59 protein-coding genes, 1 tRNA gene and 1 pseudogene (1 of these 61 only partly in view) are annotated in these 54,563 nt (G+C 71.5%); 17 read left to right on the top strand and 44 right to left on the bottom strand.

Going from position 1 to position 54,563, the window contains the following annotated elements:
* Positions 1 to 72 precede the first annotated feature (72 nt).
* The 8 genes from ACIA79_RS17320 to ACIA79_RS17285 form a co-directional block, all read right to left on the bottom strand.
* Positions 73 to 951 carry an SURF1 family protein gene (locus ACIA79_RS17320; RefSeq protein ID WP_399429114.1) on the bottom strand — a complete coding sequence of 293 codons (879 nt, stop codon included), beginning with the start codon at positions 949 to 951 and terminating at the stop codon, positions 73 to 75.
* A 22-nt stretch (positions 952 to 973) separates the two neighbouring features.
* Entirely contained in the window at positions 974 to 2,833 is a 1,860-nt protein-coding gene (locus tag ACIA79_RS17315) for a prolyl oligopeptidase family serine peptidase (RefSeq protein WP_399429113.1), read from the bottom strand.
* Between the two features lie 79 nt (positions 2,834 to 2,912).
* A complete protein-coding gene (locus tag ACIA79_RS17310) occupies positions 2,913 to 3,269 on the bottom strand; it encodes a hypothetical protein (protein WP_399429180.1) in 357 nt (118 codons plus the stop codon).
* A gap of 348 nt (positions 3,270 to 3,617) precedes the next feature.
* Positions 3,618 to 4,448: a pectate lyase gene (locus ACIA79_RS17305; protein ID WP_399429112.1), complete on the bottom strand. Its 831-nt coding sequence runs from the start codon at positions 4,446 to 4,448 to the stop codon at positions 3,618 to 3,620.
* 77 nt (positions 4,449 to 4,525) lie between these two features.
* Positions 4,526 to 5,386 (bottom strand): hypothetical protein, encoded by an 861-nt coding sequence (locus ACIA79_RS17300; protein ID WP_399429111.1) that lies wholly within the window; start codon positions 5,384 to 5,386, stop codon positions 4,526 to 4,528.
* Positions 5,383 to 5,949 carry a SigE family RNA polymerase sigma factor gene (locus ACIA79_RS17295; RefSeq protein ID WP_399429110.1) on the bottom strand — a complete coding sequence of 189 codons (567 nt, stop codon included), beginning with the start codon at positions 5,947 to 5,949 and terminating at the stop codon, positions 5,383 to 5,385. The genes ACIA79_RS17300 and ACIA79_RS17295 overlap by 4 nt, the downstream gene beginning before the upstream one ends.
* A 340-nt stretch (positions 5,950 to 6,289) precedes the next feature.
* Positions 6,290 to 6,363 (bottom strand) — tRNA-Pro (locus ACIA79_RS17290).
* Positions 6,364 to 6,478: 115 nt separating this feature from the next.
* Positions 6,479 to 7,426 (bottom strand): metallophosphoesterase, encoded by a 948-nt coding sequence (locus tag ACIA79_RS17285; protein ID WP_399429109.1) that lies wholly within the window; start codon positions 7,424 to 7,426, stop codon positions 6,479 to 6,481.
* Between the two features lie 79 nt (positions 7,427 to 7,505).
* On the opposite strand from ACIA79_RS17285, the gene ACIA79_RS17280 reads away from it, so the two are divergent.
* Positions 7,506 to 7,970, top strand: a complete 465-nt coding sequence (locus ACIA79_RS17280; protein WP_399429108.1) for a GatB/YqeY domain-containing protein — start codon at positions 7,506 to 7,508, stop codon at positions 7,968 to 7,970.
* Positions 7,971 to 8,307: 337 nt separating this feature from the next.
* Here ACIA79_RS17280 and ACIA79_RS17275 read toward each other — a convergent pair whose 3' ends face one another.
* Positions 8,308 to 10,566, bottom strand: coding sequence for a transglycosylase domain-containing protein (locus ACIA79_RS17275; RefSeq protein ID WP_399429107.1), 2,259 nt, complete (start codon positions 10,564 to 10,566; stop codon positions 8,308 to 8,310).
* Between the two features lie 417 nt (positions 10,567 to 10,983).
* Here ACIA79_RS17275 and ACIA79_RS17270 point away from each other — a divergent pair, with 417 nt between their 5' ends.
* Positions 10,984 to 11,328: a WhiB family transcriptional regulator gene (locus tag ACIA79_RS17270; protein ID WP_031077612.1), complete on the top strand. Its 345-nt coding sequence runs from the start codon at positions 10,984 to 10,986 to the stop codon at positions 11,326 to 11,328.
* A gap of 371 nt (positions 11,329 to 11,699) precedes the next feature.
* Here the strand turns inward: ACIA79_RS17270 and ACIA79_RS17265 are convergent, their stop codons facing one another.
* Positions 11,700 to 13,148: an ArsA family ATPase gene (locus ACIA79_RS17265; RefSeq protein WP_399429106.1), complete on the bottom strand. Its 1,449-nt coding sequence runs from the start codon at positions 13,146 to 13,148 to the stop codon at positions 11,700 to 11,702.
* A complete protein-coding gene (locus ACIA79_RS17260; protein WP_399429105.1) occupies positions 13,145 to 14,110 on the bottom strand; it encodes an ArsA family ATPase in 966 nt (321 codons plus the stop codon). The genes ACIA79_RS17265 and ACIA79_RS17260 overlap by 4 nt, the downstream gene beginning before the upstream one ends.
* 87 nt (positions 14,111 to 14,197) lie before the next feature.
* Between ACIA79_RS17260 and ACIA79_RS17255 the strand changes: the two genes are divergently transcribed.
* The 5 genes from ACIA79_RS17255 (at position 14,198) to ACIA79_RS17235 (ending at position 17,799) form a co-directional block, all read left to right on the top strand.
* On the top strand, positions 14,198 to 14,356 hold the full coding sequence (locus ACIA79_RS17255) for a DUF4177 domain-containing protein (protein WP_003991873.1): 159 nt from the start codon (positions 14,198 to 14,200) through the stop codon (positions 14,354 to 14,356).
* Positions 14,357 to 14,373: 17 nt separating this feature from the next.
* Positions 14,374 to 14,823: a RidA family protein gene (locus ACIA79_RS17250; protein WP_399429179.1), complete on the top strand. Its 450-nt coding sequence runs from the start codon at positions 14,374 to 14,376 to the stop codon at positions 14,821 to 14,823.
* A gap of 249 nt (positions 14,824 to 15,072) precedes the next feature.
* Complete coding sequence (locus tag ACIA79_RS17245; protein WP_399429104.1) at positions 15,073 to 15,963, top strand: NUDIX hydrolase; 891 nt, start codon at positions 15,073 to 15,075, stop codon at positions 15,961 to 15,963.
* Complete coding sequence (locus ACIA79_RS17240) at positions 15,960 to 16,790, top strand: MBL fold metallo-hydrolase (RefSeq protein WP_399429103.1); 831 nt, start codon at positions 15,960 to 15,962, stop codon at positions 16,788 to 16,790. Before ACIA79_RS17245 ends, ACIA79_RS17240 begins: the two co-directional genes overlap by 4 nt.
* A gap of 124 nt (positions 16,791 to 16,914) precedes the next feature.
* Entirely contained in the window at positions 16,915 to 17,799 is an 885-nt protein-coding gene (locus ACIA79_RS17235) for a prohibitin family protein (RefSeq protein WP_399429178.1), read from the top strand.
* A 141-nt stretch (positions 17,800 to 17,940) separates the two neighbouring features.
* Here ACIA79_RS17235 and ACIA79_RS17230 read toward each other — a convergent pair whose 3' ends face one another.
* Positions 17,941 to 18,615 carry a Crp/Fnr family transcriptional regulator gene (locus ACIA79_RS17230; protein ID WP_031077600.1) on the bottom strand — a complete coding sequence of 225 codons (675 nt, stop codon included), beginning with the start codon at positions 18,613 to 18,615 and terminating at the stop codon, positions 17,941 to 17,943.
* Between the two features lie 251 nt (positions 18,616 to 18,866).
* Here ACIA79_RS17230 and nth point away from each other — a divergent pair, with 251 nt between their 5' ends.
* The 3 genes from nth to ACIA79_RS17215 all read left to right on the top strand — a co-directional run bounded on the left by nth (position 18,867) and on the right by ACIA79_RS17215 (position 21,993).
* Positions 18,867 to 19,943, top strand: coding sequence for an endonuclease III (gene nth, locus ACIA79_RS17225; protein ID WP_399429102.1), 1,077 nt, complete (start codon positions 18,867 to 18,869; stop codon positions 19,941 to 19,943).
* A gap of 73 nt (positions 19,944 to 20,016) precedes the next feature.
* Complete coding sequence (locus ACIA79_RS17220) at positions 20,017 to 20,727, top strand: NUDIX hydrolase (RefSeq protein WP_399429101.1); 711 nt, start codon at positions 20,017 to 20,019, stop codon at positions 20,725 to 20,727.
* A gap of 66 nt (positions 20,728 to 20,793) precedes the next feature.
* Entirely contained in the window at positions 20,794 to 21,993 is a 1,200-nt protein-coding gene (locus ACIA79_RS17215) for a MarP family serine protease (RefSeq protein WP_399429100.1), read from the top strand.
* 13 nt (positions 21,994 to 22,006) lie between these two features.
* Here ACIA79_RS17215 and ACIA79_RS17210 read toward each other — a convergent pair whose 3' ends face one another.
* From ACIA79_RS17210 to ACIA79_RS17185, 6 genes are all read right to left on the bottom strand, one after another.
* Positions 22,007 to 22,192 (bottom strand): hypothetical protein, encoded by a 186-nt coding sequence (locus ACIA79_RS17210; protein WP_399429099.1) that lies wholly within the window; start codon positions 22,190 to 22,192, stop codon positions 22,007 to 22,009.
* 213 nt (positions 22,193 to 22,405) lie between these two features.
* Positions 22,406 to 23,341: an alpha/beta fold hydrolase gene (locus tag ACIA79_RS17205; protein WP_399429098.1), complete on the bottom strand. Its 936-nt coding sequence runs from the start codon at positions 23,339 to 23,341 to the stop codon at positions 22,406 to 22,408.
* Entirely contained in the window at positions 23,338 to 23,844 is a 507-nt protein-coding gene (locus tag ACIA79_RS17200) for a phage holin family protein (RefSeq protein WP_399429097.1), read from the bottom strand. Before ACIA79_RS17200 ends, ACIA79_RS17205 begins: the two co-directional genes overlap by 4 nt.
* 39 nt (positions 23,845 to 23,883) lie before the next feature.
* Positions 23,884 to 25,395, bottom strand: a complete 1,512-nt coding sequence (nhaA, locus tag ACIA79_RS17195; RefSeq protein WP_399429096.1) for a Na+/H+ antiporter NhaA — start codon at positions 25,393 to 25,395, stop codon at positions 23,884 to 23,886.
* A gap of 178 nt (positions 25,396 to 25,573) precedes the next feature.
* Positions 25,574 to 27,529 (bottom strand): acetate--CoA ligase, encoded by a 1,956-nt coding sequence (gene acs / locus ACIA79_RS17190; protein ID WP_399429095.1) that lies wholly within the window; start codon positions 27,527 to 27,529, stop codon positions 25,574 to 25,576.
* Between the two features lie 368 nt (positions 27,530 to 27,897).
* Positions 27,898 to 30,255 (bottom strand): SulP family inorganic anion transporter, encoded by a 2,358-nt coding sequence (locus ACIA79_RS17185; protein WP_399429094.1) that lies wholly within the window; start codon positions 30,253 to 30,255, stop codon positions 27,898 to 27,900.
* Positions 30,256 to 30,578: 323 nt separating this feature from the next.
* On the opposite strand from ACIA79_RS17185, the gene ACIA79_RS17180 reads away from it, so the two are divergent.
* Positions 30,579 to 31,853 carry a hypothetical protein gene (locus tag ACIA79_RS17180; RefSeq protein ID WP_399429093.1) on the top strand — a complete coding sequence of 425 codons (1,275 nt, stop codon included), beginning with the start codon at positions 30,579 to 30,581 and terminating at the stop codon, positions 31,851 to 31,853.
* On the opposite strand, the gene ACIA79_RS17175 is transcribed toward ACIA79_RS17180, so the two are convergent.
* Positions 31,831 to 32,817, bottom strand: coding sequence for an ATP-binding protein (locus ACIA79_RS17175; RefSeq protein WP_399429092.1), 987 nt, complete (start codon positions 32,815 to 32,817; stop codon positions 31,831 to 31,833). The genes ACIA79_RS17180 and ACIA79_RS17175 overlap by 23 nt on opposite strands.
* Positions 32,818 to 32,929: 112 nt before the next feature.
* Between ACIA79_RS17175 and ACIA79_RS17170 the strand changes: the two genes are divergently transcribed.
* Positions 32,930 to 33,784 carry an oxidoreductase gene (locus ACIA79_RS17170; RefSeq protein ID WP_399429091.1) on the top strand — a complete coding sequence of 285 codons (855 nt, stop codon included), beginning with the start codon at positions 32,930 to 32,932 and terminating at the stop codon, positions 33,782 to 33,784.
* Between the two features lie 379 nt (positions 33,785 to 34,163).
* Here the strand turns inward: ACIA79_RS17170 and ACIA79_RS17165 are convergent, their stop codons facing one another.
* A complete protein-coding gene (locus ACIA79_RS17165; protein WP_399429090.1) occupies positions 34,164 to 34,994 on the bottom strand; it encodes an HAD family hydrolase in 831 nt (276 codons plus the stop codon).
* A 603-nt stretch (positions 34,995 to 35,597) separates the two neighbouring features.
* On the opposite strand from ACIA79_RS17165, the gene ssd reads away from it, so the two are divergent.
* Positions 35,598 to 36,704, top strand: coding sequence for a septum site-determining protein Ssd (ssd, locus tag ACIA79_RS17160; RefSeq protein WP_399429089.1), 1,107 nt, complete (start codon positions 35,598 to 35,600; stop codon positions 36,702 to 36,704).
* A pseudogene (locus tag ACIA79_RS17155) lies at positions 36,701 to 37,279 on the top strand (ATPase, T2SS/T4P/T4SS family); the annotation flags it as partial. The gene ssd and the pseudogene ACIA79_RS17155, both read left to right, overlap by 4 nt.
* A 225-nt stretch (positions 37,280 to 37,504) precedes the next feature.
* On the opposite strand, the gene ACIA79_RS17150 reads toward ACIA79_RS17155, so the two are convergent.
* A complete protein-coding gene (locus ACIA79_RS17150; protein WP_399429088.1) occupies positions 37,505 to 37,912 on the bottom strand; it encodes a hypothetical protein in 408 nt (135 codons plus the stop codon).
* A 62-nt stretch (positions 37,913 to 37,974) separates the two neighbouring features.
* The gene (locus ACIA79_RS17145; RefSeq protein ID WP_399429087.1) at positions 37,975 to 38,118 is read right to left on the bottom strand and encodes a hypothetical protein; all 144 of its coding nucleotides are present in this window, start codon (positions 38,116 to 38,118) and stop codon (positions 37,975 to 37,977) included.
* Between the two features lie 729 nt (positions 38,119 to 38,847).
* On the opposite strand from ACIA79_RS17145, the gene ACIA79_RS17140 reads away from it, so the two are divergent.
* The 3 genes from ACIA79_RS17140 to ACIA79_RS17130 are packed head-to-tail and all read left to right on the top strand — an operon-like array spanning position 38,848 to position 40,483.
* On the top strand, positions 38,848 to 39,105 hold the full coding sequence (locus ACIA79_RS17140; RefSeq protein ID WP_399429086.1) for a hypothetical protein: 258 nt from the start codon (positions 38,848 to 38,850) through the stop codon (positions 39,103 to 39,105).
* A complete protein-coding gene (locus ACIA79_RS17135; protein ID WP_399429085.1) occupies positions 39,080 to 39,607 on the top strand; it encodes a DUF6879 family protein in 528 nt (175 codons plus the stop codon). The genes ACIA79_RS17140 and ACIA79_RS17135 overlap by 26 nt, the downstream gene beginning before the upstream one ends.
* Positions 39,608 to 39,628: 21 nt before the next feature.
* Positions 39,629 to 40,483 (top strand): helix-turn-helix domain-containing protein, encoded by an 855-nt coding sequence (locus ACIA79_RS17130; protein WP_399429084.1) that lies wholly within the window; start codon positions 39,629 to 39,631, stop codon positions 40,481 to 40,483.
* A 70-nt stretch (positions 40,484 to 40,553) separates the two neighbouring features.
* Here the strand turns inward: ACIA79_RS17130 and ACIA79_RS17125 are convergent, their stop codons facing one another.
* From ACIA79_RS17125 to ACIA79_RS17020, 22 genes are all read right to left on the bottom strand, one after another.
* Positions 40,554 to 40,874: a hypothetical protein gene (locus ACIA79_RS17125; protein WP_399429083.1), complete on the bottom strand. Its 321-nt coding sequence runs from the start codon at positions 40,872 to 40,874 to the stop codon at positions 40,554 to 40,556.
* Entirely contained in the window at positions 40,871 to 41,086 is a 216-nt protein-coding gene (locus ACIA79_RS17120) for a hypothetical protein (RefSeq protein WP_399429082.1), read from the bottom strand. The genes ACIA79_RS17125 and ACIA79_RS17120 overlap by 4 nt, the downstream gene beginning before the upstream one ends.
* On the bottom strand, positions 41,049 to 41,366 hold the full coding sequence (locus ACIA79_RS17115) for a hypothetical protein (RefSeq protein WP_399429081.1): 318 nt from the start codon (positions 41,364 to 41,366) through the stop codon (positions 41,049 to 41,051). Before ACIA79_RS17115 ends, ACIA79_RS17120 begins: the two co-directional genes overlap by 38 nt.
* Positions 41,367 to 41,372: 6 nt before the next feature.
* The gene (locus ACIA79_RS17110) at positions 41,373 to 41,696 is read right to left on the bottom strand and encodes a hypothetical protein (RefSeq protein WP_399429080.1); all 324 of its coding nucleotides are present in this window, start codon (positions 41,694 to 41,696) and stop codon (positions 41,373 to 41,375) included.
* A gap of 37 nt (positions 41,697 to 41,733) precedes the next feature.
* Positions 41,734 to 42,675: a hypothetical protein gene (locus ACIA79_RS17105; protein WP_399429079.1), complete on the bottom strand. Its 942-nt coding sequence runs from the start codon at positions 42,673 to 42,675 to the stop codon at positions 41,734 to 41,736.
* 61 nt (positions 42,676 to 42,736) lie between these two features.
* Complete coding sequence (locus ACIA79_RS17100) at positions 42,737 to 43,015, bottom strand: hypothetical protein (protein WP_399429078.1); 279 nt, start codon at positions 43,013 to 43,015, stop codon at positions 42,737 to 42,739.
* A 17-nt stretch (positions 43,016 to 43,032) separates the two neighbouring features.
* Entirely contained in the window at positions 43,033 to 43,536 is a 504-nt protein-coding gene (locus ACIA79_RS17095) for a hypothetical protein (protein WP_399429077.1), read from the bottom strand.
* 10 nt (positions 43,537 to 43,546) lie between these two features.
* The gene (locus ACIA79_RS17090) at positions 43,547 to 46,306 is read right to left on the bottom strand and encodes a hypothetical protein (RefSeq protein ID WP_399429076.1); all 2,760 of its coding nucleotides are present in this window, start codon (positions 46,304 to 46,306) and stop codon (positions 43,547 to 43,549) included.
* Between the two features lie 15 nt (positions 46,307 to 46,321).
* On the bottom strand, positions 46,322 to 48,403 hold the full coding sequence (locus ACIA79_RS17085; RefSeq protein ID WP_399429075.1) for a hypothetical protein: 2,082 nt from the start codon (positions 48,401 to 48,403) through the stop codon (positions 46,322 to 46,324).
* Between the two features lie 22 nt (positions 48,404 to 48,425).
* Entirely contained in the window at positions 48,426 to 48,692 is a 267-nt protein-coding gene (locus tag ACIA79_RS17080) for a hypothetical protein (RefSeq protein WP_399429074.1), read from the bottom strand.
* A gap of 32 nt (positions 48,693 to 48,724) precedes the next feature.
* Complete coding sequence (locus ACIA79_RS17075; protein WP_399429073.1) at positions 48,725 to 49,129, bottom strand: hypothetical protein; 405 nt, start codon at positions 49,127 to 49,129, stop codon at positions 48,725 to 48,727.
* 5 nt (positions 49,130 to 49,134) lie between these two features.
* On the bottom strand, positions 49,135 to 49,554 hold the full coding sequence (locus tag ACIA79_RS17070; RefSeq protein ID WP_399429072.1) for a phage tail tube protein: 420 nt from the start codon (positions 49,552 to 49,554) through the stop codon (positions 49,135 to 49,137).
* A 2-nt stretch (positions 49,555 to 49,556) separates the two neighbouring features.
* On the bottom strand, positions 49,557 to 49,961 hold the full coding sequence (locus tag ACIA79_RS17065; RefSeq protein ID WP_399429071.1) for a DUF3168 domain-containing protein: 405 nt from the start codon (positions 49,959 to 49,961) through the stop codon (positions 49,557 to 49,559).
* Positions 49,958 to 50,332, bottom strand: coding sequence for an HK97-gp10 family putative phage morphogenesis protein (locus ACIA79_RS17060; protein ID WP_399429070.1), 375 nt, complete (start codon positions 50,330 to 50,332; stop codon positions 49,958 to 49,960). Before ACIA79_RS17060 ends, ACIA79_RS17065 begins: the two co-directional genes overlap by 4 nt.
* Before the next feature lie 15 nt (positions 50,333 to 50,347).
* On the bottom strand, positions 50,348 to 50,674 hold the full coding sequence (locus ACIA79_RS17055) for a hypothetical protein (protein ID WP_399429069.1): 327 nt from the start codon (positions 50,672 to 50,674) through the stop codon (positions 50,348 to 50,350).
* Positions 50,675 to 50,683: 9 nt separating this feature from the next.
* Positions 50,684 to 51,010 (bottom strand): phage head closure protein, encoded by a 327-nt coding sequence (locus tag ACIA79_RS17050; RefSeq protein ID WP_399429068.1) that lies wholly within the window; start codon positions 51,008 to 51,010, stop codon positions 50,684 to 50,686.
* The gene (locus tag ACIA79_RS17045; protein ID WP_399429067.1) at positions 51,007 to 51,600 is read right to left on the bottom strand and encodes a hypothetical protein; all 594 of its coding nucleotides are present in this window, start codon (positions 51,598 to 51,600) and stop codon (positions 51,007 to 51,009) included. Before ACIA79_RS17045 ends, ACIA79_RS17050 begins: the two co-directional genes overlap by 4 nt.
* A gap of 12 nt (positions 51,601 to 51,612) precedes the next feature.
* Positions 51,613 to 51,825, bottom strand: coding sequence for a hypothetical protein (locus tag ACIA79_RS17040; RefSeq protein ID WP_399429066.1), 213 nt, complete (start codon positions 51,823 to 51,825; stop codon positions 51,613 to 51,615).
* Positions 51,815 to 52,147: a hypothetical protein gene (locus ACIA79_RS17035; RefSeq protein ID WP_399429065.1), complete on the bottom strand. Its 333-nt coding sequence runs from the start codon at positions 52,145 to 52,147 to the stop codon at positions 51,815 to 51,817. The genes ACIA79_RS17040 and ACIA79_RS17035 overlap by 11 nt, the downstream gene beginning before the upstream one ends.
* Complete coding sequence (locus ACIA79_RS17030; protein ID WP_399429064.1) at positions 52,147 to 52,998, bottom strand: N4-gp56 family major capsid protein; 852 nt, start codon at positions 52,996 to 52,998, stop codon at positions 52,147 to 52,149. The genes ACIA79_RS17035 and ACIA79_RS17030 overlap by 1 nt, the downstream gene beginning before the upstream one ends.
* 21 nt (positions 52,999 to 53,019) lie before the next feature.
* Positions 53,020 to 53,688 (bottom strand): hypothetical protein, encoded by a 669-nt coding sequence (locus ACIA79_RS17025; RefSeq protein ID WP_399429063.1) that lies wholly within the window; start codon positions 53,686 to 53,688, stop codon positions 53,020 to 53,022.
* Between the two features lie 44 nt (positions 53,689 to 53,732).
* A protein-coding gene (locus ACIA79_RS17020; RefSeq protein WP_399429062.1) for a hypothetical protein crosses the window boundary here: on the bottom strand, positions 53,733 to 54,563 show its 3' portion. It continues 111 nt past the right edge of the window; only the last 831 of its 942 coding nucleotides appear in the window; its start codon lies beyond the right edge, outside the window — the gene reads right to left on this strand; its stop codon occupies positions 53,733 to 53,735.

Raw genomic sequence — 54,563 nt, 5'->3', positions numbered from 1 at the left:
CCCGCCGCCTGCGGGACTTCGCGGAGTCCCGCGGGGGTGCCAGGACCAGGCGGCCCGGGGCGGTTCCGCGGGTTACGACAGCTCGGCGGCCCGGGAGGGTTCCGCGGGCTGAGCCGCCTGCGCGGGCTCCGCGGCCGGGGACGGCTCCGGCGCCTGAACAGCTTGCGCGGGCTCCGCGGCCGGGGACGGCTCCGGTGGCAGGCCGAGGGCCGCGTCGCGGGCCGCTTCCGCCTCGCGGCGGAACAGCCGGAACCACATGAAGAGCGCGAAGCCCACGAAGGCGAACCACTCGCCCGTGTAGCCGAGGTTCTGGAACGCCTTCAGGTCCAGCCCCGTACCCTCCGCCGCTGCCGCCGGCACCGGAGTGAGGCCCGACGGGGCGTCCGTCAGCGTCACCCACGCGTCGTACACGTCGCCCGGCACCAGGTTCACCAGCGACGCCGCGCTGATCATGCCGACCTGGCCCTCGGGCAGCCCGCCCGCCGCATGCACGCCCTTGGTGCCGGAGTTCTCCGACGCCTGGAGAGCGCCGGTCACGGTGACCTCACCCGCCGGCGGCGCCGGTGGCCGGCCGCCCTCCGGGAGCCAGCCGCGCACCACCGGCAGCGCCTTGCCGCCGTCGGTGCGCAGCAGCGTCAGCACGTACGACCCGGTCCGGCCGTCCAGCTCGCGCCCCGGCACCAGGAACTGCTCGCCGTACCGCCCGCTCGCGGTGGCGTGGCGGCCCGAGGTCTCCTTGGTGACCGGCAGCAGCTCGTCCAGCGGCGCCGCCTTCGCCGCGCCGGGACCCGCACCCGGGCCGGGCCGGTGGGCCTCCGCCTCCTGGTGCGAGTCGACACGGTCCTCGAACCGGCCCAGCTGCCACGTCCCCATGAATATGCAGAACGGGATCGCCAGCAGCACGAAGATGTTGATCCCCCACCAGCGGGGCGTCGTCAGGAACCGGTACACCCCTCCACGGTACGGAACCCGCTCACCCCCCGTCCGTCCGGGTCCCCGCCTGCCGCGCCGCGCCGGGCCCGTCCTCCAGGTGCCGGGCCGCGAAGGCCAGCTCCAGCCGCACCTGCTTGATCCGCTCCTCCACCACCAGGGAGCCGTGCCCCGCGTCGTACCGGTACACCTCGTGCACCGCGCCGCGGGCCGCCAGCCGGTCGACGTAGTGGTCGATCTGCCGGATCGGGCAGCGCGGGTCGTTGACGCCCGCCGAGATGTAGACCGGTGCCCGCACCTCGTCCACGTACGTCAGGGGCGACGACACCCGGTACCGCTCCGGCACCTCCTCCGGGGACCCGCCGAACAGCGTGCGGTCCAGGGCCTTCAGCGCCTCCATCTCGTCGTGGTACGCCGTGACGTAGTCCGCCACCGGGACGGCTGCCAGCCCCAGCGCCCACGCCTCCGGCTGCGTACCGAGCCCGAGGAGCGTCAGGTACCCGCCCCACGAGCCGCCGGCCAGCACCAGCTTCGCCGGATCGGCGAGCCCGGACGCCACCGCCCACTCCCGTACCGCCGCGATGTCCTCCAGCTCGATCAGGCCGATCCGGTGCTTGAGCGCGTCCGTCCACTCCCGGCCGTACCCGGTCGAGCCCCGGTAGTTGACCCGCACCACCGCGTACCCGTGGTCCACCCAGGCCGCGGGCGCCGCCGCGAACGCGTCGCTGTCGTGCCACGCGGGACCGCCGTGGACCTCGAAGAGCGTCGGCAGCGGGCCGCTCGCGCCGGCCGGCCGCTGCACGAGCGCGTGGATGCGCCCGCCGGGCCCCTCCACCCACACGTCCTCCACCGCCACCGACCCGGGCGCCTTCAGCCCCGGGGGATCGAGCACCACCCCGCCCGCCGTCGACCGCACCACCGGGGGGTGCGCCGCGGAGGACCACAGGTACTCCACCGTCCCGTCCGGCCGCGCCGTCGCACCCGACACCGACCCGGCGGGCGTCTCCACCCGCACCAGCTCGCGCGTGCCGATCTCGTACCGCCACAGCTCGCTGCGCGCCTCGAAGCTGTGCACGATCAGCAGCCCCGACCCGTCGGGGTACCACTCGGCCGACACGTCACCGGGCAGGTCGAGGCCCAGGTCCGTCTCCACCCCCGAGGCGACGTCCCACAGCATGGGCTCCCAGCGCCCGCGCCGCTGGTGCCCCACGAGCAGCCGGGTGTCGCCGTCCACCGGCGCGAAGCCGAGCACCGCGAGCCCCAGCTCCTCCGTGCCGCCCTTGGTGTCGTCCAGCTCGGCGACCGTCCCGCCGTCCGGCCGGACCACGCGCAGCGCCGCGTGCATGGCGTCGCCGTGCTCGGTGTGCTCGACGGCGATCAGGGTCCCGTCGTGCGACAGGTCGCCCACCCCGGCCGACTCGCGGTGGCGGTATATCTCGACGGGCGGCAGACCGGGCCGTACGACGTGGATCGTCGAACCGTCCTCGTCGGTGGAGCGCCCGACCACCGCGGTGCCGTCCCGGCCGATCGCCAGGCCCGCCGGATAGGACGCCTCCAGCCCCGGCGCGGCCGGCTCGTCCTCGCCGCCCGTGAACGGCTGCCGCATCCAGACGCCGAACTCGTCGCCGTCCGTGTCCGAGAACCACCAGATCCACTCGCCGTCCGGCGTCAGCACCCCGTCCGTGGTCCCGTTCGGCCGGTCCGTGACCTGCCGCTGCTCGCCGGTCGCCCGGTCCCAGGCGTACAGCTCGTACGTACCGGTCGCGTTGGACACGAACAGCGACCGCCCCGGCGCGTCCTCCGCCCAGTCGGGCAGCGAGACGCGCGGCGCCCGGAAGCGCTTCTCCCAGTCGGGCATGTCCGGCGTGGCCGGTGCATCTGTCGGTTCAGTCATGGACCCCATGATGCGCTGCCGCACCGACACCCCGCTGCGCCGGTCCTCAACCTGTGGACAACTCCGCCGCAGGCCCGCGGCCCCGGCCTCAGTGCGCGGCCGGCGGCGAGTCCTCCGTACACAGCGCCCAGATGACGAAGACGCCGATCGCGATCGAGATCACCGCCCAGACCGGCTGGTACGGCAGCCAGATGAAGTTCGCGATCACGGCGAGTGCGGCCAGCGCCACACCGGCAGCCTTGGCCCAGTCCGCGCCGCTGAGGATGCCCGCGCCGACGACTGCCACGAGGAGCCCGAGCACCAGGTGGATCCAGCCCCACGTGCTCGCGCTGAACTCGAAGACGTACTCGCCGATCTCCCCGTACACGTCGTCCTCGGCGATGCCCGTGATGCCCTGCAGCATCCCGAGCACGCCCTCCACCAGCAGCAGCACCCCGGCGAGCATCGTCCCCGCCGACGCCCAGCCGTCGCGGCGCGGTGCCGGGGCGGTGGACCTCGGGGGAGCGGCGTGGTGCGCGTAGGCGTGGTGTTCCGTACCGTGTTCCGTACCGCCGGTGGCGTGGCCGCCGCCGGCGTCGGCCGGGTGGCTCATGGCCGCCCCTCTCTGTCCGGTGGGTGCGGTGGCTCTCCGAGCCTGCGCCGCCCCGCGCGCCGCGGCGACCGGGCGCGACCGTCCGGGTGACGGAACTGCGGGTGACGGAACTGCGGGTGACGGACATCCGGGTGACGGAAAGGGACGGCGCCGGCGCCGCGGTGGCGCCGGCGCCGGCGTACGTCACCCGGTCGTGCCGGCTCAGTTGTACGTGATGTCCGACGCCGAGAACCGGCACGTGGTGCCGTCGGGGCCGCTGCCCAGCTGGGTCGGCTCCTTACCGGTGTTGTTGCCCTTGAAGCGCACGCAGGTCTTGATCTTCTTCTTGGAGTCGCCGTGGATCCGGATCTTCGACAGCGTCGCGGTGTCGCCGTAGTTCTGGTTGACACCGACGATCGACTTGCCCGGCGCGGTCACGTCGATGTCGCTCAGCACGATCGTGCGCTTGTACTGCGTCTTGCAGTTGCCGCACGAGCGGACGAGCTTGCCGAAGCCCTCGACCTGGAAGCCGGTCACGGTGAGCTTGCCGGCCCCGTTGAACTGGAGGACCTTGTCGTCGGCCTTCTTCGCCCCGCCGCCGATGACCTTGTACGTCGCCGACGCCGACTTGCCCTTGAAGGTGGCGGCGTCCTCGCCGACGTCCAGCCACCACACGTTCTGCAGCGTGCAGCTGCCCTTGCAGTGGACGCCGTCGGCGGCGGGCGTGCCGATGACGACGTTCTTCAGGACGGCGCCGTCGGCCAGCTCGAAGAGGGGGGACTGGCCCTCGTCCTGACCGCTGCCGCCCAGGGCGCCGGTGCCGTAGAACTTCTTCATTCCGCCGTCGTACTCACCGGAGACCGGGATGGTCTTCGCAACCGGCTTGCTGCCGGTGTCCGAGGGCCAGGACGCGGCGGCCCCGGCGGTGGACAGCATGGTCGTGGTGACGATCGCCGCACCGGTCAGCCCGAGGGCGGCGGCTCCGCTGATCACCGCCCTGCGCTTGGTGACCCGGCGGCGGTGGCGGACGCGCTGTTCGGCTCGTGCAGTCATGCCCATTCCTTGCGTGGGGGAAGATCTTGCGCCTTCCGGTCGCCACGGGTGGGGAAAAGGTTGCCGCCTTCCCGGAATCAGTCGTCGTGCCGGGCGAAGTCGCCCGACACGGCGAGCTGTCCGGCCCGAGTCCGGGCGGTGGCGCCGTAGCGGTCCTGCCGGGCGTCCCGGCCGCCGCGGGCGTGGTCGTACTGCCCGGCGAACATCCACTGCCCGGCCGGGACCGTACGGCCCGGCTTGAGCACCCAGGTGTAGACGAGGTAGCCGTCCTTCTCGGCGACCGTCAGCGTGAAGTCGTCCTCGGGCAGCGCCCGCCAGGCGCCGGTGGAGGTGACCCCGCCCGTCTGGGCGATCCGCAACTCGACGGTCAGCGCGGTCAGTTCCTCACGGGTCTTGAGGGTGACGTTGCTCTGCGCCCAGAACTCGTTGCTGTGCGGGTCCACGGAGCCGTCGGACCACAGGGGCCCGTCCTCCTCGCGGGCGGCGGGCGCGCCGGCACCGGGCGTGCCCGACGGCGAGGCGCTCGGCGCGCTCGGCTCGCGGGAGGGGCTCGTCGTGGGGTCCGGGGGCAGCGGGTCCACGGGCGGCGTCGGGTCCGCCGGCGAGGGTGCCCGCGTCGCGTGCATGGTCGGGGTGGGCGTGGCGGTGGGGGTGGGGGTCGGCGGGACAGCGACTGTCTGCTGCGGAGGCTCGTCGTTCCCCACGGAGGCCACGCCGTAGCCGCCGGCGGCGAGGATCCCCGCGACCGCGGCGGTGACACCCACCGCGCGCACCCAGCCGAACCGGGGCGGACGGGCCGCACGGGAGCGGGGCCGGTCCTCCTGCGCCATGCCGCGTTCGAGCCGTGCCAGGATCCGCGCGCGGTCGGGCCGGTGCGCCCCGGCCGCCTCGTGCAGCCGGGCGCGCAGCTCGTCGTGCACGTCCCGCCGCATGGTCATCGGTCCCTTCCTCCGGCAGCCCCGGTACGCGCCATCGCCGTGTGCACCTTACGCGGAACGTCCTGCGTGCCGAGCAGCCGCTGCAGCTCGGCCATCCCCTTCGATGTCTGGCTCTTCACCGTACCGACCGACACACCCAGGGCCAGCGCGGTGTCCTTCTCGGAGAGGTCGAACGCATGGCGCAGCACGACACACGCCCGCTTCCGGAACGGCAGCCTGCGCAGCGCCCCTTGTACGTCGACCACCCCGGCCACGTCCGGATTCTCGGCCTTCTCCTCCCGCTGCGCCCAGAACAGCGCGACCCGCCGCCGCTCGCGCACCGCACTGCGTATCCGCGTACGGGCCAGATTGGCGACCACACCCCGCGCGTACGCCACCGGGTGCTCACTCGCCCGCACCCGGTCCCAGCGGTGCCACAGCGCGAGCAGCGCATCCGCGGCCAGGTCGTCGGCGGCATCCGCCTCCCCGGTCAACAAGTGCGCGAGCCGGGCCAGTTCCGCGTAGTGCCGCTCGAAGAAGGCATGGAACTCCACGGAGGCGGCGTCGTCGACGACTGTGCCCACGAGCGGTGTCTCCTCGCAGCGACCTCGTGCACCCGGGAACCGGGCGCCTGTGTGTGTCATGTGTTCGACATATGAATGTCCGGACGAGATCCGGAAGAGTAGCAGTGAGCAACCGCTTGGTCTGCATCGCCTGCTGCCCGACGCCACTTCCGGCCCCGTCCGACGGGCCGACCCCCGCCACGGCGGGGCGGGCGAGCGCCCCGCAGCTGCAAGGGGGACCGGCTGGATCGGTGTGCGATCAGGACGGGCGCGGTGGCCGTGACCGCCATGCCGGACGCGCAAACACAGACAGAGGGCAGCTACCTTGAGTAGCTGCCCTCTGTCTGTGTTTTTCTGGCTGTCGGGGTGGCGGGATTTGAACCCACGACCTCTTCGTCCCGAACGAAGCGCGCTGCCAAGCTGCGCTACACCCCGATGTCGTCCGGTGTCCCGGCGACGTCGTTTACTTTAGCCCACCCGCGGCCGGAGACGAAATCCGGTTTTCGCGGGGCGGCAGGCGGGGGCCGTCCGAGCGGGATGCCGGCTCCGGCTACCGGCGGTCGTCGCGGGACGTGAGGGTGAGGAGCGTGGCCTCCGGGGGGCAGGCGAAGCGCACCGGGGTGTAGCGGTTGGTGCCGCAGCCTGCCGAGACGTGGAGGTAGGCGGTGTTCCCTCCGGCGCGGTGGGTGGAGAGCCCCTTCACGCGGTCCGTGTCCAGGTCGCAGTTGGTGACCAGCGCCCCGTAGAACGGGATGCACAGCTGGCCGCCGTGCGTGTGGCCCGCCAGGATCAGCGGGTAGCCGTCGGTCGTGAAGGCGTCCAGGGAGCGCAGGTAGGGCGCGTGGACCACGGCCACCGACAGGTCGGCGTCCGCCTCCGGGCCGCCCGCGACGTACTCGTAGCGGTCGCGCTTGATGTGGGGGTCGTCCAGGCCGGTGAAGGCCAGGTCAAGGCCGTCGAGCTTGAGGCGGCCGCGGGTGTTCGTCAGGTTCACCCAGCCCGCCGCGTCGAAGGCGTCGCGCAGCTCCTCCCACGGGTTGTGGACCGCTCCCACGGCCGGCGCGTTGCCGTTCAGACCGTGGCGCCCCTGGGCCTTCTCGATCAGGTAGCGAGCGGGATTGCGCAGCTTCGGGCCGTAGTAGTCGTTGGAGCCGAAGACGTACACCCCCGGGAACTCCATGAGCGGGCCGAGTGCGTCCAGGACCTCCGGCACGCCGTTCGGGTCGGAGAGGTTGTCGCCCGTGTTCACGACGAAGTCCGGCCGCAGCCCCGCCAGCGACTGGAGCCACGCCCGCTTCTTGCGCTGGCCGCTCACCATGTGGATGTCCGACACCTGCAGGACCCGCAGGTCGCGCATGCCGGGCGGCAGTACGGGGACGGTGATCCGGCGGAGCCGGAACGAGCGGACCTCGAAGCCGGCGGCGTAGACCAGGCCGGCCGCACCGGCCGCTGCGATTCCTGCGGTGACTTTCAGGGGGACTCCGTATCGCGCGCGCATGGGCTCATCGTTACAGAACCGCCACGTCAGCGGGAAATGCACGGGCGTGCAGGTCACCGCACCTGACACACTGGTTCGCATGACCACGCTCAAGTCCAAGCTGCAGGATGACCTCAACGCCGCGATCAAGGAGCGCGACGAGCTGCGCTCCTCCACGCTCCGGCTGACCCTCGCCGCGATCACGAAGGAGGAGGTCGCGGGCAAGGAGAAGCGCGAGCTCTCCGACGACGAGGTGCAGAAGGTGATCGCCAAGGAGGCGAAGAAGCGCCGCGAGGCGGCCGAGGCCTTCGCGCAGGGCGGCCGCACCGAGCAGGCCGAGCGTGAGAAGGCCGAGGGCGTGCTCCTCGACGCGTACCTTCCGCAGCAGCTCAGCGACGACGAGCTCCGCTCGATCGTGGCCCAGGCCGTCGAGGAGGCCAAGGCGGCCGGGGCCGAGGGCCCGCGGGCGATGGGCGCCGTCATGAAGATCGTCAACCCGAAGGTGGCCGGCCGCGCCGAGGGCGGCCGCGTGGCCGCCACGGTCAAGCAGCTCCTCGCCGGCTGAACCGGCACCGGGACGGGTACCGGGGGCGGGACCGGTGTCGGAGCCGGCGTCGGGATCGGGGGCGGACTGCCCCGCCCGCCGCTCGCACGGCTGACGCGCCGGGCCGCCCTCGCGTTGGTACCGGGTGCTGCTCGGGTCGTCCGGCGCCCTCACCGGGTGATCTCCGGCTCCGCCCGCCGCTCGCACGGCTGACGCCGCCGGGCCGTCCCCGCGTTGGTACCGGCGGACCGTCCGGTGCCCGCACCGCGGCCGCGTCCGCTCCCCGAGCCACACCGCATGCCCCCGCGTACGCGAAAGGGCGCCCACCGTTCCCACGGTGGGCGCCCTTTCGCGTACGTCAGCCGCCCCAGTCCCAGCCGCCGCCGTTTCCGCCGCCGTTGTTGCCCTGGCCCCGCTGGTTGCCGCCGCCGATCATGTCCGGCGGGAAGGAGATCCCGGGCCACGGCTGGTCGCCGCCACCGCCCGTGGTTCCGCCGCCGTTGCCGCCGGGCTTGCCGTCGTCGCCGGGCTTGCCCTTGCCGTCGCCCTTCGGCACATCCGGGATGTGCAGGTCGACGAAGGGCAGCGGCTCGTGGCCCTCCAGCGCGCCCGTCATCGCGTCCTTCCAGATCGGGCCGGGGACCTTACCGCCGAAGACCTTGTCGTGGTACTCGCCGCCGATGGTGATGTACTCCATCTCCACCTGCTGGCTCGCGCTGCCGACCCACACCGCGCCGCTCAGGTTCGGCGTGTACCCGACGAACCAGGCGTTCCTGCGGCCGTCGGTCGTACCCGTCTTGCCCGCGTTGTCGCGGTCGCTCAGGCCGGCCGCCTGGCCCGTACCGGAGTCGATGACGCCGCCCAGGAGGCTGTTGATCGTGTCGGCGGTCCGCTCCGACATAACCTTGCTGCACTCGCTCTTCGGCACCGGCAGGCTCTTGCCGTCCGCCGTCCTGATCGACTCGATGGCGACCGGCGTGCAGTAGGTGCCACGGTTGGCGAAGGCCGCGTACGCCGTCGCCATGGTCAGCGGCGAGATACCCGTCGAGCCGAGCGTCAGCGGCGACGGCTCCTCGGGCAGCTTCGACCCGTTGCCCTGCACCACACCCAGCTTGTCGGTCATCTCGACGACCGGGCACAGGCCGATGTCCTCGATCATCTGCACGAAGTACGTGTTGACGGACAGCGCCATCGCGTCCTTGAGGGCGTACGGGCCCACCTCGGATTCGTTCTCGTTCTCCAGGCGCTGGCCGCCGGCGTTCCGCCACGACTTGCCGTCGCACTGTGAGATCGAGCTCGGGTACGGCATCTGGTACGGCGCCGAGTACGTCTGCGTCGGCGGCCTGCCCTGCTCCAGGGCCGCCGCCGCGACGAACGGCTTGAACGTCGAACCGACCGGGAAGCCGAAGTTCGAGCCGCCCATCCGCTTGTTGACCGAGTAGTTGATCTGCGTCTCGTTCTTGCCGAAGCCGTACGGCTTGGACTGGCCCATCGCGACGATCTTGCCGGTGCCGGGCTGGACCATCGTCACGGCCGTCGCGACCTTGTCGCTCTGGTAGACGTGGTCCTTTATCGACTCCTGCGTCGACTTCTGCGCCTGCGGGTCCAGCGTCGTCCGGATGGTCAGGCCGCCGCGGTTCCAGACCTTGTTGCGCTCCTCCCGGTCCTTGCCGAAGACCGGGTCGGAGAGGAAGACCTCGCGGACGTAGTCACAGAAGAAGCCCGCGCCGTCGACGGCGGTGATGCAGCCGTTCTTCGGCTTGCTCACCTTCAGCTTGATCGGACTGGCCTTGGCCCGGTCGGCCTCCGCCTGGCTGATGTCGCCGACGGCCGCCATGCGCTGCAGGACGATGTTGCGGCGCTTGGTCGCCTCCTCGACGTCGTTGACCGGGTCGTACCGGCTCGGCGACTGGACGAGGCCGGCCAGCATCGCCGACTCCTCCAGGGTCAGGTCCTTGGCCGGCTTGGAGAAGTAGCGCTTGGAGGCGGCTTCGATGCCGTACGCCTGCTGCCCGAAGAACGTGATGTTGAGGTAGTTCTCGAGGATCTTCTTCTTCCCGAGCTCCTCCTCGACCTGGATCGCGTACTTCAGCTCCTGGATCTTGCGGCCGAGCGTCTGCTGCGTGGCCTGCGCGACCTTGTCGGGGTCGTCACCGGCCTCCTCCACGAAGACGTTCTTCACGTACTGCTGGGTCAGGGTCGACGCGCCCTGTGCCACGCCGCCCGACTGGGCGTTGCGGTTGAGCGCGCGCAGCACGCCCTTGAGGTCGATCGCCCCGTGCTCGTAGAAGCGCGAGTCCTCGATCGCGACGATCGCCTTCTGCATGTACGGGGAGATGTCCTTGAGGTCCACGACGGTGCGGTCGCGCGAGTAGACCGTGGCGATCTGCCCGCCCTTCGCGTCGAGGATCGTGGTGCGCTGGCTCAGCGGCGGGCGCTTGAGATTGGCCGGAATCTCGTCGAATCCCTGGACCGTTCCCTTTGCCGCGAGTCCCAGCGCCCCGACGGCGGGCAGTGCGATGCCCGCCAGTACGGCTCCGGAGAGCACGCTGACACCGAGGAACTTGGCGGCCTGCTGGGTCCCGGTCAGACCACCGCCGGAGCGCTTCTTTGGCATGGCAGCAGCCTACGTTCTCATTCGCCGGACACGCGTATATCCCTTGGCCTAAGCTGGTCACAACTGTCACAGCAGTTGCGGACCTGTAACGAGACCCTGGTCAGGACCGCCGTGTCACCTCTCCCCACAGCACCACTCGACGTCGTCACCGAGCGATGTCCGTTTCCGCCTCATGCGTCGGCGGATGCCCGTTGTCGATCATGGGACATGTCGTGTTGTAGGGGATGAGGCCGGTATGTCCACGGGTCACTCCCCTGGGTGATCTGCCGCGTACGCATAGTCCGTTCGGGCCATTCAAGATTGGGCCCGAAGGGGGTGTTGCGCTGTGCCCACCTTCCGTAACGTCCTCAACTGGCAGCGGTGAATATGCCGCTACCGCCGTGGGGGAGCCTCGATTCGGGAGAGGACGGCGCCGGTATGGGCTGGGTAGCTGACTGGAGTGCGCAGGCGGCCTGCCGCACTACCGATCCGGATGAACTGTTCGTACAAGGAGCGGCGCAGAACAGGGCCAAGGCGGTGTGCACCGGGTGTCCGGTGCGGACCGAGTGCCTGGCCGATGCGCTGGACAATCGCGTCGAGTTCGGCGTGTGGGGCGGGATGACGGAGCGCGAGCGGCGAGCACTGCTGCGCCGGCGGCCGACCGTCACCTCGTGGCGCCGGTTGCTGGAGACCGCGCGCACGGAGTACGAGCGCAGCGCGGGCATCCTGCCCGTCGCGCTGGACGACGACGAGACGTACGAGTCGTACGCGGCAGTGGGCTAGGGCGCGGGGTCCCGGCGCCGTTCCAGGACCGGCTCCGGACGGAGCAACCTGCGTCGGAGCGACATGCGTCGGGGCGACACGCGCTCCGTACGCCTTTCACCTGCGCACCTGCGCACCTGCGCACCTGCTCGCCTGTGCACCGCGCACCTGTGCGTTCCGGGGGATCCTCGGGGGGCACTCCCTTGTGCGGCGGCACCTCACCCCCCACATTGCGCCTCGCGCTCCGGGCGTACCGCCAGTGGTGCGGCTGGTGCGACATGTCGCGTCTGTAGCGCTTCGCCCCTTTGCTTCCTGTGTCTCTTCTACGCACGTGCACGCGGCGGCGCACCCGCCTCGCCGTTACCCGTTGAGCCGTTACGTTCGCTACGTCGTCACGCGGGCACGCCGGGCGTCGGCACGGCCGCGGACGACGAACCGCCACCGCCGGTCGCGAGCCGCTCGCCGATGGACCGCAGTGCCGCCAGGTCGTGCACATCCCCGGGCAGGGCAGCCACTTCGGCGACCGCCACCTCGGGGTGGAGCGCGGCGAAACGATCCCGCGTGCGCCGCTCGCGCGCGAGGATCTGCATCCGTTCGGCATGCAGACGCAGCAGGCCCGCCGTCAGCTGTGCGACGGCAGGTGGAACCGCGGACGCCTCGGTGACCGACGTACCAGCAGCACCGGACGCGCCGGCCCCGGATGCTGCGGTTCCGGTTCCTGAGGTGTCGGATCCTGAGGGGTCGGATCCTGAAGTGTCGGATGGAGCGGCTTCGGAGCCCGCGGAGGCGTGCGGGCGTGATGCGGGGGTGGGACGTATCACAGCTGGTGCGGAGGGGGACTCGGGAGAGGCGGCCGCGGGGCCGCCACGAACACCAGTCTTCCCTTCGCCCTGATCCACAATGCGGCCCTCGTCAAGATTTTCGGCGGCGGCCAGCGCACGCTCCGCCGACAGCCGGGCGGCACCACTGCCGTGCACCCGGTTCAGGACCAGGCCGGCCAGCGGCATCTCCTCCGCCGCCAGCCGTTCCACGAAGTACGCCGCCTCACGCAGCGCGTCCCGCTCCGGCGCGGCCACCACCAGGAACGCCGTGCCCGGCGCCTGCAGCAGCCGGTACGTGGCGTCCGCGCGCGTACGGAAGCCGCCGAACATCGTGTCCATCGCCGCCACGAACGTCTGCACGTCCCGCAGCAGTTGGCCGCCCAGCAGCTTGCCCAGGGTCCCCGTCATCATCGACATGCCGACGTTCAGGAACTTCATCCCGGCGCGGCCGCCCATCTTCGCCGGGGCCATCAGCAGCTTGATGAACTTCCCGTCCAGGAACGAGCCGAGCCGCTTCGGTGCGTCCAGGAAGTCCAGCGCCGAGCGGGACGGCGGCGTGTCGACCACGATCAGGTCCCACTCGTCGCGCGCCCGCAGCTGCCCCAGCTTCTCCATCGCCATGTACTCCTGCGTGCCCGCGAAGCCGGCCGACAGGGACTGGTAGAAGGGGTTGGCCAGGATCGCGCGGGCCCGCTCCGGATCGGTGTGCGCCTCGACGATGTCGTCGAAGGTGCGCTTCATGTCGAGCATCATCGCGTGCAGTTGGCCGTCGCCCGCGATGCCGTCCACCCGCCGCGGGACGTTGTCCAGCCGGTCGATGCCCATCGACTGGGCGAGCCGGCGGGCCGGGTCGATGGTGAGCACGACGACCTTGCGGCCGCGCTCCGCCGCACGTACGCCCAGGGCCGCCGCGGTCGTCGTCTTGCCGACCCCGCCCGCACCGCAGCACACGATGATGCGGGTCGCCGGGTCGTCGAGGAGCGGGTCGACCTCGAGGGCGGGGGCCGTGTCCAGGGTCATGCCGTCACCCCAAGCTGCTCGCGTAGTTCCTTGGCCAGCCGGTAGAGCCCGGCCAGATCGATGCCGTCCCCCAGGAACGGCAGTTCGTACGTGGGCACCTGGAGTTTCGCCAGCAGCTCCCGCTGCTCCCGTTCCAGCTGCACCCGCTGCGCGTGCTCGGCGGCCTCCTCCAGCAGCGGCGTGAGCAGCCCGGCGGAACCGGTCACCCCGGCCGCGGCGAGCGCCTTGGCGATGTCCTTGCGGTGGCCGTCGGAGGCGGCCCGTACCGCGTCCTCGTCCAGGACGTGCGGGCGGACCATGTTCACGATGATGTTGCCCACCGGGAGGTCGGCGCCACGCAGCTCCGCGACGCCGTCCGCGGTCTCCTGGACCGGCATCTCCTCCAGCAGCGTCACCAGGTGCACCGCTGTCTCCGGGGACTTCAGCACCCGCATGACGGCCTGCGCCTGATTGTGTATCGGGCCGATGCGCGCGAGCCCCGCCACCTCGTCGTTGACGTTGAGGAAGCGGGTGATGCGGCCGGTGGGCGGGGCGTCCATGACGACGTAGTCGTAGACGAAGCCGGCCTGCTTCTCCCGGCGGCGTACCGCTTCGCAGGCCTTGCCCGTCAGCAGCACGTCCCGGACGCCGGGCGCGATGGTGGTCGCGAAGTCTATGGCGCCGAGTTTCTTCAGCGCCCGCCCCGCCGAGCCGAGTTTGTAGAACATCTGGAGGTAGTCGAGGAGTGCGCGCTCGGCGTCGATGGCCAGCGCGTACACCTCCCCGCCGCCCGGCGCGACGGCGATCTTGCGCTCCTCGTAGGGGAGCGTCTCCGTTTCGAAGAGTTGCGCGATGCCCTGCCTGCCTTCGACCTCCACGAGGAGTGTCCGCTTGCCCTCGGTCGCGAGGGCGAGCGCGAGGGCGGCGGCGACCGTCGTCTTACCGGTACCGCCCTTGCCGCTGACGACCTGGAGCCTGCTCACGCCTTCGAGCCTAACCAGTGCCCGCGCGCGTGAAGCAGGAGGCTGCCCTTGGCGGTGCCGTCGGTGGCAGCGGCTACAGTCGGCACCATGACCAAGTGGGAATACGCGACCGTGCCCCTTCTCGTGCACGCGACCAAGCAGATCCTGGACACCTGGGGCGAGGACGGCTGGGAGCTCGTCCAGGTCGTGCCGGGGCCGAACAACCCCGAGCAGCTCGTGGCGTACCTGAAGCGGGAGAAGCAGTGACCGGCCGTGTCGAGGCCATGCTCGCGGAGCTCGGTCTGACGCTGCCGCAGGTCGTGCCCCCGCTGGCCGCCTACCAGCCGGCCGTCCGCTCCGGCGTGTACGTGTACACGGCCGGCCAGCTGCCGATGGTGGAGGGCAAGCTTCCGGTCACCGGCAAGGTGGGCGGCGAGGTCACGCCGGAGGAGGCCAAGGAGCTGGCGCGGATCTGCGCGCTGAACGCGCTGGCCGCCGTGAAGTCGGTCGCGGGTGACCTGGACCGCATCGCGCGGGTCGTGAAGGTCGTCGGGTTCGTCGCCTCGGCCCCCGACTTCACCGGTCAGCCGGCCGTCCTGAACGGTGCGAGCGAGCTGCTGGGCGAGGTCCTCGGCGACAAGGGCGTGCACGCGCGCAGCGCGGTGGGCGTCGCGGTGCTGCCGCTGGACGCGCCCGTCGAGGTCGAGATCCAGGTGGAACTGGTCCAGGACTGACCCCGACCTGATCCTCGCGTGGCCCGGGTCGCGATCTTCGCGTGCGTCCCGGTCCTGATCCTCGCGAGGTCCTGGCCCCGGTCCCGTTCTCGTCCCCGTCCCGGTCCCGGTCCTCGTCCCGGTCCCGGTCCTGGTCCTGGTCCTGGTCCCGGTGGTGATCGCGTCACGGCGTGATCGTGATCGCGTGAGGCCGTTGCCGTAGCCACCTTTCCTCTCGAACATCGGGCCGGATGCGCATAGCATCCGGCCATGTCCAATGGTCAGTGGTACCCGCCGGAGTGGCCCGCCCGCATCCGCGCGCTCGCCGACGGCACCCTCACGGCCGTGACGCCCAAGCGGGCGGCGACCGTGCTCCTCCTGCGGGACGGCACAGGCGGTGGCGGCCCCGAGGTCCACATGCTGCGCCGGCGCGCCTCCATGGCCTTCGCCGGCGGCGCGTACGCCTACCCGGGCGGCGGCGTGGACCCGCGTGACGAGCACCCGGTGCGGTGGGCAGGACCGTCCCCCGAGGCATGGGCGGACCGGCTCGGGGTCGCCGGCCCGGCCGAGGCGCAGGCCATCGTCTGCGCGGCGGTGCGCGAGACCTACGAGGAAGCGGGCGTCCTGCTCGCCGGGCCGACCGCCGGCTCCGTCGTCGCCGACACCACGGGCGACGACTGGGAGGCGGACCGGGCGGCCCTGGTGGCGCGCGAGCTGGCGTTCGCGGACTTCCTGGACCGGCGCGGGCTGGTGCTGCGCTCGGACCTGCTGGGGGCGTGGGCGCGCTGGATCACCCCGGAGTTCGAGCCGCGCCGCTACGACACCTGGTTCTTCGTGGCCGCGCTGCCACAGGGCCAGCAGACCTGCAACGCCTCCACCGAGGCCGACCGTACGGTCTGGATCCGCCCCGCCGACGCGGCGGCCGGATACGACCGCGGCGAGCTGCTCATGATGCCGCCGACCATCGCCACACTGCGCTCCCTGGAGCCGTACGGGACGCCCGTCGCCGCCCTGGACGCGGCGCGGCACCAGGACCTCACCCCCGTGCTGGCACAGGCCCGCCTGGAGGGCGACGAGGTGGTCCTGAGCTGGCCGGGCCACGACGAGTTCACCAAGCACGTACCGACGACGGACGCACCCATAGGGGGGTCTTCCGCATGACCGACGCCGCCGCGCTTCCCGGACAGCCGCGCGGGGCCGTGGTCTCCGGCCCCGCGACCGCCCGCGCCGTCAACGTACTCGCGCCGAACCCGTCCGCCATGACCCTCGACGGCACGAACACCTGGCTCCTGTCCGAGCCGGGCTCAGCGGCCGCGGTGGTCGTCGACCCGGGCCCCCTCGACGAGGGACACCTCTCCCGGGTCGTCGAGACCGCCGAGCGGATGGGCAAGCGCGTGGCGCTGACGCTGCTCACGCACGGGCATCCGGACCACGCGGAGGGCGCGGTGCGGTTCGCCGAGCTGACCGGGGCGCCGGTGCGCGCACTGGACCCGGCGCTGCGACTCGGCGACGAGGGCCTCGGGCCGGGGGAGGTGGTCGAGGTCGGCGGCCTGGAGCTGCGCGTCGTACCGACGCCCGGGCACACCGCCGATTCGCTCAGTTTCCACCTGCCGGCCGACCGCGCGGTCCTGACGGGCGACACGGTCCTCGGGCGGGGTACGACGATGGTGGCCCATCCGGACGGGCGGCTGGGCGACTACCTGGACTCGCTGCGCCGGCTGCGCTCGCTGACGGTCGACGACGGCGTGCACACCGTCCTGCCGGGGCACGGTCCGGTGCTGGAGGACGCGCAGGGGGCCGTCGAGTACTACCTGGCCCACCGCGCGAGCCGCCTCGCCCAGGTGGAGACCGCCGTCGAGAACGGCTACCGGACCGCGCCCGAGGTCGTGGCCCACGTGTACGCGGACGTGGACCGCTCGCTGTGGCCGGCGGCGGAGCTGTCGGTGCGGGCGCAGATGGAGTACCTGAGCGAGCACGGCCTGATCTGAACCCTGCTCCTCCACGGGCTGTGGGCCCGGGATTACCCCCTCCGGGAACCGCGGGCCCATGCTTTACGCTCCGCTTACTTAGCTCATTGTTGCGCTTCCGCGCTTCATTCTGGGGGGAATGCCCGTGTTCGTCCTTTCCATCCTGTTGCTCATCGCGGCGGTGGTGCTGTTCTTCGTCGGCCGCAGCACCGACCGGCGCGGCCTCAGCCTCGGTGCGGCCGGGGCGCTGCTCGCCGGCCTGTTCGCCGCGGTGGCGAGCTGTCTGCACGTCATCAGCGCGTACGAGGTCGGCGTGCCGGTCACCTTCGGCAAGGTCGGCTCGCCCATGACGTCCGGCATGAACTTCACCTCGCCGTTCACGAACGTCACCACCTTCTCGACGCGCCCGGTCGACCTGAACCTGTCCGACAAGGACGTGGTCGAGGTCCGCTCGTCCCAGGGTGGCGTGATGTACGCGGAGGTGACGGTCAAGTGGGCCGTCACGCCCGCCAAGGCCGTGGAGCTGTACAAGCTCGCGGGCAGCGAGGAGGCGATCCAGCAGCGGCTGGTCTTCCCGGACAGCCGGGAGATCATCCGCAACGTCTTCGCGCGTCACACGAGCGAGGAGGGGTACGCCTCGGCCCGCGAGAAGATCAACACGGAGATCGGTGACCTGATCAAGGAGCGCCTCGCGCCCCGCGGTATCGACGTGACCACGGTGAACCTGCGGAACGTGAAGCCGTCGGACCAGCTCCAGAGCCAGATCGACCGCAAGATCCAGCAGCAGCAGGCGACGGAGCGGGCGACCGAGGCGGCGCGTACGGCCAAGGCGGAGTCCGAGCGGCGCAGGATCGAGGCGGAGGGCATCGCCCGCGCGAACAAGATCCTCAGCGACTCGCTGACGGACAAGGTCCTGCTGAACCAGTGCATCGACGCCTTCAAGGAGGTGGCCGCCAAGCAGCCCGTCTACGCGGTTCCGTGCGGTGGCGGCAGCGGGAACCCGCTGATCGTGGACGGTACGAAGAACTGACCCAGCGGCATCGGCACCGGCACCATGCCGGGCAGCCGGTGCCGACGCCGGAAGGGCCGCCCCGGAACTCCGGGGCGGCCCTTCCTCGTGGCGTCGAACCGGCGCGGGTCGCCTGACCGGCGCCGGACGTGCCGACCGTGACTAGCGCGAGCGCTTCGCGAGCCGCTCGACGTCGAGCAGGATCACGGCACGCGCCTCCAGACGCAGCCATCCGCGGCCGGCGAAGTCGGCGAGCGCCTTGTTGACCGTCTCCCGGGAGGCGCCGACGAGCTGCGCCAGCTCCTCCTGGGTGAGGTCGTGCACGACGTGGATGCCCTCCTCGGACTGCACGCCGAAGCGGCGCGACAGGTCCAGGAGCGCGCGGGCGACGCGGCCCGGCACGTCGGAGAAGACCAGGTCGGACATCTGGTCGTTGGTCTTGCGCAGGCGCCGGGCCACGGCGCGCAGCAGGGCGCTGGCGACCTCGGGGCGCGCGTTGAGCCACGGCTGGAGGTCGTTGTGGCCGAGGCCCAGCAGCTTGACCTCGGTCAGCGCCGTCGCGGTGGCCGTGCGCGGACCCGGGTCGAACAGGGACAGCTCGCCGATCAGCTCACCGGGGCCCAGGACGGCGAGCATGTTCTCGCGGCCGTCGGGAGAGGTGCGGTGGAGCTTCACCTTGCCCTCGGTGACCACGTAGAGCCGATCGCCCGGGTCGCCTTCGTGGAAGAGCGCGTCGCCACGGGCGAGCGTCACTTCACTCATCGAGGCGCGGAGCTCCGCGGCCTGCTCGTCATCGAGCGCCGCGAAGAGCGGGGCGCGCCGCAGAACGTCGTCCACGAGTTCTCTCCTATGTCGACCTGCTCAGGGAGTCTGGTCCCATGATGCCGGACGGTAAAACAGTGCGATCAATCACAACAAGTTTGACGCACTGGTACGCGTGTCCGTACGGCAGGGCCCCGATTGGGTCGTGATCGCTCGTGCCCGGGGCAGATGTCCGTGCGGGCGCTTAGGCTGGCCGGGTGTCCAATTCGCCGGTGAGAGCGCAGGCCAAGGGGGCCGGGAGAGTGTCCGGGGAACAGAATTCCGCTGTGGGCGAACACGTGTCGCCTTCATCCGCACAACCGGCAAAAGCCGCAAAGCGGACGTCATCGCGCACGCGTCGCTCCTCGGCGGAGCCCGCACCCGCACCCGCAGGCCCGACCGCGAAGGCGGCCAAGCCCGCGAAGGCGGCCAGGACGGCCAAGGCGGCCACGACGGCCAAGGCAGCCGAACCCGCGCAGGGAGCGAAGCCCGCCAAGGCGGCGAAGCCCGCCAAGCCCGCCAAGCCCGCGAAGGCGGCCGAGGCCGTCGAGGCGACGCCCGCCGCCGGGCCCGCGCGCCGGACCGGCAAGCCGGAGTCGCGGCTGGCCATGGTGCGCAGGGCGCGGCGGATCAACCGGGAGCTGGCCGAGGTGTATCCGTACGCCCATCCCGAGCTTGATTTCCGCAACCCGTTCGAGCTGCTCGTGGCGACCGTGCTGTCCGCCCAGACGACCGACCTGAGGGTCAACCAGACGACCCCCGCGCTGTTCGCCAAGTACCCGACCCCCGAGGACCTGGCCGCCGCCGTGCCCGAGGAGCTGGAGGAGCTGATCCGGCCCACCGGGTTCTTCCGGGCGAAGGCGAGGTCCCTGCTGGGCCTGTCCAAGGCGCTGCGGGATGACTTCGGCGGCGAGGTCCCCGGCCGCCTGCAGGACCTCGTCACGCTCCCCGGGGTCGGCCGCAAGACGGCCAACGTCGTCCTCGGCAACGCCTTCGGCGTCCCGGGCATCACCGTCGACACCCACTTCGGCCGTCTCGTGCGCCGCTGGAAGTGGACCGAGCAGGAGGACCCGGAGCGGGTCGAGGAGGAGATCTGCTCGATCTTCCCGAAGTCCGAGTGGACCATGCTCTCGCACCGCGTGATCTTCCACGGCCGCCGTATCTGCCACTCCCGCAAGCCCGCCTGCGGCGCCTGCCCGATCGCGCCCCTGTGCCCGTCGTACGGCGAGGGCGAGACGGACCCCGAGAAGGCCGCGAAGCTCCTGAAGTACGAGAAGGGCGGCCTGCCGGGCCAGCGTCTGGCACCGCCGCCGGACTACCCGGGCCGGCCGGCGCCCCCGCTCGGCGCCGGTGACGAGGAGTGACGTCACCCGAAGGCATGAGGAAGCGGCGGAACGAACCAGTGACCGGAACGCGTTGGAAGAGCCGGGGGTGCCTATGACGCGCGCGAGACAGGATGCCGGACACCCGGCGCGGACGCGGACGGCCGTGGCCGTCAGCGACGAAGGGCTGCCCGACTGGCTGCTGCCCGTGGCCCGCGCGGCGCGCACCATCGCGCCCGAGCAGCTCAGCCGCTTCCTGCCGCCCGAGTCCGGTGGCCGCCAGGCCGCCGTCCTCATCCTCTTCGGCGAGGGCGAGCGCGGCCCCGAGCTGCTCCTCATGGAGCGCGCCGGCAGCCTGCGTTCCCACGCCGGCCAGCTCTCCTTCCCCGGCGGCGCGCTCGACCCCGAGGACGGTGACCCGGACACCACCGGGCCGCTGGCCGCGGCGCTGCGCGAGGCCGAGGAGGAGACGGGCCTCGACCCCGCCGGCGTGCAGATCTTCGGCGTGCTGCCGCGCCTCTACATCCCGGTGAGCGGATTCATCGTCACACCGGTCCTCGGCTGGTGGCGCTCCCCGAGCCCCTTCCGCGCCGTCGATCCCGCCGAGACCGCCCGGGTCTTCACCGCCCCCGTGGCGGATCTCACGGATCCGGCCAACCGTGCGACGACCGTCCACCCGAGTGGCCACCGCGGCCCGGCATTCCTGGTCGAATCCGCACTCGTGTGGGGTTTCACGGCCGGTGTGATCGACCGCATCCTGCACTTCGCCGGGTGGGAGCGTCCGTGGGACCGGACCAAGCAGGTCCCGCTCGACTGGCGCGCATGACAGGCTGAAGGCCCTGTTCCGAGGCCGGTCGGGGTGACCGGAGACGAATCTGCGAGGCTAATGACGGTGAACGTGCTGGACATCCTGTTGCTGCTCGCCGCCGTGTGGTTCGCGATCGTCGGTTACCGCCAAGGCTTCGTCGTCGGAATCCTCTCGGTGATCGGCTTCCTCGGCGGCGGTCTCGTCGCGGTCTACCTCCTGCCCCTCGTGTGGGGGCCGCTGACCGACGACGCGAAGGTCTCCACGACCGTCGCGATCGGTGCCGTCGCGATCGTCATCGTCTGTGCCTCGGTGGGGCAGGCCTTCACCACCCACCTCGGGAACAAGCTGCGCCGGTACATCACCTGGTCGCCCGCCCGCGCCCTGGACGCCACCGGCGGCGCACTGGTCAACGTGGTGGCGATGCTGCTGGTCGCCTGGCTGATCGGCTCCGCCCTCGCCGGTACGTCCTTGCCGACACTCGGCAAGGAGGTCCGCAACTCCAAGGTGCTGCTCGGTGTCTCCCGCGTGATGCCCACCGAGGCGTCCACCTGGTTCGCCGACTTCTCCTCCGTCCTGGCGCAGAACGGATTCCCGCAGGTCTTCAGCCCGTTCGCCAACGAGCCCATCACCGAGGTCCGCCCGCCCGACCCGGCGCTCGCCAACAGCCCGGTGGCCGCCCGCGCCCAGAAGTCCATCGTCAAGGTCGTCGGTACGGCCCCCGGCTGCGGCAAGGTCCTGGAAGGGACCGGCTTCGTCTTCTCGGAGCGCCGTGTGATGACCAACGCCCATGTCGTGGGCGGCGTCGACGAGCCGACCGTCCAGATAGGCGGACAGGGCAAGCTGTACGACGCCAAGGTCGTCCTGTACGACTGGCAGCGCGACATCGCCGTGCTGGACGTACCGGACCTGAAGGCGACCCCGCTGCAGTTCACCGACACCGACGCGGCCAGCGGGGACAGCGCCATCGTCGCCGGCTTCCCGGAGAACGGCGCGTACGACGTCCGCTCGGCGCGCGTCCGCGGGCGCATCAACGCCGAGGGCCCGGACATCTACCACCACGGCGAGGTGCGCCGCGATGTGTACTCGCTCTTCGCGACCGTCCGCCAGGGCAATTCCGGCGGGCCGCTCCTCACCCCGGACGGGAAGGTCTACGGCGTGATCTTCGCGAGGTCACTGGACGACGTGAACACCGGGTACGCCCTGACGGTCGACGAGATCCGCGAGGACATCACGCGCGGCCGCACCGCGAACCAGCAGGTCGACAGCCAGAGCTGCGCGCTGTGAGCGGCCGGGGCGGTCAGTCGCGGGTGTGACGCAGCCGCGCCGAGACCCAGCGGGCCCGTCGGCGCAGGATGCGGGGGATCCCCAGGTGCGGATCCGGCCCCTGACCGCCCTGTGGCCCGTTCCTCTGGGGGTTCGGCGCGGGGGCCGAGGCGGAGCGGCGGTTGCGTGCTGCGTCAGCGTAGTCGTGCGTCCAGCCCATACCCCGACGTCTGCCCGGGCCCCAAGGTCGGTAACCGCCCCGCGGGCCGCCAATTGGCCTATGCGGGCGGCATTTGGCTGTTCGTAGGACAACCGTTCAATCCGATTTCCAGTGTTCTGTACCGGGCGGCAACCGGCCGCCCGCCGGTCACCGTTCGTCCGGCACCGGTGTCACCGCCGGTCAGCGGTCCGTCGGCGGCCCGCCGACCGCCGGTCACCGGTCCGGCTCGGGGTCCTTGAGCCAGTTGATGAGTTCGGCCGAGAACGCCACCGGGTCCTCCTCGTGCGGGAAGTGACCGAGCCCGTCGAACAGCCGCCAGCGGTACGGCGCTTCGACGTACTCGCCCGACCCCGCCGCGCTGCGCGTACGCATCGCCGGGTCCAGGGAGCCGTGCAGGTGCAGCGTCGGCACCCGCACCGGCCGCTTCATACGCCGGTTGAACTGCAGGCCGTCCGGCCGCGCCATCGACCGCACCATCCACCGGTACGGCTCGATCGAGCAGTGCGCCGTCGAGGGAATGGTCATCGCCCGGCGGTAGACGTCGATGGCCTCCTCGTCCGGCCCGTCCGCACCCGGCCCCGACCAGTCCCGGATCAGCCGGCCCACCAACGCGGCGTCGTCCGCCACCAGCTGACGCTCCGGCAGCCACGGACGCTGGAAGCCCCACACGTACGAACCGGCGCGCGTCTGCGCGAAGTCGGAGAGCATCGCCGAGCGCCACCTGCGCGGATGCGGCATCGACGAGACCGCCAGCCGGCGCACCAGCTTCGGCCGCATCACCGCGGCCGTCCACGCCAGGTATCCACCCAGGTCGTGCCCGACGAGCGCCGCGTCCGGCTCGCCCAGCGACCGCACCACGCCCGTGATGTCCAGGGCCAGGTTCGCCGGGTCGTAACCGCGCGGCGTACGGTCGCTGCCGCCCACGCCCCGCAGATCCATCGCGACCGCCCGGAATCCGGCGTCGGCGAGCGCGGTCAGCTGGTGGCGCCATGTCCACCAGAACTGCGGGAAGCCGTGCAGCAGCAACACCAGCGGCCCGTCGCCCAGCTCCGCGATGTGGAAGCGGGCCCCATTGGCGGCGACGTCCCTGTGTGTCCAGGGCCCATCGATCCGTACGGGACTGCCGGTGCTGCTTTCAGGGACGGTCATGCAGACGAGCGTGCCACACCCTCGGCCTCGCCCTTGACCGGAAGGGCGGGACGAACCGGACCACCCGGCGCCTCGGAACGCGGGTGGGGCTTGGCGTTGCCGAGCACCGCGGCCGTCCGCTTCGCCGAAGCGATGGACCGCTCCGGCGGCTTGACCTTCTTGAACTTGCTCACCGCCAGCCCCGCCAGCAGCCCCGCCAGCACGAGGTACGCGCTTCCCACGATCAGGAACGACCACGCCAGGCCGAGCCCCAGATTGTGGATGCCGTACGCCGCGGCGAAGCTGAGCACCGGCAGCGAGAAGAGCGCGAACACCCCCGCGATGCTGAAGGCGGCACCGCCCATCGCGCCCCGCTTGACGTCCTGTCGCAGTTCGGCCTTGGCCAGCGCGATCTCGTCGTGCACCAGCGCGGACAGCTCGGTGGTCGCCGAGGCGACCAGCTGGCCGAGGCTGCGGTCCGTGCCAGCTGCGCCGAATGCACCGTTGCCGGCGGGGTCGCTCATCGTGTCGCTCCCTCATCTCTCCTACGGTCCGACCTCAGATCATGCCGGACCGTCGCCGTCCCCGCGCGGTCCCCCCGCCACTTCGGCCGCGCCGCCGTCCCGCGCTGCGGCTCCCGTACCGCCGTTCTCTCCGCCTCCCGCCGCGTTCTCCGCCGCGTTCCCGGCTCCGCCGGCGGGGCGGCCGGCGGCGGCCCGGCGCCGGTGCTCGGCGGCCTTCCGCTCGTACAGTTCCGCCATCCTCAGGTGGTACGCGGGGTCCCCGTCCTCGTAGATGTCGGGGACGCCGCTGAGGTCCTCGTCCCGCTCCTCCTCCGCGAGCAGCGCCTGGTACCGGCGGACCCGCAGCTTCAGCAGGACCGAAGCCAGTACGGCGGCGATGAGCGAGCCCATCAGGACCGCGGCCTTGACCTCGTCGGTCTGCGCCGGGTCCCCGGCGAAGGCGAGCTCGCCGATCAGCAGCGAGACGGTGAAGCCGATCCCGGCGAGGGTGGCGACGGCGAAGAGGTCGGCCCACTCCAGGTCCTCGTTCAGTTCCGCCCGGGTGAGGCGGGCCGTCAGCCACGTACCGCCGAAGATGCCGACGGCCTTGCCGACCACCAGACCGAGCACCACACCGAGGGTCACGGGACGGCTGAAGACATGGCCCAGCGCCTCGCCGGAGACCGACACGCCCGCCGAGAACAGCGCGAACAGCGGTACGGCCAGGCCCGCCGACACCGGCCGCACCAGGTGCTCGATGCGCTCGCCGGGGGAGTACGCCTCGCCCTCGCGGCGGACGCAGCGCAGCATCAGGCCCATGGCGACGCCGGCGATGGTGGCGTGGACGCCGCTGTTGTACATCAGGCCCCAGATGACCAGCGCCAGCGGCACGTACACGTACCAGCCGCGCACCCCCTTGCGCACCAGCAGCCAGAAGACGGCCAGCCCGGCGACGGCGCCGCCGAGCGCGGCGAAGTTCAGCTCGCCCGTGAAGAAGACCGCGATGATCAGGATCGCGAAGAGGTCGTCGACGACGGCCAGGGTGAGCAGGAAGGCGCGCAGCGCGGACGGCAGCGAGGTGCCGATGACGGCGAGCACGGCGAGCGCGAAGGCGATGTCCGTGGCGGTGGGCACGGCCCAGCCGTCCAGGGATCCGCCGCCGGCGGTGTTGACCACGACGTACACGAGAGCCGGGGCGACCATGCCGCAGAGCGCGGCGACCACCGGCAGGGCGGCGGCCTTCGGATCGCGCAGCTCGCCCGCGACCAGCTCGCGCTTCAGCTCGACGCCGGCGACGAAGAAGAAGATCGCGAGCAGACCGTCGGCCGCCCAGTGCTGGACGGAGAGGTCCAGACCGAGCGCCGCCGGGCCCAGATGGAAGTCCCGTACCGTCTCGTAGCCCGCGCTGAGGGGGCTGTTCGCCCAGACGAGGGCGGCGACGGCGGCCAGCAGGAGCAGGACACCGCCGACCGTCTCGGTCCGCAGCGCCTCCGCGAGGAACGTCCGCTCGGGGAAGGGCAGCCGGTCGAGGAATTTCCGTGCGGAGGACGGCTGGTGCTGGGGCGCGGCCACGGGCGGGGACCTCCAGGGCGGTTCACGGGCAGGACGGCGTACCTGCCGACCAGACTTCCCGGCGCACCCTGAGTTCTTGTCGCTTTGTTGACGTTTTCCCCACCCTACCCGGCATACGGCGGGGGCACCCGGCGCACGGTGACGCCGGGTGCCCCCGATGACGGCGGTGAGGCCGGTGTCAGTCCTCGCTGGAGGCGGTGGGCAGCTGGGACTGGATCAGGTCCATGACGGACGAGTCGGTGAGGGTGGTGACGTCACCGAGCTGCCGGTTCTCCGCCACGTCGCGCAGCAGACGCCGCATGATCTTTCCGGACCGGGTCTTGGGCAGTTCGGCGACCGGCAGGATCCGCTTCGGCTTGGCGATCGGGCCGAGCGTGGCGCCCACGTGGTTGCGCAGGTCGGTGACGAGGGCGTCGTCCTCGCTGGCCGTACCGCGCAGGATGACGAACGCCACGATCGCCTGGCCGGTCGTCTCGTCGGCCGCGCCGACCACCGCCGCCTCGGCGACCTTGGGGTGCGAGACCAGCGCGGACTCGACCTCGGTCGTGGAGATGTTGTGGCCGGAGACCAGCATGACGTCGTCGACGCGGCCCAGCAGCCAGATGTCGCCGTCGTCGTCCCGCTTGGCGCCGTCACCCGCGAAGTACTTGCCGTCGAACCGGGACCAGTAGGTGTCGATGAACCGCTGGTCGTCGCCCCAGATGGTGCGCAGCATCGAGGGCCACGGCTCGGTGAGGACCAGGTAGCCGCCTCCGCCGTCGGGCACCTCGTTCGCCTCGTCGTCCACGACGGTGGCGGAGATGCCGGGCAGCGGCCGCTGCGCCGATCCGGGCTTCGTCTCCGTGACACCGGGCAGCGGGGAGATCATCATCGCGCCGGTCTCGGTCTGCCACCAGGTGTCCACGATGGGGGTCCGGCCGGCGCCGATGTTCTCCCGGTACCAGATCCACGCCTCGGGGTTGATCGGCTCGCCGACCGACCCGAGCACGCGCAGGCTGCTCAGGTCGAACTTGGCGGGGATGTCGTCGCCCCACTTCATGAACGTCCGGATGGCGGTCGGGGCGGTGTAGAGGATCGTGACGCCGTACTTCTGCACGATCTCCCAGAACCGGCCCTGGTGCGGGGTGTCGGGTGTGCCCTCGTACATCACCTGCGTCGCGCCGTTGGCCAGCGGCCCGTACACGATGTAGGAGTGGCCCGTCACCCAGCCGATGTCGGCGGTGCACCAGTAGACGTCGGTCTCCGGCTTGAGGTCGAAGACGGCGTGGTGCGTGTAGGCCACCTGGGTGAGGTAGCCGCCGGAGGTGTGCAGGATGCCCTTGGGCTTACCCGTGGTGCCCGACGTGTAGAGGATGAAGAGCGGGTGCTCCGCGTCGAACGCCTCGGGGGTGTGCTCGGTGGACTGCCGGCCGACGATGTCGTCCCACCACACGTCCCGGCCCTCGGCGAACGCGGTGTTTTGGCCGGTGCGGCGGACCACGAGCACGTGCTCGACCTGCGGGCACTTGGTCAGGGCCTCGTCGATGGCGGGCTTGAGCGCGGAGGGCTTCCCGCGGCGGTACCCGCCGTCGGCGGTGATGACCAGCTTGGCGTCGGCGTCCTGGATGCGGGACGCGACGGCGTCGGCCGAGAAGCCGCCGAAGACGACCGAGTGCGCGGCGCCGATGCGGGCGCAGGCCAGCATCGCGATGGCGGCCTCGGGGATCATCGGCATGTACACCGCGACCCGGTCACCCTTACGGACGCCCAGTTCGGTCAGCGCGTTGGCCGCCTTGGAGACTTCGTCCTTGAGCTCGGCGTAGGTGAGGGCGCGGCTGTCGCCGGGCTCGCCCTCGAAGTGGATGGCGACCCGGTCGCCGTGGCCGGCCTCGACATGGCGGTCCACGCAGTTGTACGCGACGTTGAGCTTGCCGTCGGCGAACCACTTGGCGAAGGGCGGGTTCGACCAGTCGAGGGTCTCGGTCGGCTCGGTGGCCCAGCTGAGCCGGCGTGCCTGCTCGGCCCAGAAACCGAGCCGGTCCGCCTCGGCCTGCTCGTACGCGGCCGCCGTCACGTTGGCGTTCGCGGCCAGCTCGGCGGGCGGAGCGAACCGCCGCTCCTCCTTCAGAAGGTTGGCCAAGCTCTCGTTGCTCACGGCATCTCCCATTCCCAGGGCGTCCGATGTGTCCCAGCCCATAGCTCATCAGCCAGGCACCCGGGATGACAAGGGTTTCCCGAGCATTGGTTTAGACCTGTCCCGCCCTGCCATGGGGTCCCTCCCGCACCGCCTGTACGCAGCGGGAAGGGTGTGGCTCCTCCTCCGCGGGCGGTGCGCAGCAGGAGCCACGACGACTTGCACGGACGGCACCCCGGGATGGTTCACGGGTCGGGCGTGTCGGCCGCCCCGACCGGCCGACCGGTTGACCGTGCCGGCCGACTGACCGCCGACCGCCCTGCCCGACCGACCGGATCGACGCCCGACCGGCCGGGCCCCGGTCGCGGGACCGGCCGGCCGGGTCGGGTTCACGCAGCGGCTTCCTCCCGTGAGGCGGGTGTCACGCGCTCGAAGACCTCGTCGATCCCGTCGGAGCCCGACAGCAGGTACGCCTGCGCCTCCCCGACGTCGAAGTACATCCCGTGCAGCTCCAGGGTGCCCTCGGCGAGGCGTCGCGCCACCGACTCGTGCGCCTTCAGGTGCTCCAGCTGCTGGACCACGTTGGTCAGGCACAGCTGCTCGACCGCGTCGGCCGGCAGACGGCCCGACAGCCGGGCCCACGTGCGGTGCTTGCTCTTCATCCGGTCCACACTCGGCAGCCCGTGCCGCAGCCAGCGCCGCAGGGGGGTCGGCGGGAGGCTCGGAGCGGTGTTGAGCAGGGCGTGCATCGCCCCGCAGCCGGAGTGGCCGCACACGGTGATCGACTGCACCTGCAGCACGTCCACCGCGTACTCGATGGCGGCCGCCACCGAATCGTCCCCGGCCTCCTCACCGGGGAGCGGGACCAGGTTGCCCACGTTCCGCACGGTGAACAGGTCACCCGGCCCGCTCGCCGTGATCATGCTGGTGACCAGGCGGGAGTCGGAACACGTCAGGAAGAGCTGCGAAGGCTGCTGCCCCTCCCGCGCGAGCCGCGCCAGTTCGTCCCGTACCAGCGGAGCGGTGTTGCGCTGGAACGAGCTGAGCCCGCTGGCCAGACGTCCGGTCGCCGGCTCGGGCTGCTCCGCGGACGGGTGCTCACCGCAGTGGTGGTTGCGCCAGGGCGTCCACGGCCGGCAGCAGGCGTGCGCGCTGCCGTCGCTCTCGCCGATGCGGCCGCCGGAACGGCCGGTGATCTCGACCTGACCGCCCCGCGTCAGGTGCGTCATCTGCCAGTCCTGCAGCGTCTCGAAGGCGGCGTGGTCCATGAAGGAGCCGTCCAGCTCGACGGTCACGTACGCACCCTGGGGGATCTGGTGCAGCGCCCGGCTCAGCCGGGGCACCGCCAGGAAGGTCAGCTGGCCGCGCACCCGCACGTGGTGGGTGTTGTCCCGCTCTTCGATGGAGATGCGGGTCTTCGACAGCCGGTGCATCGCCAGGACCGTGGCCATCACGATGCCGAGCGCCACGCCTTCGAGGATCCCGATGAGGACGACGCCGGTGATGGTCACCGCGTAGACGGCCACCTCGCGGTGGCGGGTGACGCTGCGGATGTGCGTGATGCTGACCATCTGGATGCCCACGACCATCACGAGCGCGGCGAGCGCGGGCAGCGGGATCAGGTCCAGGACGGGGACGAGGAAGAGCGCGGCGAGCACCACCCACAGGCCGTGCAGCATGGTGGAGTTGCGGCTGACCGCGCCCGCCGACACATTGGCGACGCTGCGCACCGCGACCCCGGCGACCGGCAGGCCGCCCAGCGCGCCGGAGACGATGTTCGCCGCGCCCTGCCCGGCGAGCTCCCGGTCCAGGTCGGAACGGGGCACGTGGACCTTGGGCTCCTTGCGCGCGGCCACCAGCTTGTCGACCGCGACGGCGGACAGCAGCGACTGGACGCTGGTGACGAGCGTGATCGTCAGCACGCCCGCGGCGATGCCGAGGACCGGCCCCTCCGGCAGCCCGGGCAGTGCGTGACTGCTCCACGAGGGCAGGTCCACGCGCGGCACGGTCATCCCGGCGGCGACGGCCAGGAGGGTCGCCGCGGCGACCGCGGCGAGCGCCGCGGGCACCTTCCGCACCATCTGCCCGGTCCGGCCCGGGATCCGCGGCCACAGCAGCAGCAGGGCGATGGTGAGCGCGCTCACGGCAAGCGCGGCCAGGTGCGGATCGGCCAACTGGGCCGGCAGCCCGCGGACGTTGGCGAGGGCGGAGCTCTGCGGTGTGCCGCCGAGGACGACATGGAGCTGCGCCAGGGCGATGGTGGTGCCGATGCCCGCGAGCATCCCGTGCACGATCGCGGGGGAGACGGCGAGCGCCGAGCGGGCCACCCGCAGCGCGGACAGGCCCAGTTGGCCGAGCCCGGCGAGGACGGTGATGGCGCAGGTGGTGCGCCAGCCGAAGGTGTGGATCAACTCGGCCGTCACCACGGTCAGTCCGGCGGCGGGGCCGCTGACCTGGAGCGGTGAGCCGCCGAGCCGGCCGGCGACGAGGCCCCCGACGGCGGCGGCCACCAGGCCGGCCTGGAGGGGCGCGTCGGTGGCGAGCGCGATGCCGAGGGAGAGCGGCAGCGCGATGAGGAAGACGGCGATGGAGGCGGAGACGTCCGTGCCGGCGATGCGGAACCGCTCCGCGCGCGGGAACCGGCTGCCGCCGGGCGGACTGTGGGGGCGCTGCAGTGGGGGTGTGTCGTGGGTCGTGCGGGTCGAACGACCGGAGCGGGTCAGGCGTGGGGGAATACAGGCGGTCATGGTTCCCATGTCCTCCGGGGCGGCGCGGTCGCGGTACGTGCGATTCGAACGAACGTGTGGGGGTCGCGGCCGTGGGTCACGGCGGCCGTGGGTGAACGGCATGGAACGGCACCGAGTAGAAGCTTTGCCAACTGTCAGTAAATGGATCGTAATGCAGAGTAAAGATTGAGGCATGACTTCCGGAGCAAATGGGGCAGCATTTCACTCGATACGGTGATTAATCGTTCTAGTGCGGCTTGTCACATATTCATCTTCACGCCCGTGGTGCGAGGTTGACGGCGCTCGCAGCACACCCCCGGAAGCAGAGAAGGGCGGGCGGAAGAATGGCCGTCACCAAAAGGTTCACTGTCGGCGCGACCGTGGCCGCGGCCGCGACCGCGGCGGCGATGGTCGCGGGGCTGACGGGATGCGGTTCCGGCGACGACGCCGCCCGTACCCCCGGGGCGAGCGGCCCCAAGAAGGTCGCGGGTCCCCAGAACGCCGTCCGCCTGATCGGCGACGGTTCCACCGCCTTCACCGGCGCACAGCCGGGCCTGCTCAAGCCGCAGCGCCTGAAGCCGGGCGAGCGGCCGCCGCAGTTCGTCGTCTTCTCCTGGGACGGCGCCGGCGAGGACAGCCAGAAGCTCTTCTCCCACTTCCGCAAGGTGGGCAAGAAGTACGGCGCGACGATGACGTACTTCCTCAGCGGTGTCTACCTGCTGCCGGAGGACAAGGCCGACCTCTACGACCCGCCCGGACACGCCCCGGGCCGCTCGGACATCGGCTTCAACGACCGCGAAGGCATCCGTGACACCGTGCGCGAACTGCGCGGCGCCTGGCAGGAGGGCAACGAGGTCGGCACCCACTTCAACGGCCACTTCTGCGGGCCGGAGACCGGCGTGGGCACCTGGTCGGTGGAGGACTGGAAGAGCGAGATCGCCCAGGCCAAGGCCTTCGTCAAGAACTGGAAGACCAACGCGGGCCTGAAGGGGGAGCAGCCGCTGCCCTTCGACTACGACAAGGAGCTCATCGGCGCCCGCACCCCCTGCCTGGAAGGCCGGGACAACCTCGTGCGCGCCGCGAGCGAACTGGGCTGGCGCTACGACACCAGCGGCATCAACGACCAGATCTGGCCCGAGAAGGAACGCGGCCTGTGGGACCTGGGCCTCCAGATGATTCCCGTCCCCGGACGGCAGTTCGAGACGCTGTCGATGGACTACAACTTCATGGTCAACCAGTCGGGCACCACCAAGGGCTCGTCCTCCATGCACGACTACTGGGGGAACCAGTTCCGCGACGGCATGGTGCAGGCCTTCGACCGCGCGTACAACGGCAACCGGGCGCCGCTGATCATCGGGAACCACTTCGAGTCCTGGAACGGCGGTACGTACATGCGTGCCGTCGAGGAGACCATCGCGCACGTCTGCGTCAAGAAGGAGGTGCGCTGCGTGTCCTTCCGGCAGCTCGCGGACTGGCTGGACGCCCAGGACCCCGCCGTCCTGGCGAAGCTGCGGACCCTGAAGGTGGGTCAGGCACCGCAGGCCGGCTGGGCGGAGTTCCTCGCGGCCGAGCCGGCCCGCCCTGCGGCCTCACCGGTCAAGCAGGCTGAGCGGCACTGAGCCCCTCGCGGAGCACGAAGGCGGGGTCGACCTGGGCCGCCAGGTCGGCACCCGTCTTCGCGTTCCCCCAGCTCTCCGCGTTCTTCAGGTGGAAGTGCACCATCTGCCGCGTGTAACGCTCCCAGTCGCGGCACCGGTACGACTCGTCCACGGCGCGTCGCAGCCTCCGCAGCGCCTCCCGGTTGTTCTCCTCCAGCAGCGCGAACGCCGTTGGGCGGCCCTTCTCCATCGCCCGCACCCAGTCGGAGTGGCCGACCGTCACGAGCAGGTCGTCCCCGACCTCCTCCCGCAGGAAGGCCACGTCGTCCTCGCCCTGCACCTTGTTGCCGACGACACGGACCGCGACCCCGAAGTCCCGGGCGTACTCCTTGTACTGGCGGTATACGGACACGCCCTTGCGCGTCGGCTCGGCCACCAGGAAGGTCATGTCGAAGCGGGTGAACATGCCGGAGGCGAACGAGTCGGAGCCGGCCGTCATGTCGACGACGACGTACTCGTCCGGGCCGTCGACCAGGTGGTTGAGGCACAGCTCCACCGCCCCGACCTTCGAGTGGTAGCAGGCCACCCCGAGGTCCGTCTCGGTGAAGGGGCCCGTCGCCATCAGCCGGATCTCCCCGTCGTCCAGCCGCACGGAGCGGGCGCACGCGTCGTAGACGGGGTTGTCCTCACGGACCCGCAGCAGGCGCGAGCCCTCACCGGGCGGGGTCGTCTTGATCATCGTCTCGGCGGACGCGATCCGGGGGTTGGCGCCCCGCAGGTACTCCTTGATCAGGGGGAGGTGCGCTCCCATGGCGGGGAGCGCGGCGGCCTGCGCCTCGTCCAGGCCGAGCGCTGCCCCGAGGTGCTGGTTGATGTCGGCGTCCACGGCGATGACAGGTGCGCCGGTGGCGGCGAGATGGCGGATGAAGAGCGAGGACAGCGTGGTCTTGCCGCTGCCGCCCTTCCCGACGAAAGCGATCTTCATGTTCAGGTAGCGTAGCGGTGCGTCACGCCTCCGTGGCTGCATGTCGTCAACAGGTATGAGGAACGCCACTCCGCCGTGGGGCCGCAGCGCCGGACGCGTAGCCTCGCTACTTATGAGTACGAGTGCCTCTGACCCGCTGGCCGCCCTGGGTGCGCTGCCGGGCGTGCCCGATGCCGTGGAGTCCGTACGCAAGGCCGTCGACCGGGTCTACGGACACCGCGTGATGCGCCGCCGCAGCAACGAGATCACCTCCGAGGCGGCGCTGCGCGGCGCACGCGGTTCGGCGGCGCTCTCGGGTGCCGACTGGGCGCTGGAGGAGGTGCGCCGGCGCACCGACTTCGGTGGTGACCCGGAGGCCCGGACGGTGGGAGCGGCCCTCCGCCTCGGTGCGGAGGCCGGCCAGCTGCTGTCCATCTGGCGGCAGTCCCCGCTGCGCGTGCTGGCCCGGTTGCACCTGGTGGCCGCGGGTGACCCGGGCGAGGTGCGCGCCGCGGCGGACCGGACGGGCGCGGCGGACGCGGTGGGTCGGCCCCGCCAGGACGGCGAGGGCGTCGACGAGCCCCTCATCCGGGCGCCGCTGCCGGACGCCTCCGAGGTGGCCGGACGGCTCGAGGGCCTGTCGGAGCTGATCGTGGCCGGTACGTCGGCCCCGGCGCTCGTCACGGCCGCGGTCGTGCACGGCGAACTGCTGGCGCTGCGCCCCTTCACCACGTACAGCGGTCTGGTGGCGCGCACGGCCGAGCGCATCGTGCTGATCGGCAGCGGGCTGGACCCGAAGGCGGTCTGCCCCGCGGAGGTCGGGCACGCCGAGCTCGGGCCGGAGGCGTACGTGAGGGCCTTCGACGGCTATCTGTCCGGTACGGCGGAGGGCATGGCGGCGTGGGTCGCGCACTGCGGCCGCGCGGTCGAGCTCGGCGTCCGGGAGTCGACGGCGGTGTGCGAAGCGCTGCAGCGCGGCGCCGCGTGACGCGGGCCCGGGGGGTCTGAACAGGGTTGCGGCGGTACCGCAGAACGGTACCGCCGCTGGCACGTCGGCCGAGTTACCATGCGTCCTCGATATGTGCCCATCAGGCGGGGTTCTTTGCCCGACGCCTGGTGCGGCTGGCCCGTAATCGACGGGTCGACGTCGCGTGGGTGCTCAGCTTCCGTACTGTTCGGTCCGTGGGGCCTTCTTGCTCAACAAGTAATCCTTTCGGATGTCCTCGGTCTCGCGGGCCGTCAACTCCTTTGTACTCCCGTCCGCGGTGAAGCGAAAGTCCTCGTTCCACTTATTTGTTTTCCGGATCAAACAGGGCGGAACCGGGCGGGTGCGGGTGCCCCGGGCCGACCGGGGCGGCCTTGCGTGGCTACGCGGACTGGCGGCGCCTGTTGGCGTACCAGACGAGTCCGGCCGTGGCCGCCGCCGCACCCACCGCGGCCGCCGCGACCAGCGCCGGGCGGGGCGGCATCCGGAACTCGGGCAGGCGCTGCTTGAGTCGCACCGGACGGGTGAAGACCAGAACCGGCCATCCGCGGGCCAGTGCCTCGCGCCGCAGGGCCCGGTCCGGGTTCACCGCGTAGGCGTGCCCGACGGCCTCCAGCATCGGGACGTCGGTGAAGGAGTCGCTGTAGGCGTAGCAGCGCGCCAGGTCGTAGCCCTCCGACTCGGCCAGTGCCCGCACCGCCTCCGCCTTGGTCGGCCCGTACGCGTAGTACTCCACCTCCCCGGTGAAGCACCCGTCGTCGCCGACGACCATGCGCGTCGCCACGACCCGGTCCGCGCCGAGGAGCTCCCCGATCGGCTCGACCACCTCGGCGCCCGACGTGGACACGATCACCACGTCCCGCCCCGCGGCGTGGTGCTCCTCGATGAGCGACGCGGCCTCGTCGTAGATGATCGGGTCGATCAGGTCGTGCAGGGTCTCGGCGACCAGTTCCTTGACCTGCTGGACGTTCCAGCCCTTGCAGAGCGCGGAGAGGTACGCGCGCATCCGTTCCATCTGGTCGTGATCGGCGCCTCCCGCGAGGAACACGAACTGGATGTACGCGGTCCGCAGGACGGCGCGGCGGTTGATCAGGCCGCCTTGGTAGAAGGACTTGCTGAAGGTCAGCGTCGATGACTTCGCAATGACCGTCTTGTCCAGGTCAAAGAAGGCTGCTGTGCGCGGCAAGGAGTGGTTTTCCACGAGGCTGAGCATAGGTGCCCGCCATTCGGCGTACGCTGGGGCGTGTGGGTTTGCCTGAGAGGGCTCTCGGGTACACCATGGAAGTCACGGATCGTTCGCGACCGTGCTAACCCGGTCCGACTCCTCCCCCCCCCGAGTCGGCCGGAGAGACGACCCCCGCTCTCCCCCCCGGCGGGGGTCGTCGCATGTCCGGGCGCGTTTTCGCCCGCTGCTGACAGCCGGATCCGATCAATCCGCCCTCCTCGGTGCCCTGTTCGCGCCGGCCTTCGACGCGAGTCGTTCGTCACTCAGCGTAGCGGATGTGCTGCGCTCCGGAAGTCGCTGGTTTGGGCTACCGCGATATACACAAGCGGCGGGTTGTCCACAGTTTTCCACCAAGATCCACTTCATTTCGGGAAGTCGTGCACCGTGATTCCGGCCGCGAAGTCCGCGGCACACCGGAATCGCAGATCTCTCCATCTCGTGCGTACGCCGTCGAAGGTGACGCCGGGGTCGTGGGGAGAGTCCGCGAACACCCGGCGAACGCCCGGCGAATCTGCGTCCGCGGAAGCCCGCGCATGCGCAGGCCGGTCCGCCCGTGGAACCGCGGGCGAGGACAGGAACAGGGGGAGAGTCATGGCTGGATCCCACACGACATCCGACCGGGGCCGCGAGACCGAGGAGCGGCGCGCCGGACCCCTCATCGTGACGGAGGACGCGGAGCTGCTCGACGACCTGCTGAGGCTGTGCGCGGCGGCCGGCGCGCACCCCGAGGTCCACCACCGCATGCCGGAGCGCCGGGCGAGCTGGGACGCCGCGCCGCTGGTCCTCGTGGGGGACGACGCGGCCGTGCGGTGCCGCGGCGCCACCCGCAGGTCCGGCGTCCTGCTGGTCGGTCGTGACCAGGACGATCCCGCCGTGTGGCGGCACGCCGTGGAGATCGGCGCCGACTGCGTGCTGCGGCTGCCCGACGCGGAGAGCTGGCTCGTCGACCGGATCGCGGACGTCGTCGAAGGCGTCGGGCGCCAGGCCCTGACCGTCGGGGTGCTCGGGGGCAGGGGCGGCGCCGGAGCCTCGACGCTGGCCTGCGCGCTCGCCGTCACGGCGGCTCGCCACGGCCGGCGCACGATGCTCGTGGACGGTGACCCGCTGGGCGGCGGGCTCGACGTCCTGTTGGGCGGCGAGCGGACCGAGGGCCTGCGATGGCCGGATTTCGCCGCGTCGAAGGGCCGGGTCGCCGGCGGCGCGCTGGAGGAGTCCCTGCCCTCGCTGCACGGCCTGCGGGTGCTCAGCTGGGACCGGGGCGACGCCGTGACCATCCCGCCCGAAGCGATGCGCTCGGTCCTGGCGGCCGCCCGCAGACGCGGCGGCGTGGTCGTCATCGACCTGCCGCGCCGGATCGACGAGTCCACCGCGGAGGCGCTGGCACAGCTGGACGTCGGCCTGCTCGTCGTGCCGGGTGAACTGCGTGCCGTCGCGGGCGCCAAACGGGTCGCGTCGATGGCCACGATGATCCTGCGGGACCTCCGGGTCGTGGCGCGCGGACCGTACGCCGCGGGGGTAGACGAGCAATGGGTCGCCGACGTGCTGGAGCTGCCGCTCGCCGGTGAGATGCCGCTGGAACCGGGCCTGATGATCGACCTGGACGCGGGCGTGCCGCCGGGCGACAGCACGCGCAGCCCCCTCGGCAGGTTCTGCACCGCGTTCTGGGACCGCGCGCTCACCGGGGAGGGCGCGTCATGACGGCGGGACTGCTGGAGGCCGTACGGCAGCGGCTCGCCGAGAGCGGCACCGAGCCGACTCCGGCCGGGGTCGCCGCGGCCCTGCGGGCCCAGGGGCGGCTCCTGGGCGACGCGGAGGTGCTGGGTGCCGCGGCGGAGCTGCGGTGCGAACTGGTCGGCACGGGTCTGCTGGAGCCGCTGCTCGCGGACCCCGCCGTGACGGACGTACTGGTGTCGGCGCCGGACAAGGTGTGGGTGGACCGGGGCGCCGGGCTGGAACCGACGGGCGTGGTGTTCCCGGACGCGGCAGCGGTGCGCAGACTGGCGCAGCGGCTCGCGGCGGTGGCCGGTCGGCGCCTGGACGACGCCCGTCCCTGGGTCGACGCGCGGCTGCCGGACGGGACGCGGATGCACGCGGTGCTGCCGCCGGTGGCCGTCGGCTCGACCTGTCTGTCGCTGCGCGTCGTGCGTCCCCGGGCCTTCTCCGTGGGAGAACTGGTCGCTGCGGGGACGGTGCCCCCGGGCGGTGACCGGGTGCTGCGGGCCCTCGTCGACGCCCGGGTGTCGTACCTGGTCAGCGGCGGGACGGGGTCCGGCAACCCCAAGTGGAGTCTAAGACGCCTTTAGCAGGTGATCACCCGCAGTGTTCCCTGTACCGTGCGGCTGGCGTGCTCAACAAGCCGCTGACCTGGTCGTTTCCCCGTTTCGGGAACTAAAGCCGCCGGAGCTGCGAGCTCTCCTTCGAATCTAAGGCGGGCACGGAAGAGCCCCGGCCGGAGGCGCGTCGGGGGGCGCGGCCCGGCCGGGGCGGTCTGGTGCAGTTCATGCTGGTGGGGCAGGGCACCTGTAGTCGGGGCGGAAGCGGTGGGGCGAGCAGGCGATCAGGTACACGCCGAGGTACCGCTGCCCGCTCAGCCACCAGCCGCCGGCCACGTCCTCGCCACCAAGCGCACTGTCCGCGGCACCGCGAACGCGATCTTCAAGAACGTCGCGGTCGTGGTCGTAGGCGAACGCCTCGACGTGCGGGCGGGCCTGCTCGGCCCACCAGGTCGCGGCCTCCTTTGGGTCGGTCCAGGTGCCGCGCACGAGAGAGGGCGGCTTGAGGAGCCAGTGGGCCAACTCCAGCGGCGGGTACGGACTGGACGGGAAGTCGGGGTGTCCGGCGCGGCGGACGCCGTCGCGGACTAGGTGGAGGCCGGAGCCGAGCCACATGTAGCCGTGGTGGTGCATCGTCGTCTCCTCGCCGGCGAGGGCGGCCTCGTTCGGTCGCCCTCGCCTCTGTGCGGACTTCCCTACTGACGGCCGCAGCCCTGGCCGTCGCCACAGCCGCCGGACGGGTTGCCCCCGCCGCCGTCGCTGTCGCCGCGGTCCTCGGGATCGGTCTTGACCTGGTCGATGCGGTATCGCATGGTGACCTCCAGGTGTGCTGTCGGCACGGAGTCCCTCTCCGTGTCGTCGTGCGCACTTGCGTCGGGCCATCCGTCCTTGTGGGTGGCCCACCCGCTCCGGTCGCAGTCCGGCCAAGGCGTCGACCGGGGCGGGGTCTTGCCCACCGCTGCCCGTCGGCTTGGGCAGCGGCAGGAGTCAGCGGTGGAGCAGTGCGTCCGCCGGGGTGAGGTCTGCCGGCGGCACTCCAGGACGGCGCGGCCAACTGGCTCCGGAGTACTCGTGGTGGTGGTCGCCGGGGTGGTGCGGCGCCTGGGTGCAGCACCGGGCAGGCTGCCGCGGGTGAGGCGTCCAGCAGAGGTCCAGGGTGGTCTCACGTGATGCGTAGCTGCGGGCGTTCACCCTGTCCTCCCCGTGGTCCGGGCCGCGGGCGGGGCAAGCAGCCCGTAGAGCGGCGGGACGCCGCGCTGTTCCGCGCAGACCCGGTGGGCAAGCACGGGGTGATCGGGGCCGGAGTTGCTGGCGAGGAGCCGGACGCATACGTCCGCGCCGTCCTCGGGGCAGTAGGCGCAGGGGTTCTCCATCGGGATCCCTCGGGTCCGCGGTGAGTGAAGTGCTACCGACCGTAGGGAGCGCGTGTGCGCGCACTCCAGCGATGTGCAGATCTGTGCGAACACCCGCGTCGTACACGGGTGATGGACGCATTGACGTCTTGACGGTCGCTCTCGTAGCCCCGAATGTGATGCACACAACTGCACAAGCCATCGACGGAGGACGCGATGTCACTACAGTTCATTGGGATCGACCCGAACACTGGCCAGAGCGAGTCCCCGACGGCGTGGGTAGACGAGGAGACCGGCGACATCGTGCTCCAGGGCTACACCGCCGACGACGTCACCCGGGCGCAGTGCATGGCGAACACCGCCCCTGGTCACGCCCAGGTCATCCCCGACCACGAGACCGTGATCCGCATCCCCGTCCGCATGGCGCCGATCCTGAGGGAGGCCTGTGATGCCGCCGAGCGCGCGCAGCTTTGAGGAGCTGCTGAAGACCGCCGAGCGATCGGCCGTGCACCTCGAGATGCGGGACAACTACGGAGTCACCGGAGAGGCCGAGGATTTCGAGAACTGGCGTCGCACTGGACTCCGAGACGTCGACCCTGACTCGGCGTACTGGGCGCCCTGGGTGCGCCTCGTCACGGAGGCTGTCAGCCGCGGCGTCGTCGTGCGGCGGGCTCGCATTGTGTCCGAGCCCGTCACCGACTACATCCGGTACGAGCATGCGGGGACACCGGTCAACCTTCGCGCCGGCGAGCAAGTGCGGTGGCTCCCGCGCCGCCAGGCGTCCAACATCGCCCTGCCCGGAAACGACTTCTGGCTGATTGACGGTCGGCTTGTCCGATGGAACCACTTCACCGGCGACGGCGCATCGGCTGGGCCAGAGGAGACCGAAGACATGGCGGCCGCGAAGTTGTGCGCCTCTGCGTTCGAAGCCGTATGGGAACGGGCCATCCCACACGAGCAGTACCAGATCCGCTAACGGCACAGGACAGGCCAGCCCATGCCCATCTCCCCGTCTTCGTCGGCGCAGGCGGCACGCGAAGTAGTCGCGCGGCGCCTGCGTGACCTCCGCAAGGAGGCAGGGTTGACGGTCACTGAGCTGGCCGAGCGGTGCAACTGGCATCACGCCAAGACCTCTCGCGTCGAGAATGCTCGAACGGCGCCCTCCGCCAAAGACATCAGGTTGTGGTGCGACGCTTGCCGCGTGCCGGACCAGGCCGAAGGGCTCATCGTCCAGTCGCTCAACGCGGAGTCGATGTATAGCGAGTGGCGCCACCAGGTACGCAACGGCCTCAAGCAGATGCAGGACAACCTGGTGTCCTTCTTCCAGGAGACCCAGCTGTTCCGGGTGTACTCCTCGACTCTGGTCCCGGGACTTCTCCAGACAGAGGGCTACGCGGCGGCGGTCCTGCGCGCGGTCGCCGATTTCAGGGAGCTGCCGTCTGACGACAGCGCCGATGCGGCACGGGCCCGGGTCCATCGGTCTCGCATCATTCATGAGCCCGGGCACCGTTTCGTCCTGCTTATGGAGGAAACGGTGCTCTACCACCAGGTCGCCGACACGGACGCTATGGCGGCCCAGCTCGGCTACCTGCTGACTGCCGGTGCGATCCCTTCGGTCTCGCTCGGCATCATCCCGATGTCAACACCGGAGCGGAAGCAGTGGCCGCGCGAGACGTTCCACGTGTACGACGACGCGCTGGTGTCAGTCGAGCTCGCCTCGGCGCAGGTAAAGATCACGCAACCCAGCGAGATCGCTGTGTACCTGAAGGCGTTTGAGCAGCTGCGAAGCATGGCTGTGTACGGCACTCAAGCGAGAGGCCTGATCGTGAAGGCGATCGAAGCCCTCGGATGACCGTGGGCGCACGAAAACGCCCCCTGCCCGGCCCGCAGGCCAGACAGGGGGCGCATCACTCGGGTGACTCTCACACTCCAGTTCGGTCACGCTTCTGTGCACGCAGCACCATGCGGGTGCGCTGCACCATCAGCGCGGCGATCGCCAAGACCACCGCCGTGCGGATACTCCGCAGCACCGCAGCCGGACACCCGTCCGGCCACAGCGCGATGAGCACCGTGTAGGCGAACAGCAGTCCTAGCGCGACACCGACCGCCATCAGGTGGCGGCCTGTCGCCGACCGCCACCATGGCATCCGCACGTGGTACACCACCACGAACGCTCCGCACACCAGAGCCGCCACCCCCGATGCCACCGTGTTGACCCACATGTCCACGCTCATCTCCCTCACTGCGCCCCTCCCTCCAGCGCTGCGCGGATCCGGTCGGCGAAGTGGTTCTCTTCCCGCTCCCGGCGCAGGCGCTGCACCGCGGCCTCCACCAGCGGCCGGCGCTCCTCGGCTTGCTCGCGTGCCGTCCGTGCCCGGTCCAGCGCGCCCTCCGCCTCGCGCTGACCCTGGCTCGGCTCACCGCGGCGGACCAGCCGCCTGATCCACTCGATCACCGGGAGCCACCTCCCCCCGCGGTGCCGGGCGGGGCAGGGAGTTGAGCACCTGATTGCCCAGCCGGGCCATCTCCAGCAGCTCACCCACCTGCTCCCGCTCCGCCTGCCGAGCCGCCTCCGACTCGGTGTGCGCGGCCCGCCAGGTGTCGCGCTCCTCCCGCATGTCCTGGAGTGTGGAGCGGGGTACCAGGCGGCCGGTCAGGATCAGCAGCACGACCAGCGCGAGGAGCGCGGTCGGCCCTGCCTCCGTGACCGGCAGCCCGAAGACCTCAGCGCCCACCGGCGGTCACACGCCCCGCGGCTGGGACCGCGCGGTGATCAGGCTGTCCTGCGCGCGGGCCGAGACACCGGCCGGCTTCCACAGGCCGAAGTGGGCGAGCACACCGGTGGCGAAGGCGACCAGCGCCAGCACGGCCGCCGTGCCGAGGTCGAAGCCGGGGCCCGGGTGGGCGACTTCCACGAGCAGGCCGTTGACGCCGGACAGGGCCAACAGCAGCACTGCCTTCGTGCCGGCGTGGGTGACACGGGTGGTGACCAGGCCGACGAGCACCGGCAGGACGACGCTGATCAGCAGGCCGATCCAGTACGCCGTGTCCAGGGTGACGTTCATGACGGTTCCGTTCTCGGGTAGGGGTGGGGGTTGTGGGTCAGGCGTCCCAGCGCAGGGCGCGCAGGACGCGGCGCTCCACGCGGGCACCGTCGGCGTCCGCGCGGATCTCGACCTTCAGCTGCTCGTCCTTCGTGAGCATGCCGTTCCGTGTGGCCGAGGCGTTCAGCACGCCCTCGGGGCCGATGACGCCGACGTCGATCGGCAGGTCGTGGGACGGGTCGTTCGGCGCGGAGAGCATCAGGTCGTGGAACCGCAGCGTGATCCGGGCGCCCGGCTCGCCGCGGACGGTCGCATACGTCGTGACGGTGTACGTGCAGGGGCCTTGGAGGAGCGCGGTGTCGTCGGCCATGCGCAGCAGCCGGTAGACGTTGGCGTCCAGCTCGGGCCCGCCGGCCTGCGACTCGGTGATGACGGTGGGCATGGCGGGGTCCTCCTTAACGGGGGCGGGCTCGGGGTCCTTGGTCGTCGGCGACTTCGGGCGGGGCGCGCCGGCCTTCACCCACGCGTAGATCGCGTCGCCGGGGCAGGTGGTGGCGTAGCCGTCGCGGTGCCCGCCGAGCCAGTCGCCGGCCGGGCCCTGGGCGCGGCAGTAGTCGATGGCGTCCCGGGCGCCGTGCAGCTGCGCGTCGGTCGGCTCCGTCAGGCCTGACGAGCCGACCAGCAGGCACACCGCGTAGCACTCCTCGTTGAGCGCGGTGGAGCCGTTCGCGCTGTTGCGGCGGTCCAGGCCGCGGCCCTCGAACACGGCGCCGTGGGTGCAGACAATGAACGAGTAGCCGATGTCCGACCAGCCGTTGCCGTCCATGTGGGACGCCTGGAGCATCCGCACGTAGGCGGCGCACGCCGAGTGCGGCCGGTCCTCGTACCCCGTGCCGAGGTAGTGCAGCTTCACGCCGCGGCGGGGCCGCGAGTAACGGGTGGCGCCGGACGGCGTGCGGTACGGGCGGGCGCCCCACTCCGACCGGGAGACGAGATCCATGGGCCCTCCAGGGCATGAGAAAGCCCCGGGCCGGTCGGCGCGGGGCGGGGTCGGGGGTGGGCTACGGGGTCGGCAGCTCGACGTACCGCAGCCGGTACGAGGAGTCGGACAGCGCCATGTAGAAGAGGTTCTGGTGGTCGGCCACCGGCGACCGCTTGATGACCCAGCCGCCGACCTCCACGTTGACCAGGCCGGACCCGGTCGGGCCGACGTCGTCGATGGTCAGAAGCGTCCCGGTGTCTTCGACAAGGGCGCAGTTGGCCAGCCAGGTCTCGGCGATGTAGCGGCCGTTGGTGCCGTCGTACTGGATCGACTCGTACCGCTCGGTCACGAGTGCCATGGGTGCTCCTTCTCGGGTCAGCCGGTACGGATGGCGCGGAGCCACGAGCCGGCGGCCACGCGGGTAGGGGTTGCGTTCGATGCCACCTGCGCCCAGTTGAAGCTGGCGTTGCCGGCGCCGGTGGTGATGATCCGGCCGTGCAACGGATACGCCATCTGGTTGGCGCCCGGGTGGCCGTAGCCGGCCGCCGTGCCGAGGCTGAAGGACCGCTGCCTGATCGTGTTCGCGTCGCTGGAGGCCAGCGTGTCGGGACCCATGACGGACCAGGTGCCGACCGCGCCGGCCGGGCCCGCCAGCGTGCACATCAGGTCACCGGCCTGGTTCGCGTTCGAGGTCAGGATCATGCCTTCGATCTGGTACTCGGCCGACGCGGCGAGCGCCAGGATGAGCTCGGGATCCGCGGTCACGGTCGTCGTGCTGGCGCGGTCGGTGTCGGCGGCCTTCATGGCCTCCAGCGGGACCGCGGCCTGCAGAAGGCTCGCGGTGATGCGCCGCCCGGCCGGATACACGGGGTAGGGCATGCGGGTCCTCCTACAGGGCGATGATGGTGGGCGTGGCCAGGCGCACGTCCGTGCCGGCGGTCTGCGACTTCGAGATGCCGTTGACGGCCCGGACGACGGTGAACGTCTGGGGCGAAGCTGCGCCCGTGATGCTGGTGACGGTCATGACCTCGCCGCCGACGCGGATGTCGAACGGGCAGTCGGCCGGGTCGGTGGTCCACGGTGCTTGGTCCGAGGCGACGGTGAGGCTGGTCGCGCTGGCGCTCACGCCGCTGACGAGCGACGAGCCGTCGGTGTCGATCCGGCCGAGGATCGGATCGTCCAGGATGCCGACCGACCACGGGGAAGCGGGCGAGCACGCGAACGTGATGGTCCACTCGGGGGCCTGGATCGTCTCGTGCCAGCCTTCGACGACCAGGTCGACGTCCTGGCCGCCCGCCCAGACGGGCAGGTTGGTGATGCGCAGCAGGTCCCCGGGGCGCAGCGCCAGGACGTCGTCGATCAGGTCGGGCTGCTGGTGCAGGTAGACGGTGACGGACGGGTAGCGGGCCTCCTCCACGGTGCCCAGGTGCAGTCTCCATCCGGCCTGCGGCGCCACCTGGTCGTCGCTGAAGACGTTCAGCTCGGGCGCCTGGTCGATGCGGCCGATGCCGTGCGGCGGGGCCTGCACCGACAGCCGTCCGGTCTCCAGCACCGCGCGCGCCGAGGAGCCGTTGACCCGCTTGACCTCCACGTCGTTGACGACGCGCTGCGTGTCGCGGACCGGCTCCAGCGGCGGGGCGACCTGCCCGCCCGCGTAGTCGAGGGTGAGCGCCGGGGTCTGGTTGTACAGGCTCATCCGGTCGCGGTAGTGCAGTCCGAGGCGCTCGGGGTCCTCGCCGAGCATCCCGCCGTCGACGTCGGCGGCCTCCTCCAGCAGCTCCAGCAAGGGCATGACGCGCTGCGGGCCCAGCTGCTCCGAGCTCGCGGTGGTGTCCCCGTCCACCCACGAGAACGGCACAGCCTCCTCGGCGGTCAGCCGGGCGAGCCGGTCGAGGGCGGTCTCTCCCCGGAGCCCGTTGTCCGCATTGTCGAAAGCCATCGTCCCGACTGAGGGCGCGCCGCCGCTGTAGGTGGCCGGGGTGGGGAACACCGCCAGGTGGCCGATCGAGAGGTTTTCCCAAGAGGCGTGATCCCAGACGTTGTGGACCCACGTCACCTGCCCGGCCGTGGTCGCCCAGGAAATCGGCAGGTAGTACCACGTGTTCGCCTCCACATCGAGCCACGCGGCGTAGAAGCGCGTGTTGGCGCCGTCCTGCGCGGTGAACAATTGCAGGCGGTTCCACCGGCCCTGGAACGCGGCGACCGGGGCGGGGTCCGCCCACGTGTTCGTGGCGAGCAGGACGTCATCGGCGTCACGCAGGTCCAGCCGGATCCCCGTCGAGCCCGCCTTCACGATGAACTGCGCGACCGCCGACCCGGCGATCTGCACGCGCAGGAAGTCTCCGGAGATGCCTGCGGGCAGGGTGGGGGCCTTGTAGACGAGCTCCACGTGCCAGCCCACAGCGGCGGAGCGGGGCACACGTGCGGACAGGGTGGCGTAGGCCGCGGTCGTCGGCAGCGGCGCCGAGCCAGGCAAGGTGTCATCGTTCGCCAACGTCAGCCCGGAGTACTTCAGCGGAGAGACCCCGGCGATCGGGGAGTAGATCTGGGTGGCTTCCTCGCCCTCCTCCATGGGCCAGTACGCCAGCGGGCTGAAGGTCGGGATCCGGCGGCGCAGGGTGCTGTCGAGCGGCTTGCTCGTGCGGGACAGGCGCTCCAGCACGCCGCGGCCGCGCACCGGTACCCACGCGTCCGCGCCCGAGAGCGTCCACCGGGACGGCCAGGACTCGATCTCCCCGGCGCCGCGGTACTGGGAGCGGGTGATCTCCGCCGTGCCGGAGAGCGACCAGGCGCGGCCGGCGCTGTCCGTCCACGCGGTGGTCCCCTCGGCCAGGGCCCGGAGGTCAGGCGCGGCGACGACGGCGCCGCCGATGCCGTTGCGGACCTCGGCGCGGTGGATCCGCCCGTCCAGCGGCAGGCGGTTCGGGGTGGAGGTGAGGTCCGTGGGGCCGATCGTCAGCGGGGAGGTGGACGCGTACACGCTGGTGATGCCGCTGCCGGTGGCCGTGAACAGGGTGGTCCACGGCCCGTCCATGCTGGGTGCCCAGTACAGGGTGGCGGTGTGGCCGCCCGACCCGTTGTTCACGTCGAGGGTGGCGCGCAGCGCGGCGCGGCGCAGCCCGCCGGGCAGGGGCGCTTCGACGAAGTGCTGCGTCGCGTTCGTCCCGCCGGTGGTCCACACGAACGTGACGATCGCGACGCCGATGCGCAGGAACCACGAGCGCTGCCCGCTGTCCGTCTGCGACCACTTCCCGATCAACGTTTGCCTGTTGGTGGTGTACCAGTTCCGGGCGGTCAGCTCCACGCGGACGTCGATGTCCCCGGTGATGTCCAGGGCGGCGGTGTCGGGGGTGGTGGCGATGCCGGTGGTGGTGCGGTCCAGGCGCAGGTAGGACTCGGATCCGGGCATGGCGACCCGGATCGGGGTGTTCGGCGTGAGTTTGCCGTACCGGGGGGACAGGGGGTTCAAGTCGCTGAACTCCCCGTCGCGGTTGTTGATCGTCAGGCTGATGTCGGTGGGGTCGGCGCGGGAGCCTTCGGCGCGGCGGCCGGTGGAGATCTCGATGGGGTCGCGGTGGTAGGCGCGGCCGGTGATGTCCTCCCACGATCCGTCCTGCTGCAGCTCCACGCGCGGGGTGGGGATGGGCACGAGCGGGGGTCCTTTCTAGGAGGCGCGGCCGAAGGCTTTCTGCACCGACCCGCCGCCCTCGCGGTCCACGGTGATCCGCAGCAGCCGCGTGAACTCGCTCTGGACGAAGTCCACCAGCAGCCTTTGGTCGGCTCGGCTGTTGGCGGCGGTGGCGGTGGGGCGGGACAGGCCGGGCACGTCGACCAGGTGCCGCATGGTGGCATCCAGTTCAGCCTTGCCGTCCTCCGCGCCCTGGACGATGCCGGCGGGGATCCACCGGCCGACTTCGCGGGCGAGCACCTTCGAGGGGGAGTTGATGCCGAGCGCGCGGGCGATCGGTCCGGGGATCAGGTCCTTCGCCCAGCCGATCAACGTCGACTTGAGCCACGCGCCCATGCTTTTGATGCCGTTCCACAGGCCGCGGACGACGTCCTTGCCCGCGTTCAGCAGCAGGCTGCCGAGGTTGCCGAGCGCGCTCTTGATGCGGCCGGGCAGCCCGCGGACGTAGGCGATCAGCCCGAGGACCTTGTTGACGGTGCCGGTCTTGATCCGGTCCCAGTGGCGCAGGAAGAACTGCACCAGCGGCAGGCCGCTGATGAAGCTGAGGATCATCTTGCCGACGCCCTGGATCTTGGACCAGACCCAGTCCCACGCCTGCCCGGTCCACTGCTTGATCTTGTCCCAGTTGGCGACGATCAGGGCGGTCAGGCCGATGATCGCACCGATGATCCAGCCGATCGGGCCCATGGCAATCAGCCACTGCGCGGCCATGACCACGGCCCAGGCGACCGCCCGGGCGGCCATGAGAGCGAACTGCCCGACGGCGGTCAGCGCGGCGCGGACGACGGCTGCGACCCAGATGCCGATCGACACCAGGGCGGAGCCGACCCAGGCGCCGGCGGTGGTGGTCGCGGAGATGACCGCGGCGAGCGCGATCCGGGCGTAGGCCATCAGGCCGAACGCCATCATGCGGGCCCACCCGGCGATGGCCGCCCACGCGGACGTCGCCATGATGGCGTTGGCGCCGGCGACGATCGCGGCGCCCGCCCCGTACAGCAGCATCCCGATCCGGATCGCGGCCAGCGCGGTGATCAGGCCGGTCAGGACCGGCGTCGGAACAGCGGCGATCACCCTGCCGAACGCTTCGGCCACCATCGTCGTGACGCCGAGCAGGGGAGCGACCGCCCGGAGGACAGCGAGCGCCGCTTCGGCGAGGGTGCCCAGCGTGTCGCCGCCCTCGTCCGCGATCCGCAGGAACCTCTCGAACCCCTCGCTGCCCTTGAGGGAGGAGGCCCAGTCAGCGAACGCGCCGGTCATCCCGACCAGCCCGCCGGTCACGTCGCCCGATGCGGGGGTGAACGCGGCCGCCAGCGACCCGAACCCCACGGCCAGGTTCTTGATGATGGTCAGGAAGTTGCTCAGCGCGGGGCCAGCGGCGCCCGCCATGTCGTCGGCCCACTCCTTGAACTTGGCCGACTCCACGCCCTTGGCGACCTTGTCGAGGAAGCCGCCGAAAGCCTCGGCCGCGGCCTTCACGAACGGGGTGAGCCGGGGCAGCAAGCCGCGGAGGATGTTGATGCCCTTGGTGAACACCGGCATCGTGCTGGACGCGAGGCTGTCGGACCACTTCTGGTGGTCGTCCTTCAGCCCGGCCAGCGCCTTGGACATCTTCTGTGTCGCGGGCGGCATCCCGGCAAGCTGCTGCTCGTAGGCGGCGTCGGCCTCCTTGGCCGCCTTGGTCGCCGACTCGGCCTCACGCAGCGCGGCCTCGTACTCCTTGCCCCCCTTGGCCGCCAGCTTCTGCGCGGCCGCGGTCTTCAGCGCTGCCTTCTCGTGCGCTGCCTCCGCGGCCTCGGCCGCCGTGGAGGCTTCGGTGACGGACTCCAGCTGCGGGCCGGCCGCGAGCTGGAACGCCTTGGCCGCGGCGCCCGCGGAGGCGAACGCGGCGGCCATGCCGCCCACCGCGGTGGCGGCCGCGGCCGCTGCCGGGGCGCCGACGCCAAGCGCGGCGACCGCCTTGCCCAGCCCGGCCAGCGTGCGCTTGGCACGCTCGGCGCCGGCCTGCAGCTGGTCTGTGTCGATGCCCAGGCGCACCGTCATCGACTCCAGGGTGGCCATGGCTCACCACCCCTCTATGCGGTTATGCGGTGCGGACGGTGCCGCCCATCGCGATCGTCGCGGCCATCGCGGCGCGGAACATCTCCTCGGGCGACTGGCCGGCCCGGCGGTCCCAGCGCGGGATGAAGTCGCTCACCGGCAGCGGCCTTCCCTTGGTCCTCTGGCTGTTGATGACCGACGCGGCGACCATCGCGGCATGCACGTCACCGCGGCGGGAGCCGAGCGGCCCGGCGATCCGCTCATACGCCTGCCACTCCGACAGCTCGCGGGAGGAGACGTGGGCGAGCATCTCGGCGACGGACCGGTGCCCGAGATGCTCGGTCAGGCGGAAGTAGAACTGCCGCTCAGGGCGGCGCCGGAGTTTCCCAGGAGCTCCGCCTGGTCCTCCTCCGTCAGGCCGGACAGGCGCATGGCGACGTCGCACACCCGCTGCAGCGCGGTCGCGCTCTTCTCGCCCAGCCGCCGGGTCTCCGCCTCGGAGCGGAACATCCGCTTGCCGTTCTCGTCCACGATCGCGGCCGCGGCGAGACGGGCCCGGAACCCGGCGAGCTTCTCGGTGTTCAGCGAGGTGCCGGATGCGCTCACCATGGACGCTTCGATCTTGTCGCGTTCGGTGCCGGACAGGGCGCGCACCCGCACGGTGCCGCCCCACTCCGGCACGTCGACGTCCTCGGTGCTCAGGTCCTCGGCGTCGAGGATCTGCTGCGGAGACAGGTACGTCGTCATCGGCGTCACACTCCGGTGGTGATGGTCGGCTTGCCGGAGACCTTGAAGGTCAGGGAGGCGGCCAGCTTTTCGTCGTGGGGGGCCTCCGGCTCGAAGGCGGTGAGGATCGCGGCGAACGCCCAACTGCCGAGGGAGCCGGGCCACACGATCTTGTAGTTGCGGGGCTCGGTGTCGTCGAAGTCGGCGACCAGGACGTCGTGTTCGCGCGGGTCGTAGTTGATGTCGATGGACACCTCGCCGCCGTCCTTCAGGCCGCCGATGTGCTCGCGCCAGCCATCGGCCGAGTCGTGCGCGGTGACGTCGTAGGTCTCCCGCTCGATGCCGGGAGGGGTGATGTTCGTGACGGCGGCGATGGCGGTGAACACCTCGCTGCCCGCGCCGTCGCCGCGCTGCAGCTGGGTGCCGAATGCGTCCAGTCCTGCCATGGTCAAGCCTCCTTGGTCAGCCACACCCGGTAGGTCACGTTGATGTGCCGGATGTCGGGGTCGGGGTCACGCAGCTGGGTGTGCTGCTGGTGGGCGATCGACACGTCACCGAACCCGGCCACCGTCAGCGGTTGCCGGTCCAGCGCGTCGTCGAGGGCGGACAGGATCCGGGACGCCTCACGCCAGCCCCGGTAGCGCGACCACACGTGCAACACCACGCTGGCCTCCAGGCCGCGCTGGTTGTGCGCGTCGTCGACCAGCTCGCTGATGGAGCCGATCGTCACGTAGGGGGTGGTGGCCGCCTCCGGTACCTCGTCGTGCACGCCGGTCACCAGGGCCATCAGCGGGGCGTGGCCGGTGAGCTTGGCGTACACCGCCTGCTGCAGCGGCCACAGGGCAGCGGTCACGAGCCGGACCCCAGGTGCCGGCGGAACGCGGCGCGGTAGGTGGCCGTGACCTGGCGGCGGTGCTCGTTGAACGCGGGCACGAGGTAGGGCTGGTCGGGCATGGAGCTGGTGCCCTTCTCCACGTGCAGCGCGTACTCCAGTTCCTCGGGGTCCCACACGCCGACCTCGGCCCGGCCGTAGCGGGTGTCGACCCGCTGGTCGAGGGCCTCCCACAGGGAGCCGGTGTCGCGCGGGACGCGTTGCTCGGCGGTGTCCTGCACGGCGTCGGCCCACTCGGTGAGGGTCTCGCCGCGGGCCTGGCGCATCGCTTCGGGTACGCGGGCGACCGCGCGCAGCGCGCGGTCCAGGCCGTCGAGTCGGGCTCGGGCCATCGGTGGTCCTCCTCGTCAGGGCAGCTGCAGGACGGCGACCGTGACCGAGGTGACGGCGCTGTAGGTGATGGCCGCGCGGCCGGTCATCGGGTCACGGAACGCCGACTTCAGCGGGATGAACGCGGAGCCGGAGGCGGGGATGGTCTGGGCTGCGTCGGCCACCGCGAGGTCGCCGACCGAGCCGGGGGTGGCGACGGTGACGGTCTTGGAGGTGGCGTCGCCGTTGCGGACGTGCAGCACCAGCTTCTCGCCGACCGGAGCCTGGTCCCCGCCGCCGGCGGCGGCGGCGTAGGTGGGCTGCAGCCCAGACAGGGGCATGCTCTGCACGCTGAGGATGGCCATGGTCTCTCCCTAGGGTTGGCGGGCGGAGGCGTCGGCCCGCAGGTAGGTACCGGGCTGGGACGGCTCGAACGTGGCGAGCACCTCGTAGACAGTCCCGTCCCGGCGCAGTTCGTCGCCGCGGCGGACGTCGGCGTCAGCCCGCAGGTAGATGACGTGGGTCAGGCGGGACTCGGCCTGGTCGGCGGCCTGCCGCTCGCGCGCCGAGGGCTGCGACAGGCGGGCCGGGACGGTGGCCTGCAGGGCCCAGGTGGTCTCCTGCCCGCCGCCTCCGTCGTCGACGGTCGTCACCCGCCACACCTCCAGACGGGCGTTGAGGTAGCGGCCGATGCGGCTCACCGCGACCTCACCACCGCGACGCCCCCGCCGAACCGGGCGCGCAGGCGGGCGCGCAGGTAGTCGGGCAGTTCCATCTCGGTGATCCGGCCGTGGTCCCCGAACGTGACGGCGTAGTCGCCGATCCGCTCGGAGCGCACGTCGCGGGCGGCCAGGCCGGTGCCGCCGTCCTCGCTGCGGTAGGCGACCAGGGCCGCGGCGGCGATCCGGCACACCAGGTCGACGATGTCCGCCGGGACGGTGGGCAGGCCGTGGGTGTAGGTGACGGTGACCTCGGACGGCTCGCACGTGGGCGACCAGCCGGAGGCAAGCCAGAGCACGCTGCTGCGCAGGCGGTAGTCGGTGACCGCCTGGCCGTCGATGAGGACGGCGGAGACCGCGGTGACAGGCGGGCCGGGCAGACGCAGGCGCTGCCCGGGCTCGCCGTCGAGGGTGACGGTGGAGGTGGTCTGGCTGATGGGGCAGCCGGCCGCCTCACGTACCGCTGCGGAGGCGACGTCGAGGTAGACCTCGGCGATGTCCGTCTCGCCGCTTTCGACGGTCACGCCGCGGGCGGTGAGGTCGGCCACCGTCGCCAGAGGATCCAGTGCCACGGTGGCCGCCTCTCACGCGTCGTCGCGGGCCGGGGGCTCCGGCTCGGAAGCGGGACGGGGGTCTGTGACCTTTGCCTCCACGCCCTCGGGGCGGGGGCCGCCGTCGTCGGTCCACTCCACGCGCGGCCGCGGGCCGGTGTGCCCGTCGTCCTTGGTGCGGTCCTCGGTGACCGGCGCGTCGTCCTCGGTGTCGGGGGTCTGGTCGTTGCGCTCGTCACTGGCCATCGTGCTTCTCCTCGCTGCTGGGCGCCGGTGCCTGTGTGGCGTTGTCGATGAGCTGCTGCTTGGTCAGGTCCTCGGCTTGGTCGCGGTCCATGCCGAGGTGGGTCACGGCGTAGGTGACCCAGTCGCTCTTGGTCGCGTTGACGGCGGGCCGCTTGACGGTCTGCTCGTCGGTGTCGTCGGCCGGGGCGCTCTCGTCGAGGGGGGTCCACTCGCCGGAGGCGATGCGGGCGCGGATGGTCTTCTCGTCGAAGGCCGGGCCGACGGTCACCACGAACGGGGCGCCGGCCGGGCCGCGGAAGCGGAGCTCGTCACCTACGCGCATCAGATGATCACGTCCGCTGCGGCGAGGCCGGTGGGGCGGATGACCTTCGCGCCGTACAGGTGCAGGCCCTTGACGATGTCGGCGAACCCCTTCTCCTTGCGGGCCGCTTCGGTTTTGTTGATCTGCTCGGCGTAGGTGACCGCGCCGGAGTACCCGGCGATGATCAGCTTGCCCGCGCCCGCACCGGGACCGTTGGGGGCGTTGTTGGACTTGCGCAGGGAGAATCCGGCGGCCTCGCCGACGATGCCGTTGGTGCGGGTCATCGCGCCGGCGGCGTCGCCTGCGGCGATGAACCGGTCGTCCTTGAGCAGCAGGCCGTGGAACGCCGGGGTGATCACGGCCCACCGGCCCTCGGCCGGGACGTTGTCGGTGTCGAGGATGACGCCGAGGTCGACCAGCAGGTCGTAGGCGTCGGACGGGGAGGCCAGGGTCTGCTCGGCGACCAGGTTGCCAGCGTCGACGCCGGCCGCCATCAGGCCGGCCACGTACTGGTCGGCGACGTCGCGCAGCTTGTACGCGGCCTTGCGGGCCTGCTCGGTCAGCAGCGCGCCGCCGGACAGGGCCTGGCGCTTCTCCACGTCGTCGACCTCGAAGGCGAAGTACTTCGCCTGGTCGATGGTCAGCGCGGTGTCGGAGTCGTCGACGTCTTCGATGACGATGTCGACGTGCGGGCTGTAGGTGCCGATGGTCGGGTCGGCGAGCGAGGTGATGTGGACGACGTCGCCGTACTGGGCGATGTCTCCCTCGTAGTCGCGGTTGATGACGCCCGGGGCGGCGTAGACGTGGGACTTTTCCAGGGTGACCAGGAGGTCGGCGTTCCAGATCTCCGGCTTGAAGGCGCTGATGGCCATGGGGTGTCTCCGTTCGGGGGGTTACCGGGTGGAGCCGAGGTAGTCCTGCAGGCGGCCCTCGTCGCGGGCCTTGAGGATCTCGGCGTGCTTGCCCTCCGCGGACAGGCGCTTGACGTCTGCCTCGGTGAGCTGGGGTGGCCGGCCACTCCCCTTGCGGGCGCCGGAGTCCGCGGTCCCTTGGAACCGCTTGGTGCCGCTTTGCGCGGCGGCGAGGTAGGGCTTGCGCTTGAGCAGGTCATCGATGGCGTCGGCGACCTCCTCGGCGTCGACGTTGCCGTCGGCGTCGACTTCGAACTGGGCGGGGTCGAGGTAGACCAGCGCGTCGGCCGGGTCGGCGAGCTTGCCCGCGGCGGCCGCGCGTACCTCCGCGCGCACGATCCTGGCGTTGGCCTTGGCCATGGCGGCCTGCTCGGCCTGCCGCGCCAGCGCCTCGGCGTCCGGCTGCTCTCCGTCGGCCGGCTGCTGCGCGGCGGCGAGCTGCTGTTCGAGCTCCCGGCGCCGGTCGCGCTCGGTGCGCCACTTGGACTTCATGGTGTCCAGGGCCTTCTTGCCCGGGTCGCCGAGCTCCTCGGCACCGTCCGGGTCGGGCTCGTCGACGTCCTGCTCGCCGGCGTCCGGAGCGTCGGGGGTGGTGTCGTCGATCGGCTCGTCGGATACGACCGGCTCGGCCTCGGGCGTGGGTGTGCTCATCGTCGTCTCCCATTGCGGGGTCGGGGACCGGGCGTTGCGCGCGGTCAGAACAGGTAGCCGTAGCGGCGCAGCAGGCGGATCGCGTGGGCGCGGTTGTCGGCCTGCCGGTAGATCTCCTCCGGGAGCAGCCGGGGCGCGGTGGCGGTGGCGTAGCGGTTGCCGGGGATCTTCTCGAACTGGGCCCGGCGGGATCCGTACAGGCCGCGGCGGGTGGTGCCCTCGGTGGTGGCCTGCACGGTGCGCCGGTAGCGGGTGGCGGTGGTCATGCCGCGGCGGGCGTTGACCACCTGCGCCAGGTCCGCGCCGTCACCGATCGCCCGGGCAGCGGGGCGGCCGAACGCCTTGCGCTGCTGCTCGGGGCTCATCTGCTCGTACAGCTGTTTGGGGCTGGCCAGCTCCCAGGTGTCGCCCGGGCGGCGCGGCGCCATGGTGCAGTCGCAGCGCGGATGACGCAGGAACCCCTCGGACAGGCTGTACTCGGCTCCGGCGAGGATGATGCAGCGCGGGCAGGCGGGCAGCTCCACCACGCGCACGTAGGTGACCACGCGGGGGCGGGCGATCATCCCGGCCATGTCCGCGATCCGGCCCGCGTCCGCGATCAGCGAGCGGGTCACCATCTCCAGGAACGCCGCTCCGGACAGGATCGACAGGGCCGTCGACCAGCCGCGGCCGACCCGGTTCAGGGCGACGATCAGCGGATACAGCAGCGGCACCGTCAGGTCCCCGGTCGCCGCCACGGCAGCTTCGGGTTTGACCTGCCCTTCACCCTCGCCGACCTCGCCGCGCAGCCACGCTTCGCTGCTGGACGCCGCGGTGAGCTGGCCGCGCCGGATCAGCGCGGCGACCAGCGCGGCCCGCGCCAGCCACGACCGCTC

Origin of the sequence: Streptomyces sp. NPDC051310 (genome assembly GCF_044455245.1) — a bacterium.
Lineage (GTDB): Bacteria > Actinomycetota > Actinomycetes > Streptomycetales > Streptomycetaceae > Streptomyces.
Note: the sequence above shows the minus strand (reverse complement) of the source record. Positions and strands in the feature narration are given on the sequence as shown.

Bases quoted from the DNA above. Each gene is read 5' to 3' on its own strand.
- ACIA79_RS17040 (WP_399429066.1), bottom strand. From the start codon at position 51,825: ATGGCCAGTGACGAGCGCAACGACCAGACCCCCGACACCGAGGACGAC.
- ACIA79_RS17175 (WP_399429092.1), bottom strand. From the start codon at position 32,817: ATGAAGATCGCTTTCGTCGGGAAGGGCGGCAGCGGCAAGACCACGCTG.
- ACIA79_RS17265 (WP_399429106.1), bottom strand. From the start codon at position 13,148: ATGACCCTGGACACGGCCCCCGCCCTCGAGGTCGACCCGCTCCTCGAC.
- ACIA79_RS17140 (WP_399429086.1), top strand. From the start codon at position 38,848: ATGTCACTACAGTTCATTGGGATCGACCCGAACACTGGCCAGAGCGAG.
- ACIA79_RS17025 (WP_399429063.1), bottom strand. From the start codon at position 53,688: ATGAGCACACCCACGCCCGAGGCCGAGCCGGTCGTATCCGACGAGCCG.
- ACIA79_RS17030 (WP_399429064.1), bottom strand. From the start codon at position 52,998: ATGGCCATCAGCGCCTTCAAGCCGGAGATCTGGAACGCCGACCTCCTG.
- ACIA79_RS17105 (WP_399429079.1), bottom strand. From the start codon at position 42,675: ATGGATCTCGTCTCCCGGTCGGAGTGGGGCGCCCGCCCGTACCGCACG.
- ACIA79_RS17305 (WP_399429112.1), bottom strand. From the start codon at position 4,448: ATGACTGCACGAGCCGAACAGCGCGTCCGCCACCGCCGCCGGGTCACC.
- ACIA79_RS17165 (WP_399429090.1), bottom strand. From the start codon at position 34,994: ATGCTCAGCCTCGTGGAAAACCACTCCTTGCCGCGCACAGCAGCCTTC.
- ACIA79_RS17200 (WP_399429097.1), bottom strand. From the start codon at position 23,844: ATGAGCGACCCCGCCGGCAACGGTGCATTCGGCGCAGCTGGCACGGAC.
- ACIA79_RS17185 (WP_399429094.1), bottom strand. From the start codon at position 30,255: ATGACCGCCTGTATTCCCCCACGCCTGACCCGCTCCGGTCGTTCGACC.
- ssd (WP_399429089.1), top strand. From the start codon at position 35,598: ATGGCTGGATCCCACACGACATCCGACCGGGGCCGCGAGACCGAGGAG.
- ACIA79_RS17255 (WP_003991873.1), top strand. From the start codon at position 14,198: ATGACCAAGTGGGAATACGCGACCGTGCCCCTTCTCGTGCACGCGACC.
- ACIA79_RS17135 (WP_399429085.1), top strand. From the start codon at position 39,080: ATGCCGCCGAGCGCGCGCAGCTTTGAGGAGCTGCTGAAGACCGCCGAG.
- ACIA79_RS17250 (WP_399429179.1), top strand. From the start codon at position 14,374: ATGCTCGCGGAGCTCGGTCTGACGCTGCCGCAGGTCGTGCCCCCGCTG.
- ACIA79_RS17245 (WP_399429104.1), top strand. From the start codon at position 15,073: ATGTCCAATGGTCAGTGGTACCCGCCGGAGTGGCCCGCCCGCATCCGC.
- ACIA79_RS17285 (WP_399429109.1), bottom strand. From the start codon at position 7,426: ATGCGCGCGCGATACGGAGTCCCCCTGAAAGTCACCGCAGGAATCGCA.
- ACIA79_RS17275 (WP_399429107.1), bottom strand. From the start codon at position 10,566: ATGCCAAAGAAGCGCTCCGGCGGTGGTCTGACCGGGACCCAGCAGGCC.
- ACIA79_RS17310 (WP_399429180.1), bottom strand. From the start codon at position 3,269: ATGCTCGCCGGGGTGCTGCTGCTGGTGGAGGGCGTGCTCGGGATGCTG.
- ACIA79_RS17300 (WP_399429111.1), bottom strand. From the start codon at position 5,386: ATGACCATGCGGCGGGACGTGCACGACGAGCTGCGCGCCCGGCTGCAC.
- ACIA79_RS17240 (WP_399429103.1), top strand. From the start codon at position 15,960: ATGACCGACGCCGCCGCGCTTCCCGGACAGCCGCGCGGGGCCGTGGTC.
- ACIA79_RS17035 (WP_399429065.1), bottom strand. From the start codon at position 52,147: ATGCGCGTAGGTGACGAGCTCCGCTTCCGCGGCCCGGCCGGCGCCCCG.
- ACIA79_RS17070 (WP_399429072.1), bottom strand. From the start codon at position 49,554: ATGGCAGGACTGGACGCATTCGGCACCCAGCTGCAGCGCGGCGACGGC.
- ACIA79_RS17130 (WP_399429084.1), top strand. From the start codon at position 39,629: ATGCCCATCTCCCCGTCTTCGTCGGCGCAGGCGGCACGCGAAGTAGTC.
- ACIA79_RS17220 (WP_399429101.1), top strand. From the start codon at position 20,017: ATGACGCGCGCGAGACAGGATGCCGGACACCCGGCGCGGACGCGGACG.
- ACIA79_RS17170 (WP_399429091.1), top strand. From the start codon at position 32,930: ATGAGTACGAGTGCCTCTGACCCGCTGGCCGCCCTGGGTGCGCTGCCG.
- ACIA79_RS17210 (WP_399429099.1), bottom strand. From the start codon at position 22,192: ATGGGCTGGACGCACGACTACGCTGACGCAGCACGCAACCGCCGCTCC.
- ACIA79_RS17110 (WP_399429080.1), bottom strand. From the start codon at position 41,696: ATGAACGTCACCCTGGACACGGCGTACTGGATCGGCCTGCTGATCAGC.
- ACIA79_RS17280 (WP_399429108.1), top strand. From the start codon at position 7,506: ATGACCACGCTCAAGTCCAAGCTGCAGGATGACCTCAACGCCGCGATC.
- ACIA79_RS17080 (WP_399429074.1), bottom strand. From the start codon at position 48,692: ATGCTCGCCCACGTCTCCTCCCGCGAGCTGTCGGAGTGGCAGGCGTAT.
- ACIA79_RS17085 (WP_399429075.1), bottom strand. From the start codon at position 48,403: ATGGCCACCCTGGAGTCGATGACGGTGCGCCTGGGCATCGACACAGAC.
- ACIA79_RS17270 (WP_031077612.1), top strand. From the start codon at position 10,984: ATGGGCTGGGTAGCTGACTGGAGTGCGCAGGCGGCCTGCCGCACTACC.
- ACIA79_RS17055 (WP_399429069.1), bottom strand. From the start codon at position 50,674: ATGGCCATCCTCAGCGTGCAGAGCATGCCCCTGTCTGGGCTGCAGCCC.
- ACIA79_RS17075 (WP_399429073.1), bottom strand. From the start codon at position 49,129: ATGACGACGTACCTGTCTCCGCAGCAGATCCTCGACGCCGAGGACCTG.
- ACIA79_RS17150 (WP_399429088.1), bottom strand. From the start codon at position 37,912: ATGCACCACCACGGCTACATGTGGCTCGGCTCCGGCCTCCACCTAGTC.
- ACIA79_RS17180 (WP_399429093.1), top strand. From the start codon at position 30,579: ATGGCCGTCACCAAAAGGTTCACTGTCGGCGCGACCGTGGCCGCGGCC.
- ACIA79_RS17100 (WP_399429078.1), bottom strand. From the start codon at position 43,015: ATGGCACTCGTGACCGAGCGGTACGAGTCGATCCAGTACGACGGCACC.
- ACIA79_RS17315 (WP_399429113.1), bottom strand. From the start codon at position 2,833: ATGGGGTCCATGACTGAACCGACAGATGCACCGGCCACGCCGGACATG.
- ACIA79_RS17205 (WP_399429098.1), bottom strand. From the start codon at position 23,341: ATGACCGTCCCTGAAAGCAGCACCGGCAGTCCCGTACGGATCGATGGG.
- ACIA79_RS17095 (WP_399429077.1), bottom strand. From the start codon at position 43,536: ATGCCCTACCCCGTGTATCCGGCCGGGCGGCGCATCACCGCGAGCCTT.
- ACIA79_RS17060 (WP_399429070.1), bottom strand. From the start codon at position 50,332: ATGGCCCGAGCCCGACTCGACGGCCTGGACCGCGCGCTGCGCGCGGTC.